The organism is Flavobacterium orientale, assembly GCF_014638005.1.
Classification (GTDB): Bacteria; Bacteroidota; Bacteroidia; order Flavobacteriales; family Flavobacteriaceae; genus Flavobacterium; species Flavobacterium orientale.
Genome location: NZ_BMFG01000001.1, coordinates 115344 through 173014 on the forward strand (window position 1 = coordinate 115344; position 57671 = coordinate 173014).

At 34.6% G+C, this 57671-nt stretch carries 50 protein-coding genes and 1 pseudogene (2 of these 51 cut by a window edge); 29 read left to right on the top strand and 22 right to left on the bottom strand.

The genetic code is table 11. From position 1 onward, the window contains the following. The 6 genes from rpe to IEV15_RS00585 form a co-directional block, all read right to left on the bottom strand. Positions 1–322: the start of a ribulose-phosphate 3-epimerase gene (gene rpe, locus IEV15_RS00560; protein ID WP_188360548.1), read on the bottom strand. Its footprint begins 338 nt before the window's first position; the window shows 322 of its 660 coding nt (coding positions 1–322); its start codon is at positions 320–322; its stop codon lies off the left edge, out of view. A gap of 241 nt (positions 323–563) precedes the next feature. Continuing rightward, a complete protein-coding gene (locus tag IEV15_RS00565) occupies positions 564–1427 on the bottom strand; it encodes a sigma-70 family RNA polymerase sigma factor (protein WP_007804760.1) in 864 nt (287 codons plus the stop codon). 81 nt (positions 1428–1508) lie between these two features. Next, positions 1509–3926: an outer membrane beta-barrel family protein gene (locus tag IEV15_RS00570; RefSeq protein ID WP_188360549.1), complete on the bottom strand. Its 2418-nt coding sequence runs from the start codon at positions 3924–3926 to the stop codon at positions 1509–1511. A gap of 199 nt (positions 3927–4125) precedes the next feature. Next, positions 4126–6288, bottom strand: a complete 2163-nt coding sequence (locus IEV15_RS00575) for a polyribonucleotide nucleotidyltransferase (protein ID WP_188360550.1) — start codon at positions 6286–6288, stop codon at positions 4126–4128. A 165-nt stretch (positions 6289–6453) separates the two neighbouring features. Next, positions 6454–6723, bottom strand: a complete 270-nt coding sequence (gene rpsO / locus IEV15_RS00580; protein WP_112086130.1) for a 30S ribosomal protein S15 — start codon at positions 6721–6723, stop codon at positions 6454–6456. A gap of 94 nt (positions 6724–6817) precedes the next feature. Further along, the gene (locus IEV15_RS00585) at positions 6818–7273 is read right to left on the bottom strand and encodes an XrtF-associated fRMsr-like GAF protein (protein ID WP_188360551.1); all 456 of its coding nucleotides are present in this window, start codon (positions 7271–7273) and stop codon (positions 6818–6820) included. A gap of 71 nt (positions 7274–7344) precedes the next feature. Here IEV15_RS00585 and xrtF point away from each other — a divergent pair, with 71 nt between their 5' ends. Genes xrtF through IEV15_RS00625 form a run of 8 tightly spaced genes read left to right on the top strand, consistent with a single transcriptional unit; the run spans position 7345 to position 14465 of the window. Continuing rightward, a complete protein-coding gene (gene xrtF / locus IEV15_RS00590; protein WP_188360552.1) occupies positions 7345–7902 on the top strand; it encodes an exosortase family protein XrtF in 558 nt (185 codons plus the stop codon). Next, on the top strand, positions 7877–8326 hold the full coding sequence (locus IEV15_RS00595; RefSeq protein ID WP_188360553.1) for an exosortase F system-associated membrane protein: 450 nt from the start codon (positions 7877–7879) through the stop codon (positions 8324–8326). The genes xrtF and IEV15_RS00595 overlap by 26 nt, the downstream gene beginning before the upstream one ends. Before the next feature lie 33 nt (positions 8327–8359). Further along, entirely contained in the window at positions 8360–9190 is an 831-nt protein-coding gene (locus tag IEV15_RS00600; RefSeq protein ID WP_188360554.1) for an ATP cone domain-containing protein, read from the top strand. 6 nt (positions 9191–9196) lie between these two features. Beyond that, the gene (locus IEV15_RS00605) at positions 9197–10552 is read left to right on the top strand and encodes an MBL fold metallo-hydrolase (RefSeq protein ID WP_188360555.1); all 1356 of its coding nucleotides are present in this window, start codon (positions 9197–9199) and stop codon (positions 10550–10552) included. A 54-nt stretch (positions 10553–10606) separates the two neighbouring features. Beyond that, entirely contained in the window at positions 10607–11023 is a 417-nt protein-coding gene (locus IEV15_RS00610; RefSeq protein WP_188360556.1) for an HYC_CC_PP family protein, read from the top strand. A 60-nt stretch (positions 11024–11083) separates the two neighbouring features. Continuing rightward, positions 11084–13318, top strand: coding sequence for a TonB-dependent receptor (locus IEV15_RS00615; protein ID WP_188360557.1), 2235 nt, complete (start codon positions 11084–11086; stop codon positions 13316–13318). A 36-nt stretch (positions 13319–13354) separates the two neighbouring features. Further along, positions 13355–13699, top strand: coding sequence for a heavy-metal-associated domain-containing protein (locus tag IEV15_RS00620; protein WP_188360558.1), 345 nt, complete (start codon positions 13355–13357; stop codon positions 13697–13699). 19 nt (positions 13700–13718) lie between these two features. After that, entirely contained in the window at positions 13719–14465 is a 747-nt protein-coding gene (locus IEV15_RS00625; RefSeq protein ID WP_229734065.1) for a DUF2490 domain-containing protein, read from the top strand. A 73-nt stretch (positions 14466–14538) separates the two neighbouring features. On the opposite strand, the gene groL is transcribed toward IEV15_RS00625, so the two are convergent. The 7 genes from groL to miaB all read right to left on the bottom strand — a co-directional run bounded on the left by groL (position 14539) and on the right by miaB (position 21342). Next, positions 14539–16170, bottom strand: coding sequence for a chaperonin GroEL (gene groL, locus IEV15_RS00630; RefSeq protein WP_188360560.1), 1632 nt, complete (start codon positions 16168–16170; stop codon positions 14539–14541). Positions 16171–16219: 49 nt separating this feature from the next. Continuing rightward, complete coding sequence (locus tag IEV15_RS00635; protein ID WP_188360561.1) at positions 16220–16495, bottom strand: co-chaperone GroES; 276 nt, start codon at positions 16493–16495, stop codon at positions 16220–16222. A 145-nt stretch (positions 16496–16640) separates the two neighbouring features. After that, the gene (secG, locus tag IEV15_RS00640) at positions 16641–16994 is read right to left on the bottom strand and encodes a preprotein translocase subunit SecG (RefSeq protein ID WP_188360562.1); all 354 of its coding nucleotides are present in this window, start codon (positions 16992–16994) and stop codon (positions 16641–16643) included. 2 nt (positions 16995–16996) lie between these two features. Further along, positions 16997–17995, bottom strand: a complete 999-nt coding sequence (locus IEV15_RS00645; protein ID WP_188360563.1) for a tetratricopeptide repeat protein — start codon at positions 17993–17995, stop codon at positions 16997–16999. A gap of 68 nt (positions 17996–18063) precedes the next feature. Then, the gene (locus tag IEV15_RS00650) at positions 18064–18570 is read right to left on the bottom strand and encodes an LptE family protein (RefSeq protein ID WP_188360564.1); all 507 of its coding nucleotides are present in this window, start codon (positions 18568–18570) and stop codon (positions 18064–18066) included. A gap of 4 nt (positions 18571–18574) precedes the next feature. Next, positions 18575–19840 carry a sigma-54 interaction domain-containing protein gene (locus tag IEV15_RS00655; RefSeq protein WP_188360565.1) on the bottom strand — a complete coding sequence of 422 codons (1266 nt, stop codon included), beginning with the start codon at positions 19838–19840 and terminating at the stop codon, positions 18575–18577. Between the two features lie 53 nt (positions 19841–19893). Then, complete coding sequence (gene miaB, locus IEV15_RS00660) at positions 19894–21342, bottom strand: tRNA (N6-isopentenyl adenosine(37)-C2)-methylthiotransferase MiaB (RefSeq protein ID WP_188360566.1); 1449 nt, start codon at positions 21340–21342, stop codon at positions 19894–19896. A gap of 570 nt (positions 21343–21912) precedes the next feature. Between miaB and topA the strand changes: the two genes are divergently transcribed. From topA to IEV15_RS00695, 7 genes are all read left to right on the top strand, one after another. Further along, positions 21913–24429: a type I DNA topoisomerase gene (topA, locus tag IEV15_RS00665; protein ID WP_188360567.1), complete on the top strand. Its 2517-nt coding sequence runs from the start codon at positions 21913–21915 to the stop codon at positions 24427–24429. Positions 24430–24432: 3 nt separating this feature from the next. Next, on the top strand, positions 24433–25581 hold the full coding sequence (locus IEV15_RS00670; RefSeq protein ID WP_188360568.1) for a formimidoylglutamase: 1149 nt from the start codon (positions 24433–24435) through the stop codon (positions 25579–25581). Positions 25582–25844: 263 nt separating this feature from the next. Further along, positions 25845–27263, top strand: a complete 1419-nt coding sequence (gene porK, locus IEV15_RS00675; protein ID WP_188360919.1) for a T9SS ring complex lipoprotein PorK/GldK — start codon at positions 25845–25847, stop codon at positions 27261–27263. Positions 27264–27318: 55 nt separating this feature from the next. Next, the gene (gene porL, locus IEV15_RS00680) at positions 27319–27957 is read left to right on the top strand and encodes a type IX secretion system motor protein PorL/GldL (protein ID WP_188360569.1); all 639 of its coding nucleotides are present in this window, start codon (positions 27319–27321) and stop codon (positions 27955–27957) included. A 43-nt stretch (positions 27958–28000) separates the two neighbouring features. Beyond that, positions 28001–29542, top strand: a complete 1542-nt coding sequence (porM, locus tag IEV15_RS00685) for a type IX secretion system motor protein PorM/GldM (protein ID WP_188360570.1) — start codon at positions 28001–28003, stop codon at positions 29540–29542. A 51-nt stretch (positions 29543–29593) separates the two neighbouring features. Beyond that, positions 29594–30481, top strand: a complete 888-nt coding sequence (porN, locus tag IEV15_RS00690; protein ID WP_188360920.1) for a type IX secretion system ring subunit PorN/GldN — start codon at positions 29594–29596, stop codon at positions 30479–30481. A 60-nt stretch (positions 30482–30541) separates the two neighbouring features. Continuing rightward, positions 30542–31594 (top strand): NAD(P)/FAD-dependent oxidoreductase, encoded by a 1053-nt coding sequence (locus IEV15_RS00695; protein WP_188360571.1) that lies wholly within the window; start codon positions 30542–30544, stop codon positions 31592–31594. Here IEV15_RS00695 and IEV15_RS00700 read toward each other — a convergent pair. Beyond that, a complete protein-coding gene (locus IEV15_RS00700; RefSeq protein WP_188360572.1) occupies positions 31591–31980 on the bottom strand; it encodes a DUF983 domain-containing protein in 390 nt (129 codons plus the stop codon). The two genes, IEV15_RS00695 and IEV15_RS00700, sit on opposite strands and share 4 nt — an antisense overlap. Before the next feature lie 66 nt (positions 31981–32046). Between IEV15_RS00700 and IEV15_RS00705 the strand changes: the two genes are divergently transcribed. Next, entirely contained in the window at positions 32047–33954 is a 1908-nt protein-coding gene (locus IEV15_RS00705; RefSeq protein WP_188360573.1) for an ABC-F family ATP-binding cassette domain-containing protein, read from the top strand. A 251-nt stretch (positions 33955–34205) separates the two neighbouring features. Here IEV15_RS00705 and IEV15_RS00710 read toward each other — a convergent pair whose 3' ends face one another. Then, a complete protein-coding gene (locus tag IEV15_RS00710; protein WP_188360574.1) occupies positions 34206–35354 on the bottom strand; it encodes a peptidogalycan biosysnthesis protein in 1149 nt (382 codons plus the stop codon). A 90-nt stretch (positions 35355–35444) separates the two neighbouring features. Between IEV15_RS00710 and IEV15_RS00715 the strand changes: the two genes are divergently transcribed. Further along, positions 35445–35720: a 4a-hydroxytetrahydrobiopterin dehydratase gene (locus IEV15_RS00715; protein WP_188360575.1), complete on the top strand. Its 276-nt coding sequence runs from the start codon at positions 35445–35447 to the stop codon at positions 35718–35720. On the opposite strand, the gene IEV15_RS00720 is transcribed toward IEV15_RS00715, so the two are convergent. The 4 genes from IEV15_RS00720 to IEV15_RS00735 form a co-directional block, all read right to left on the bottom strand. Continuing rightward, positions 35721–36203, bottom strand: coding sequence for a DUF1761 domain-containing protein (locus IEV15_RS00720; RefSeq protein ID WP_308418825.1), 483 nt, complete (start codon positions 36201–36203; stop codon positions 35721–35723). It lies immediately after the preceding gene. Between the two features lie 97 nt (positions 36204–36300). Beyond that, a complete protein-coding gene (locus IEV15_RS00725; protein ID WP_188360577.1) occupies positions 36301–37605 on the bottom strand; it encodes a TolC family protein in 1305 nt (434 codons plus the stop codon). 9 nt (positions 37606–37614) lie between these two features. After that, positions 37615–40710, bottom strand: a complete 3096-nt coding sequence (locus IEV15_RS00730; protein WP_188360578.1) for an efflux RND transporter permease subunit — start codon at positions 40708–40710, stop codon at positions 37615–37617. Between the two features lie 5 nt (positions 40711–40715). Beyond that, entirely contained in the window at positions 40716–41783 is a 1068-nt protein-coding gene (locus IEV15_RS00735) for an efflux RND transporter periplasmic adaptor subunit (RefSeq protein ID WP_188360579.1), read from the bottom strand. 363 nt (positions 41784–42146) lie between these two features. Here IEV15_RS00735 and IEV15_RS00740 point away from each other — a divergent pair, with 363 nt between their 5' ends. After that, positions 42147–42998, top strand: coding sequence for a leucine-rich repeat domain-containing protein (locus IEV15_RS00740; RefSeq protein WP_188360580.1), 852 nt, complete (start codon positions 42147–42149; stop codon positions 42996–42998). A 722-nt stretch (positions 42999–43720) separates the two neighbouring features. On the opposite strand, the gene IEV15_RS00745 is transcribed toward IEV15_RS00740, so the two are convergent. Together IEV15_RS00745 and IEV15_RS00750 are read right to left on the bottom strand one after the other, a co-directional pair. Further along, positions 43721–44932, bottom strand: coding sequence for a T9SS type A sorting domain-containing protein (locus IEV15_RS00745; RefSeq protein WP_188360581.1), 1212 nt, complete (start codon positions 44930–44932; stop codon positions 43721–43723). Positions 44933–45016: 84 nt separating this feature from the next. Next, positions 45017–45232 (bottom strand): annotated as a pseudogene (locus IEV15_RS00750) (porin family protein); the annotation flags it as partial. Between the two features lie 230 nt (positions 45233–45462). Here IEV15_RS00750 and IEV15_RS00755 point away from each other — a divergent pair. The 11 genes from IEV15_RS00755 (at position 45463) to IEV15_RS00805 (ending at position 56315) form a co-directional block, all read left to right on the top strand. Further along, positions 45463–46032, top strand: coding sequence for a Crp/Fnr family transcriptional regulator (locus IEV15_RS00755; protein ID WP_188360582.1), 570 nt, complete (start codon positions 45463–45465; stop codon positions 46030–46032). A 75-nt stretch (positions 46033–46107) separates the two neighbouring features. Next, entirely contained in the window at positions 46108–46584 is a 477-nt protein-coding gene (locus IEV15_RS00760; RefSeq protein ID WP_188360583.1) for a cupin domain-containing protein, read from the top strand. Positions 46585–46595: 11 nt separating this feature from the next. Continuing rightward, entirely contained in the window at positions 46596–47030 is a 435-nt protein-coding gene (locus IEV15_RS00765; protein WP_188360584.1) for a hypothetical protein, read from the top strand. A 67-nt stretch (positions 47031–47097) separates the two neighbouring features. Then, positions 47098–48444 (top strand): amidohydrolase family protein, encoded by a 1347-nt coding sequence (locus IEV15_RS00770; RefSeq protein ID WP_188360585.1) that lies wholly within the window; start codon positions 47098–47100, stop codon positions 48442–48444. Between the two features lie 58 nt (positions 48445–48502). Next, positions 48503–49063 carry a diheme cytochrome c-553 gene (locus tag IEV15_RS00775; protein WP_188360586.1) on the top strand — a complete coding sequence of 187 codons (561 nt, stop codon included), beginning with the start codon at positions 48503–48505 and terminating at the stop codon, positions 49061–49063. A gap of 14 nt (positions 49064–49077) precedes the next feature. Further along, the gene (locus tag IEV15_RS00780) at positions 49078–49635 is read left to right on the top strand and encodes a DinB family protein (RefSeq protein WP_188360587.1); all 558 of its coding nucleotides are present in this window, start codon (positions 49078–49080) and stop codon (positions 49633–49635) included. Between the two features lie 59 nt (positions 49636–49694). After that, positions 49695–50699, top strand: coding sequence for a S41 family peptidase (locus IEV15_RS00785; RefSeq protein WP_229734066.1), 1005 nt, complete (start codon positions 49695–49697; stop codon positions 50697–50699). Positions 50700–51020: 321 nt separating this feature from the next. Then, positions 51021–52058 carry a S41 family peptidase gene (locus IEV15_RS00790; RefSeq protein ID WP_188360589.1) on the top strand — a complete coding sequence of 346 codons (1038 nt, stop codon included), beginning with the start codon at positions 51021–51023 and terminating at the stop codon, positions 52056–52058. Between the two features lie 121 nt (positions 52059–52179). Further along, positions 52180–53067, top strand: coding sequence for an alpha/beta hydrolase (locus IEV15_RS00795; protein ID WP_188360590.1), 888 nt, complete (start codon positions 52180–52182; stop codon positions 53065–53067). Positions 53068–53710: 643 nt separating this feature from the next. Continuing rightward, the gene (locus IEV15_RS00800) at positions 53711–55333 is read left to right on the top strand and encodes a tetratricopeptide repeat protein (protein WP_188360591.1); all 1623 of its coding nucleotides are present in this window, start codon (positions 53711–53713) and stop codon (positions 55331–55333) included. A 115-nt stretch (positions 55334–55448) separates the two neighbouring features. Further along, positions 55449–56315 (top strand): T9SS type A sorting domain-containing protein, encoded by an 867-nt coding sequence (locus IEV15_RS00805; protein WP_229734067.1) that lies wholly within the window; start codon positions 55449–55451, stop codon positions 56313–56315. Between the two features lie 66 nt (positions 56316–56381). Here IEV15_RS00805 and IEV15_RS00810 read toward each other — a convergent pair whose 3' ends face one another. Then, positions 56382–57671, bottom strand: partial view of a sodium/sugar symporter gene (locus IEV15_RS00810; protein ID WP_188360593.1) — the 3' portion only. 372 nt of this gene lie beyond the right edge of the window; 1290 of the gene's 1662 nt are visible here — the last part of the coding sequence; the start codon falls outside the window, past its right edge — the gene reads right to left on this strand; the stop codon is at positions 56382–56384.

The window sequence follows — 57671 nt, forward strand, 5'->3', positions numbered from 1 at the left end:
CTGCTTTTATAGCTTGTAATGTGCGATGTAAATGTGTGCAAGCTTCATAATGAACCGTTAAATTAGTTGATCCCAATTGAGCAAAAGTTTTAATGTAACGATCTGGGTCAACAATCATTAAATGTACATCTATTGTTTTGTTCGCATGCTTGGCAATTGCTTCCAGAACAGGCATACCAAATGAGATATTTGGAACAAAAACCCCATCCATAATATCAATATGGAACCAGTCTGCATCGCTATTGTTTATCATTTCAATGTCGCGTTGCAAGTTGGCAAAGTCGGCAGCCAATACTGAAGGAGCTATTAAGGTGTTTTTCATGCTTTAGTTGTTTAATCTTTTTAGATTTTGTTGTGTTTGGTTTTAGTTTACAAAGATAATTATATATCAGAAACTAGGATAAAAAAAACTCCGGTAATCAGCCGGAGTTTCAATCATCAATCAAAAAACGAACAGTTTAAACTGTTTGTAGTCTTATTATCTTTATTGCAATTTGCATACCAAATTTTTATGAATGCAATTTACATTATTTTTTTTAAATATAAAAATTGACTTAAAAAGCCTATCCTAAATAGGTTTTAAGAATTTTACTTCTTGAAGTGTGTTTTAATCTTCTGATAGCTTTTTCTTTAATTTGACGAACACGTTCACGTGTTAAATCAAAAGTTTCTCCGATTTCTTCAAGTGTCATTGGGTGTTGATCACCTAAGCCAAAATACAAACGAACAACGTCAGCTTCTCTTGGAGTAAGCGTTTCAAGTGAACGTTCTATTTCTGTACGAAGTGATTCATGAATTAACTCTCTATCAGGATTTGGTGATTCACCTGAACGTAACACGTCATATAAATTAGAATCTTCACCCTCAACTAATGGAGCATCCATGGATAAATGACGTCCGGAGTTTTTCATACTCTCTTTAACATCATTAACTGTCATGTCTAATTCTTTTGCAATTTCTTCTGCTGAAGGGGGACGCTCATTAGATTGTTCTAATAAAGCATACATTTTATTGATTTTATTGATAGAACCAATTTTATTTAATGGTAATCTTACAATACGAGATTGTTCAGCTAAAGCTTGAAGAATCGATTGACGAATCCACCAAACTGCATAGGAAATAAATTTAAAACCTCTCGTTTCATCAAAACGTTGAGCGGCTTTAATTAAACCTAAATTACCTTCATTAATTAAATCGGGTAGTGTTAAACCTTGATTTTGGTATTGTTTTGCAACAGATACCACGAAACGTAAATTTGCTTTTGTTAATTTTTCTAGTGCTCTTTGGTCACCGGCTTTGATTCTTTGGGCTAATTCTACTTCTTCATCTGCGGTTATTAAATCAACTTTACCAATTTCTTGTAGGTATTTGTCTAAGGAAGCGGTTTCACGATTGGTAACCTGCTTGGTAATTTTAAGTTGTCTCATTTAATTTGTTTCCTTGTTATTAAAGTTTCAAGTAGTTATACGTTTAATAAACCTAAAATGTTACAAAATAGTTTAAAAAAATTATCTGATTCTTTCTTTTTCTTCTTCATTACCCGATTCTCTTAGTGCTACGCCAAGTTTTCGATTGCCAAATTTATAACTGACTGACAATCTAATTGTGCGATCATCATAATAAATTGATCGTGTTTGCGGGGTGTTATTTATAGTAGAACTAACATAAACAAAAGAAGATCTTAATAAATCAGAACCATATAATACAAAATTCCAACCTTTATCTCTTAATGAATAACGAAGTCCGGCATCTAATCGATGTGATGAGGTAAAATTGTTAAAAAGATTAAATCCTGGTGCATTATAACTGAAGTTTAATTCACCAAAAAAGCTTTTACTTTTATTTAAAGTGAAAGTATTATTAGTATAAACCGAATAATTAAATCCATTTATTTCATCTGATGGAATGGTTTTGACAAAAGTTGTTGTGTTGTTATAACCATTTAAAGTGTTGGAACTTTCCCACCAACTGAATTTGTTAAACAAATAGGTTAATGTTGCTCCCACACGTTCTTGGTCATAAAAATTATCTCTAAACATTCTAGTGATAGGTGGATTTTGATCCAATTCTATTAGTGGAATTTGGAAACTACCGTTTTTAGTATTGGAATAGTAGAGTTTGAAAGTTATATTTTCTTTGAAACTTTGATTGATTTCAAAATTATCAGTAAACGAAGGTTGTAAAAACGGATTTCCTTCTACAATTAAAAACGGACTAAAATACCATTTATAAGGATTCAAAGAATAAAAATCAGGCCTTCCAATTCTTTTGCTATAATTAAAAGATATAGAATAATTTTCATTAGCTGTATAAAGTAAATAAGCGGTTGGAAAAAGCTGGTTGTAATTGAATTTATTGGTTTCATTCAAATCTGGATCTAAAGCTTTTGTTGTTCCGATTGTTTGTGTGTTTTCGTATCTAAGACCAATTTGCGTTTGCCATTTTTCATTTAATGTTTTAGAAAAGTTAGCATAAATTGATTGTGTATTTTCAGTATAATCAAAAATATTGGTTTGTTGAGGGTCAACAATCGGACTACCACTTGTCAAATCAAAAAAACTAATATCACTAGTGTTATCAACCCAACTTACTCTTCCGCCAAATCCAAAATTTGCCCATTTTGAAGGAACTTCAAAATCAATTTTAGCACTGTAATTTTTTAAATCTTGAATACTTTTATTGTTAGCCTTAATGTAGGAAGGCCCCATGTTGTTATCAGCATCATAATCTTGTGAGGAAAAAATACGATCTTGTGAATCATGATATTCAAAATAATCAACATCAAGAGTCATGCGTTTGCCTATTGAATCCAGCTCTTGTGAATAAAATGCATTGATGGAATTATTTTTTGTGGTGGAGTTGTTGAAGCCACTTGTCAAAATGGTGGTTTGTAAATTATTCGAATTGGAATCGTAGATTTTGGTGTTGTTAACATCATCAATATCCGGTTTGTTGAACAATCCGATGTATTTAAAACCAACTTTAGCATTTTCAGTAAGTTTATAATCTAAATTAAAAATACCTCTGTAAACATCAACAAAATCCTCTCTTTTTGTTCTACTTATCCAGTTTTCATCAGTGAAATAAGTGTCTGCTGTTTCTGTGATTTCGTTTGAACCTTGTTGTTTTACAAAATCAGTAAACAAACTCACTTTATTTTTATTATAAGTAAACCCTATTCCGGTTGCAAAAGTTGCAAAAGTTGACTGTAAATAACTGCTTCTAAGCGTTACTGCCCAAGAGTTGTCAATTGCTTTTTTAAGTCTAATGTTAAGTAATCCACTATTACCGTCAGCTGAATATTTTGCCGGTGGAGTGGTGATTACTTCTATACTTTTTATGTTTTCTGAACTTATACTCCTCAAATAATTATTTAAATCTTCTCCTGATAAAGTGATGATTCTGTCATCAACCATTATACTCACATTGGTTTTGCCAATCATTGATATTGTATTTCCTTGAATTGATACTCCAGGAGTTCCTTTTAGCAATTCATAACCATCCATTCCGATAGATCTAATGCTGTTTTCAACATTAAAAACAGTGCGATCAATTTTGGTTTCCATGATTCTTTTTTTAGCAACAATTTCTACTTCTGAAAGTTGGTTGGTATTTTCAAAAGAAATTAAATTTCCTAAATCTGTATTTTCATTCAAGTCAAAGTCTGTTGCATATATAATAACTCCTACATAATAACAACGTAATTGATACACTCCTTTTGGTACAGAAATAGAAAAGTTTCCATCTAAGTCTGTCAATCCGGATCCTTTAATTCTTTTATCTTGAATGAGTAAAATTTCAGATGATTCAATTGAAATACCTTTAGCATCAATAAGTTTTCCGCTTACAATGAAATCTTGTGCTTGTAGTTTATATAAACTTATAAAAAGCAAAAATAAAATTAGGTAGGGTTTTCTTAAATTCATTTTAAAATTTCAAGGCATTAAGACAAATATAATATAAATGTTAACAAAATCTAAAAATTTTACAGTTTTAAAACGTTAAATTCATATGAATTAGTTCTACAACCCTTTTTAAACTATTCCCTCAATATTTATTATATAAAATAAAAACCCTGACGTTCAAAACTGAAGTCAGGGTTTTGTGAATTAATAAATGAATTTACTAACCTTGTTTTGGTGTTATTTTATTATTTTCATCTCTTGGAGGTCTTGGTAAAAGAGCTTTTCTTGAAACTTTCTCTTTTCTTGTTTTTGGATCCACTCCTAAGTATTTCACTTGGAAAACATCGCCCATGTTTACTACATCGGTTACGTTTTCAGTTCTTTCCCATGCTAATTCTGAAACGTGTAATAAAACTTCGTTTCCTGGAGCGGCAGTATATTCTACAACAGCACCAAAATCTAACATTTTGATTACTTTTACTTCGTAAGCTTCACCCATTTGTGGTTTGAAAAGTAACGAATCAATTTTAGCTAAAACTGCTGCAATTCCATCAGGATCTGTTCCTAAAATTTCTACCACACCTTGCTCATCTACTTCATTAATAACAATCGTTGTTCCTGTAGCTTTTTGTAATTCTTGAATTACTTTTCCACCAGGTCCGATTAATGCACCAATGAAAGCACCAGGAATTGTACGCATGATGATTTTCGGAGCGTGTTTCTTAACGTCAGGTCTTGGAGTAGCAATCGTTTCAACCAATTTACCTAAAATATGTAAACGACCTTCACGAGCTTGATCTAAGGCTTGCTCCATGATGTCATAACGCAATCCGTCAATTTTGATATCCATTTGACAAGCGGTGATTCCGTCTGCTGTTCCGGTAACTTTAAAGTCCATATCACCTAAATGATCTTCATCACCTAAAATATCAGACAAAACAGCAAATTTTTGACCGTCTGTGATCAATCCCATCGCAATACCTGAAACAGGTTTTACCATTTGAACTCCTGCATCCATCAAAGCCATTGTTCCGGCACAAACTGTTGCCATAGAAGAAGAACCGTTTGATTCTAAAACTTCAGAAACAATTCTGATTGTGTAAGGACATTCGGCAGGAATCATATTTTTTAAAGCACGTTGAGCCAAGTTTCCATGACCAACTTCTCTTCTAGATGTTCCTCTTAATGGTTTTGCTTCACCGGTTGAGAAAGGAGGGAAGTTATAATGCAAATAGAATTTTTCTTCACCTTGTTCTGATGGCGAGTCAATTTGATTCGCTTCTCTTGAAGTTCCTAATGTTACTGTAGCTAAAGCTTGTGTTTCACCACGTGTAAATAAAGATGAACCGTGAACAGATGGCAAATAATCGATTTCACACCATATTGGTCTGATTTCAGTTGTTTTTCTTCCATCTAAACGAATTCCTTTTTCAAGAATAACATTACGAACAGCTTCTTTATTTGTTTTGTAGTAATATTTTCCAACTAAACCGGCTAAATCTGCATTTTCTGCATATTCTTCTTCGGTAAATAATGCTTTACATTCTTCTTTGACTAAGGCAAATTTTTCAGTTCTTTCGCTTTTCCCCGAAGCTGCTTGAGCAATTGCATAACATTTGTCATATGCTGCTGCTTTTACTTTGGCATAAACCGCTTCATCTTCAGGTTCTCCTTCGTAAGTTCTAATCTCTTTTTTGCCAAAAGCTTCTTGTAAACGCAATTGAGCATGAATTTGAATTTTAATTGCTTCGTGAGCAAATTTAATGGCTTCCACCATTTCTTTTTCTGAAATTTCTTTCATCTCACCTTCAACCATTGCAACAGAATCCAAAGAAGCACCAATCATCATATCGATGTCTGATTGCTCTAATTGAGTTTTGCTTGGGTTGATGATGAATTTTCCGTCCACTCGAGCAACTCGAACTTCAGAAATTAAGTTGTAAAAAGGAATATCGGAAACAGCTAACGCAGCAGAAGCAGCCAAACCGGCAAGAGCATCAGGCATCACATTTTCGTCATGACTCATTAATTGAATCATCACTTGTGTTTCTGCGTGATAATCATCCGGGAAAAGCGGACGTAAAACACGGTCAACAAGACGCATGGTTAACACTTCACTATCACTCGGACGGGCTTCTCTTTTGAAAAAACCACCCGGAAATCTTCCTGCAGCGGCAAATTTCTCACGATAATCTACCGTTAAAGGTAAAAAATCAACATTTGGATTTGCTGTTCTGGCTGAAACAGCTGTAGCTAAAAGCATACAATCGCCTAAACGAACAACCACAGAACCGTCTGCTTGTTTCGCTAATTTTCCGGTTTCGATTGAAATGGTTCTTCCATCTCCTAAATCGATAACCTCTTTTGTTACATTTGGAATCATAAAAATTCTAATTTGGTATTAATTATTAGGTTTCGTTGTGTTGTTGTGTGTAGTTGTTGTGTAACCCAATGAAAAACCAAACTTTTTTATTCCCAACCCAAAAGGCAAACGGGAACTTTACTTTAAAATATATAAAACAAAAAGGGGCACAAAGCCCCTAGTTGATTATTTTCTAATTCCTAATTCTTTAATTAACTCACGATATTTTACAACATCTTTTTTCTTTAAGTAGTCAAGAAGACTTCTTCTTTTACCTACTAAAAGTACTAATGAACGTTCAGTGTTGTAATCATGACGATTTTTTTTCAAATGCTCAGTTAAGTGAGCGATTCTAAAAGTAAAAAGGGCAACTTGTCCTTCTGTAGAACCAGTGTTTTCAGCCTTTCCTCCGTGTTTCGCGAAGATTTCAGCTTTTGTTTCTTTAGTTAAATACATTCCAATATTATTTTAAATGATTTTTATGTATGAAATAGGCGTTTCCTAATTCGGTTGCAAAGGTAATTTTATTTTTTAGATGGACAAGTTTTTTCTAATACAACTTTGCAACTTCCTTATTTACAAACTCCAAAAAACGTTCGTCTGATTCAGTAAATGGATCAATGACATGGCTGTCAATGTCAATTTGGCCTATGTTTTCTCCACGAACAAAAAGCGGAACGACGATTTCGGATTTTACAGTTATACTACATGCAATATAATTATCCTGAGCAGCAACATCCGGAACTACAAAATTCTGATTAGAAACGGCAACTTGCCCGCAAATTCCTTTTCCGAAAGGGATAACTGTGTGGTCGGTTTCAGCACCAACATAAGGACCAAGATGCAGGGTTTGATTATCGTGATTTGCAAAATAATAACCTACCCAATTGTAGTAGGAAACATTATCTTGTAAATATTGACAAAGATTTTTTAGTTTTTCGTTTATTTCAATATCCGGTTTTTGAAGTATTTCAACCACTCCCGGTTTTAGTTTCTCTAAGTTCATGAGCTATTTTTTTGCAAATATAAAGTATTGAAAAACCTGATTTTTATATATTTTTGTTAAAAATCAATCCATTGAAAAACTATTTTACGCAATACAAACCCTTTTTGACTTTTTTGGCTAAATTCTTTTTGACTTATGCTGTTTTGACACTTCTTTATCAGTATTATTTGAGTCAATATGATGTGGCTAAAAATGAAAACGATCGATTTACGGAGGTAGTTGCCTCACAAACTCAAAAAACAATTATTTTTTTTGGACATTCGAGCGAAATTCAACCACATGAATCGGAACCGTCTTATAAACTATTTGTAAATCAAAAATATGTTGCCCGAGTTGTTGAAGGATGTAATGCAGTAAGTGTTATGATTTTATTTGTTGCTTTTGTTTTGGCTTTCAAAGGAAAATTAATCACAACTATGATTTTTAAACTTTCCGGTTGTTTACTAATTCATCTCTTAAATATAATTAGAATTGCATTGTTGTCAATCGCATTGTTTTACTATCCACAACATGAGCATATTCTTCATGGGGTTATTTTCCCTTTAGTAATTTATGGCGTTGTATTTTTATTGTGGATAATTTGGGTCAATAAATTTTCTGTTTATGCTAAAACAACTTCAACAAGATAAAAAAGGATTTTTCATTCTATTGCTTTGTGTAATTGGTTTTGCACTTTTGCGTAATTATGAAACAGTATTGTTTTATGATCCATTTTTAAATTATTTTAAAAATGATTACCTCAATTTGCCATTTCCTGATTACAATTCTTTTGAGTTGTTTTGGAATTTATTATTGCGATATCTATTAAATACATCCCTCTCATTGCTTATTTTATATGTGATTTTTAAAGACATACAACTTATAAAATTCGCAACGATTCTTTACTTGCTTTTATTTTTTCTATTAATTGTAGCCTTTTTTATTATATTACAGTTTTTTGATGAAAGTTATAATTTTTTGTTGTTTTATATTAGAAGATTTCTAATTCAACCTTTGTTTTTACTCTTATTTATACCTGCTTTTTACATTCAAAAAAACGCTGATTCCGAATAAATTTCATACCTTTAATAGTGAAATTCATTTGACATGAAAGTTACAAAATTTTCCGGTGAGTTGGTGCGTTTTGACAGGGAAAAACTTAAACATTCCTTATTAAAATCAGGTGCAAACGACAAAATAATCAGTCAAGTAATGTACGAGATTGAAAAAGCATTGTATGAAGGTATTCCAACTAAAAGGATTTATAAATTGGCTTTTCAACTTTTAAAAAGTTTTTCAAATGTTCATGCGGCACGTTACAATTTAAGAAAAGCGATTCAAGATTTAGGACCTGCTGGTTTTTATTTTGAAAAATACATAGCCAAACTATTTGAATTTGAAGGTTTTCAAACCAAAACAAATCTAATTTTAGAAGGAAAATGTGTTAGTCATGAAATTGATGTGGTGATCAAACAAAACAATCAAATTGCAATGATTGAATGTAAGTTTCATGGCAGTCAAGATGCTAAAACAGATGTAAAAGTGCCCATGTATATTCTTTCTCGTTTCAATGATTTAAAAGACAAAAAAATACAACTCTTTAATGAAAATGAAAGTATTGAAAAGTGCTGGATAATTTCTAATAATCGATTTACTGAAGACGCCATCAAATTTGGTTTGTGTTGCGATTTGAATCTTTTAAGTTGGGATTATCCGTTTGAAAATGGTTTAAAAAATAAAATTGACAGTTATCAAATGTATCCTGTAACTTGTTTGACAACTTTAACACGATTAGAAAAAGACAAGTTGTTAATGCAGGACATTATAACGGTGAAGGATTTGATTAAAAAACCAATTTGGTTGTCTAAAATTGGTTTGAGCTCCAATAGAATAAATAACATACTTAAGGAAGCAAACGAATTGTGTAATCATATATAAATTACTATGAAAATTCAATTTTTAGGAGGAACAGGAACGGTAACAGGCTCAAAAACACTTATTGAGCATAATGAACTGCGAATTTTAGTTGATTGCGGGATGTTTCAAGGTGTCAAAGCCTTGCGAGAGCTGAACAGAACACCTTTGGCCGTTGCACCTGCAACCATAGATTTTGTTTTGCTAACCCACGGTCATCTCGATCACTGTGGTTGGTTGCCATTATTAGTAAAGAATGGATTTAAAGGAAAAATATTTTGTACCGCTCCAACCAAACAAATTGCAAAATTAATTTTAGCCGATAGTGCCAAAATCCAAGAAGAAGAAGCATCAAAAGCCAATCAGGAGCATTTTTCTAAACACAATCCGGCAGAACCTCTGTATACCGTTACCGATGCAGAGCAAGTAACTTCATTTTTTAGAGTGGTAGAGAAGGACCTGCAAATCCGCCTATCAGAAGATGCCTTTTTTTCCTTTTTTCAAGCCGGACATATTTTAGGTGCTTGTTCAATTTCGTTGTATGTTGATGGAAAAGAGTTTGTGTTCTCTGGTGATATTGGTCAAGATGATGATGTTTTGATGTATCCGCCACAAAAACCGAAATCAGGAGATTTTATATTCTTAGAAAGTACCTATGGTAATAGAATTCATCCTGAAACAGATGTTTATTTTGAGTTAGAAAATATCATCAATGAAACTGTTGCAAAAGGAGGAAACCTAATTATTCCAAGTTTTGCGGTAGAACGAGCTCAAACGTTAATGTATTTGTTGTGGCAGTTAAAAAAACAGAATCGAATTCCCGATATCCCTTACATTATTGATACCCCAATGGGAATTAAAGTTATTGATGTGTTTAATGAAAATTTCAAATGGCATAAATTAAATCCTCACGAGTGTGAAGAAATGTGTAGCATGTTCACAATGATTTCTGACTTTGAAGATTCTATTGCAGCAATTTATAGTAAACAGCCTAAAGTTGTAATAGCCGCAAGCGGAATGATTACCGGCGGCAGGGTGTTATCTTATCTTGAAAGATATATTGATAAACCAGAGAACACAGTAATGCTGGTAGGTTATCAAGCAGAGGGAACGCGTGGTAGAAAACTTTTAGACGGTGATAAAGAAATTAAATTTTTTGGCAAATATTATACTGTAAACGCAAGAGTTGTTTTGGTTGAAGGACTTTCTGCTCATGGAGATCAAAATGATTTACTAAATTGGTTGAAAGAACTACAAGCTCCACCCAAATTGATTTTTATGGTTCATGGCGAAAATGAAGCTGCCGATGCCTTACGATTAAAAATAATGGAAACATTTAATTATGACTGTAAAGTGCCACTATTGGGTCAAATTATTGAAGTTTAATTGTTTTAACATCAAATTACTGTTGACTATTTCAAAAAATTGTACTTTTGTATCATGAGCTTCAAAAAATCCATGAGCTTGTTTTTGGCTATTCACTTATTGGTTGCTACCAGTGGGCTGGCTTTTAATGTGCATTATTGTGGAGGTGAAATTGCTTCAATATCATCCATTTTTAATTTGGAAGAACCTTGTGAAATGGATGCTCAGCCTGATGAAAAATCATGTTGTAGTTCTTCTTTTTCCGATCATGATGGTTGTTGTTCTGACGAAACTGTTCAAGCCGATTTTGACGAAATGGTTGTTAGTCAAATCAACTTTGATTTCTCTTTTGTAGCGTTTCTTTCAGACTATCAACTTCCGGTTTTTGCTGAATTTACAGGAGAAAATAACAAAGAAGAGTTGCATTATTATTGTGATTCAAATGCACCTCCGTTATATAAACTCTATTCTCAATTGGTGTTTTACGCCTAATTTTAAATTAAACAGTTCTCACATTTAGTGAATTACTTTGTTTAATTTAAAATTTTTTACATGCAAAAAACCATAATCGTTTTCATCTTTTTACTCACTACAATTTATTCTTTTTCTCAAGAAAAAATAAGCGGTAAAATTACTTATGAAAACAATCTACCACTTCCCGGTGTAAATATTTATTGGGAAAATACAGAAATAGGTACTGTTACAGACGAAAAAGGGAATTTTTCAATTCCTTATTCTTCAGAAAATACGGTCTTAGTTATAAGTTATGTTGGCTTTAAAACTGAAAAAGTCACTGTCATTGAACCTAAATTTGTGACTAAAAATTTAGAGTTTGACACCACACTTGATGAGGTGACATTAACTAAAGTTAGAAAATCACTTCAAAAAAATTACTTAACTCCGGCAAACGTACAAACTATGACAAGCAAAGAATTGCTCAAAGCCGCTTGTTGTAATTTGTCTGAAAGTTTTGAAACCAATCCATCAATAGATGTGAATTTTTCGGACGCCGTTTCAGGAAGTCGTCAAATTAGAATGTTAGGATTGACAAGTCCTTATATTTTGATGACAGAAGAAAATATTCCGGCTATTCGTGGAGCTTCTCAGGCTTACGGACTTTCTTTTGTGCCCGGAACTTGGGTAGAAAGTATTCAAATTACCAAAGGAGCAGGTTCGGTAGCCAATGGTTTTGAAAGCATTTCAGGTCAAATCAATTATGAAATGATAAAACCTCATGATGATATCCCTTTTTTCTTGAATGCTTATGGTTCAACCGATTCACGCTTTGAGTTGAATACGCATTTTAATAGAAAAATATCCGACAAATGGTCAACTAGTTTGTTTCTTCACGGAAATGCAAGAGTTTCTAAAAATGACATGAATGATGACGGATTTTTAGATAATCCGATAGGTAAACAAATCAATGCGATCAATCGTTGGCAATATATCGATGCCGAAAAAGGCTGGGTGAGTTTTATTAATCTTCGTTATATGAATGATGAAAAACAAACCGGTCAAGTAGATTTTGATCCGGATAGAGATAAAGGGACAACCAATTTTTGGGGTTCAGAAATTAACACGGAAAAGTTAGATGTTTCCTCAAAAATTGGTCGTGTTTCTCCTGAAATTCCATGGCGAAGTTTTGGTTTTCAAAATGCATTCAATTATCATAAACAAAATTCGTATTTTGGATTAAATGAATATGATATCACGCAACGTAGTTTTTATTCCAATTTGATTTACAATTCGATTATAAGCAATACGTTACACAAATTTGCAACAGGTATTAATTTCACTTATGATCAATTTAGTGAAGTAGTGAATGCAACTGATTTTAGTAGAATTGACAATTCCATCGGAACTTTTTTCGAATACACCTATTGCAATGATGACGATTTGAGTTATGTTTTAGGCGGTCGAATTGATTATCACAATCGTTTAGGAGTTTTTATTACGCCAAGAGCTCATTTGCGTTACAAACCTTTTGAAAAAACCACTTTCAGAGTTTCTGCCGGAAGAGGGAAAAGAAGTGCTAATATTTTTGCCGAAAACCAACAACTTTTTGCGTCATCTCGTCAATTTCAAATTTTAGATACTAACGGAAAAATTTACGGATTAGATGCTGAAATTGCATGGAATTATGGCGTTAGTTTTTTACAAGGATTTAAGCTGTTTGGAAAAGATGCCGAATTTTCAGTAGATTTTTATCGAACCGATTTTCAAAACCAAGCCATTGTTGATGTGGATAATAGTCCGCAACAAGTACTTTTTTATAATCTTGACGGAAAATCGTTTGCCAATAGTTTGCAAGTAGATTTGAGTTATGAATTTTCAACGCATTTCAACATTAGAACAGCTTATAAATATTATGATGTTCAAACAGATTACACGATTGGTTTAGTAGAAAGACCTTTGCAAGCCAAACATCGTTTTTTCACAAACATTGCTTATGAAACACATGTGAAAGATAACGGGCAACAATGGAAATTTGATTTTACCTATAATTGGATGGGAAAACAACGTTTGCCACGAACACAAACTAACCCGGAGGAATATCGATTAAAAGAATTTACAAATCCTTTTTCGGTGATGAATGCACAGGTTACCAAAACATTTTCTAGAACTTTTGAAGTCTATGTGGGAGCCGAAAACTTTGGAAATTACCAACAAAAAAATGCAATTTTAGGAAGCAACGATCCTTTTGGTGCGTATTTTGATAGTTCAATGGTATATGCTCCGGTTTTTGGTGCGATGTATTATGCCGGATTACGATTTAAAATTCAATAACAATCTCAAAAATCAATAAAAATATCAATATTAAAAATGAAAAAAATAATTTTACTACTGATGATATCTTTCTTAGGAATTTCAGTTCAAGCTCAAGAGAAGAAAAATAAAAATGCTAAATACGATATCGAAGTAAATGGCAATTGTGATATGTGTAAAAAACGTATTGAAAAGGCTGCATTGTCTGTAAAAGGTGTTAAATCGGCCACATGGCATATTGATCATCATGATTTGCATTTAATCTTAGATGAAACCAAATGTTCGATTGATCAAGTTCACGAGGCAGTAGCAAAAGTGGGTCACGATACTGATAAAGTAAAAGCAAAAGATGAAGTTTATAATGACCTTCATGGATGTTGCTTATATGAGAGAAAAGAATAAAAATCTAAAATGACCGGTTATGAGGGTTAATTGGATTACGAAAAGTGTTCTATTTTGTGTTTTTTTATCTTGTTTTATTGAGATGAATTCTCAAAATAAAAATGAAGATCAAGCCAATTGGTTTGCATACGTTGGTCAGATTAAGGTTCAAGAAAAAGTTGGAATTCATGTCGAAGCTCAGTTTAGACTTGATGATAACCTAAATTATAGCCGTCAAAATTTATTTAGGATTGGAGGCGTTTATCATGTCAATTCAAAGTTAAACCTAGCTTTAGGATATGGTCTGATAAATACTTATAGTCCAACTTTTGATGATTATTTTGGTGAAAACAGAATTTGGCAACAACTTATTTACAACCATAATTGGAAGGAAAATAAGAACCTAATGAATCATCGATTTAGAGTCGAACAACGATTTGTGGATCGATTGGGAATGGTTAATCAAAACACAGAAGTTATCGCAACAAATTATCAAAACAGATTTCGATATTTGAACAGAAATTTGATTCATTTAACAGATTTTAAAAACTCTAATAATACCTTATATGGAATAATTCAATCAGAAGTATTTTTAAATATTGGGCAAAATAAAGTTAATTCCAAATTCTTTGATCAAAACCGATTTTTCACTGGATTAGGTATTCATTTTAAAGAACAGACTCGAATTGAATTGGGTTATATGAATCATTATTTAAATCCAAGTACAACCAATGATATCATGAATCATACAATGTCGTTTTCAATTTTGCAAAATTTGAGCATTTAATAAAAACAAAAATCCGTCACGAATTTCTTCATGACGGATTTTTTATTTTAAGATTAGACTAATTACTGAGATATTACATCATTCCCGGCATTCCGCCTCCCATTGGCATTCCGCCTCCGGCATTTTCTTCTTTAATATCAACTAAAGCACATTCAGTCGTTAAAATCATTCCGGCAACCGAAGCGGCATTTTCCAAAGCAACACGAGTCACTTTTTTCGGATCGATGATTCCGGCTTTTAGCATATCTACATATTCGTCGGTTTTTGCATTGTATCCAAAATCACCTTTTCCTTCGGCTACTTTTGCTACAACCACAGAACCTTCTAAACCTGCATTTTCAACAATGGTTCGCAATGGCGATTCAACCGCACGAGAAACAATTTGAATTCCGGTTGCTTCATCAGCATTATCTGCTTTTAAAGAAGCTAAAACGTTTTTAGCCCTCAATAAAGCAACTCCACCACCGGCAACAATTCCTTCTTCAACAGCTGCTCTTGTTGCGTGTAAAGCATCATCAACTCTGTCTTTTTTCTCTTTCATTTCTACTTCAGAAGCAGCACCAACATAAAGAACAGCAACACCTCCGGCTAATTTAGCCAAACGTTCTTGTAATTTCTCACGGTCATAATCAGAAGTTGTTGTTTCCATTTGAGCTTTGATTTGGTTAACACGATTTTTAATCAAATCACCATTTCCTGCTCCGTTTACGATAGTTGTATTGTCTTTGTCAATTGAAACTTTTTCTGCAGTTCCCAACATTTCTAACGTTGCGTTTTCTAAAGTATAACCACTTTCTTCTGCAATTACTGTTCCTCCGGTTAAGATGGCAATATCTTCCAACATAGCTTTTCTTCTGTCACCAAAACCTGGTGCTTTTACAGCAGCAATTTTTAATGCTCCACGTAATTTATTTACCACCAACGTTGAAAGAGCTTCTCCATCAACATCTTCTGCAATAATTAATAGTGGTTTCCCTGATTGAGCTACTGGTTCTAAAACCGGTAATAACTCTTTTAAAGAAGAAACTTTTTTATCATATAATAAAATGTATGGATTTTCTAATTCCACATTCATTTTTTCCGGATTGGTTACAAAGTAAGGCGATAAATATCCTCTGTCAAATTGCATTCCTTCTACTACATCCACATAGGTGTCAGTTCCTTTTGCTTCTTCAACAGTGATAACACCTTCTTTACCCACTTTTCCGAAAGCAGTTGCGATTAATTCGCCAATTACTTCATCATTGTTAGCAGAAATCGAAGCTACTTGTTTGATTTTTTCAGTAGAACTTCCAACTTCTTTGGCTTGTTTGCCCAAATCAGCAACAATTGCTTCAACCGCTTTGTCAATTCCTCTTTTTAAATCCATCGGATTTGCTCCGGCCGCTACGTTTTTCAAACCTTCTTTTACGATGGCTTGAGCAAGAACCGTTGCAGTTGTTGTTCCGTCTCCGGCTAAATCATTGGTTTTTGAAGCCACTTCTTTAACCATTTGAGCACCCATATTTTCTAATGGATCTTTCAATTCAACTTCTTTGGCAACCGTTACACCATCTTTGGTTACTGTTGGTCCACCAAATGATTTGCTGATTGTTACATTTCGACCTTTAGGTCCTAAAGTTACTTTTACTGCGTTTGCCAATGCATCAACACCACGTTTTAAACCGTCGCGAGCTTCAATGTCGAATTTTATATCTTTTGCCATTTTATAGTACTATTTAATTTATTTGATTTTTTTTAATCTTTCTATTTTATTATACGATTGCAAGAATATCATCTTCTCTCATAATAAGGTAATCTTTGCCTTCCAACTTTAATTCGGTTCCGGCATATTTTCCATATAAAACGGTGTCACCAACTTTTACAGTCATAGTGTGGTCTTTTTTTCCATTACCAACTGCCACAACAATTCCTTTTTGTGGTTTTTCTTTGGCAGTGTCAGGAATAATAATTCCTGAGGCTGTAGTTGTTTCGGCCGCAGCCGGTTCCACTAAAACGCGGTCTGAAAGGGGTTTAATGTTTACTGACATAAAATATATTTTTTAATTAAATTAAATTTGTTGTTTTACTAATAGTCAGAAATTATGCCATAGGTTTCGAACTGACATTATTTCAGTATGTACTAAAAAAAAATCCCGAAAAAAATTCGGGATTAGATATTTGTATAATTTTTAATTATTGATTTGTTTCAGAACTTGCTTCACCTTCAGCCGGAGTAGGAGTTGCAGCTGGAGTCAAAGGTTGTTGAACCGGAGCAGCAACAGGAGTTGCGGCACCTTTGTCAATTGTAATGTTATTTGTTTGACCAAAATCACTTAAACTTGATAATAAAATTAAAACTATTAATACGATACCAAGTGTCCAAGTACTTTTATCTAAAAAGTCTGTAGTTTTTTGAACGCCACCTAATTGTTGTGTTCCACCAAACGAAGAAGATAAACCGCCACCTTTAGGATTTTGAACCATAATTACTATGATAAGTAAAACACAAACTACTGTTATTAAAAATAAGAAAATTGAGAAACTCATTGTTATTGATTATTTTGTTGTAAAATTTTTATGTCCTTAATTCGGTCTGCAAAGAAAATACTTTTTTCTGGATATTTCAAAATTAATATTTCATAGGCTTGAATTGCCTTTTGATATTTTTTTTGTTCCAAATAAACACGTGCCAAAGTTTCAGTCATCAACTGCGTATTTTCACTTGATTCTACAGCAATTGTGGCTTTTTCAACGACATCTTTTGCGGGCGTAATTTTTGGGTTTGATTCTATAAATTTATCTATTAATTCTATTTTTTTCTTTTTAGAATTGGATTCTTTTTTTATCTCAGGAGTTGCTTCCGTTGTTGGTTTTATGCTCAAAGCACAACTTTCTGTCCTGTTAATAGGTTGTATTTTTGTGATTTGAAGCCATTCTTCAAACGAATGCTTTTCATTTTGAGAAAATGCAATTGGTTTTCCAATTTCCAGTTTGTCTTCAATTTCAATTGCTTCTGAATGAGTTGCAGCTGGTGTGTTTCGGTCTTCAATAATTTCTAATTCTACTTCATTAGAAATACTTTTTTCTTCAAACGCTTCAAACTCTTCTGTTTCTTCAGGAATTATAGCTAAGTCTTCTGAAAAGGTGTCTTCTGTACTGATTTCAACATTTTCAATTTCAACTTCAATGATTTTTTTAACTTCTTCTTTTTGAATTGAATTTTCAGATGCAACTAGGAGTTCACTATCATTAACAATTATATCTTGTAATTCAGCTAATTTTCGCTCGTAGATGTCTTTTTCAATAATGGTGAATTCGTCAGAAGTAATAAAATCAAAAAGTACACTTCTGTCTGAGGTATGAGCTGCTGTATGTTTTAATGCGAAATTATATTTGTAACTATCTTGGTTGTAAAGTCCTTTTAAATATAAGGCTCTGGCACTCTGAAAATAGGGAAAGTTATCTAATACAGCCTCTAATGCTTTTGCTTGTTTTTCATTTATAGCATTAGGATTGTTAAGTAGATATGTGTATTCAGATAGATTCAAAGTGATGTATTTAGCTTACAAACAAAGATAGTTTTTTTTAACAAAATTGAATAAAAAATTAAAATGATTTACCATTTAGCCAAAGAAGCATTGAAAATATCTTGTGTAATCCTCTCAAACAATTCGTCTTTTGCTGCTTGAAGCGTGGTTCCAATTAATTGTTGATTGGCAGGATAATCATAAAAAAAAGAAAAGGTTTTATCAAAATCGTCTTCTTCTTTTTTTGTGTTGGTAAATTTTACTCTAACATTCATTGTTACTCGGTTTTGAGCAGCACGCTGGTCGGCTGTTGCAGTCATTGGCGAAATTCTAAAGGAAGTAATTTCACCTTCATAAATTAAATCACCTCCCGATGTAGTAAGGTTTAAGTTCGTTTGATTTTGAATTAAATCTTGCAATGCTAGCGTAAAATCTCTTTCTATTCCCGGCTCAATTAATTCGGCATTATTTTGAAAATAATTTACCTGAAATGTTTCTGCATCAATTTTTCCTGTTCCTGTGAAGTTGTAATATTTACAACTGTTTATTGAGATAATTGCTATTAGAAATAGACCGTATTTGATTATTTTTTTCATGTTTTTACAAATCAAATTGTTTAATTTTTCGATATAAAGTTCGCTCCGAAATACCTAATTCATCAGCTGCAGCTTTTCTTTTTCCTTTATTTCTGTCTAATGCTTTTTTGATGAGTTCGATTTCTTTGGCATCTAATCTCAAGGTTTCTTCTTCTTCAACTGTTTCTGCAAAAAGATAATTTTGATCGTCTTCTTCGTCTTCTTCAAATTCTTCCTGTTGCGAAAGATTTTGATTAGGAATCACGCCCATTCTTGGTTCTTCAAAATCAATTTCAGTATCTTCTTTTTGACCGTAAATTTTTTGAATCAAATTTTTATTGGCTTCCTGCACTTTTGCACCGCCATTTTGCATTAATTCTAATGTGAGCTTTTTCAAATCGTTCAAATCACTTTTCATGTCAAAAAGTACTTTGTATAAAATTTCACGTTCGTTACTAAAATCACTTTCCGCCTTTTTATCTTTGATAACCGCCGGAAGATTCGAACCTTCTTGCGGTAAATAAGCATATAATGTTTGGTAAGAAATGTTCCGATTGGTTTCTAAAACTGAAATTTGTTCGGCAATATTCCGCAATTGACGGATATTTCCGCTCCAGCGATATTTCAATAATAAATCAACCGCATTATCATCTAATTTGATGGGCGGCATTTTGTATTTCTGACTAAAATCGGCGGCAAATTTTCTAAATAATAAATGAATGTCGTCTTTTCGTTCGCGTAATGGCGGTAAATTAATATCAACCGTGCTCAAACGATAATATAAATCTTCACGGAATTTACCTTTTTCAATCGCATCAAACATATTGACGTTTGTTGCAGCTACAATACGAACATTTGTTTTTTGTACTTGCGAGGAACCTACTTTGATAAATTCACCATTTTCTAACACTCTAAGCAAACGTACTTGAGTCGTTAATGGTAGTTCGCCTACTTCATCTAAAAAAATGGTTCCTCCATCGGCCACTTCAAAATAACCATCACGAGCTCCGGTAGCTCCGGTAAAGGAACCTTTTTCGTGACCAAAGAGTTCACTGTCAATTGTTCCTTCCGGAATGGCTCCGCAGTTTACAGCTATATATTTTCCATGCTTTCTATGCGAAAGAGAATGAATGATTTTTGGAATACTTTCTTTTCCAACACCACTTTCACCAGTCACCAAAACCGAAATATCGGTAGGAGCAACCTGAATGGCTTTTTCTATCGCACGATTGAGTTTCGGATCATTTCCGATGATTTCAAATCGTTGTTTTATTGCTTGTACGGATTCCATGTTTAGTTTTAGGTTTCAGGTTTCAAGTTCGAAGTTAATTTGAAACAAATAAATTATTGCATCACTTCAGAATAACCAACCGCTTCTCCAATTAAAGTGGCAGCGGTACAATCGTTGATTTTTACCATCACAAAATCACCAACTTTGTAATTTTCTTTTGGAAAAACAACCACTGTGTTTTGAGAATTTCTTCCGCTCCAATGCTCGGTAGATCGTTTGGATTCTTTTTCAATTAAAACTTCTACTTCTTGACCAATAAAACGTTTGGTTCTTTCTAAACCTAATTTTTGTTGTAAGTCGATGATTTCGTTTAATCGTCTTTTCTTTATTTCTTCCGGCACGTCGTCTTCCATTTTTCTGGCGGCTAATGTTCCCGGTCGTTCCGAATAAGCAAACATAAATCCGAAATCATATTTCACATATTTCATCAAACTTAAGGTGTCTTGATGATCTTCTTCTGTTTCTGTTGGAAAACCGGTAATCATATCCTGAGAAAGCGAAATATCAGGAATAATTTCATATATTTTGTCCACCAACGCCATGTATTCTTCACGGGTGTGTTGACGGTTCATTTCTTTCAAGATTCTTGTGCTTCCGCTTTGAACCGGTAAATGAATGTAGTTGCAAATGTTATGGTATTTAGCCATGATTTCGATTACTTCCACATGCATATCTTGTGGATTGGAAGTAGAAAAGCGAAAACGCATCTTCGGAAATTGAACGGCACACATTTCAAGTAATTGTGTAAAATCAACCGCTGTCGCTTGTTGCATTTCGGTGGCTTTGTCGAAATCTTTCTTTAAACCACCACCATACCATAAATAACTATCTACATTTTGACCTAAAAGCGTTACTTCTTTAAAACCTCTGTCTGATAAATCTTTGATTTCTTCTAAAATACTTTGTGGTTCACGACTTCTTTCACGTCCGCGAGTAAAGGGAACTACGCAAAACGTACACATGTTATCACATCCGCGAGTAATCGATACAAAGGCATTTACACCATTACTGTTTAAACGAACGGGAGAAATATCGCCATAGGTTTCATCTTTAGATAAAATCACATTGATGGCATCACGACCTTCTTCAACTTCTTTTAATAGGTTTGGAATGTCTTTGTAGGCATCGGGACCAACGACCATATCTACAATTTTTTCTTCTTCCAAAAATTGACTTTTTAATCGCTCGGCCATACAACCCAAAACACCCACTTTCATGGTTGGATTGATTTTTTTAACGGCGTTGTATTTTTCTAAACGTTTCCGAACGGTTTGTTCAGCTTTATCACGAATAGAACAAGTGTTTACTAAAACCAAATCGGCTTCTTCCAAATTTTGGGTAGTGTTATAACCTTGTTCATACAAAATGGAAGCTACGATTTCACTATCAGAAAAATTCATCTGACATCCGTAACTTTCTATAAAAAGCTTTTTGGTATTGCCTTCTTTTTGTTCTAAAACCAAGCTGGTTCCTTGCTTGTTTTCTTCAATTGTCTTCTCCATAATCGATTTTATCTGAAATCAGTCTGCAAAGATAATACTAAAATTGAAAATATGACAAGATGGCAGATGTTGTTTAACAAAAATTTTAAAGAGCCCTGCAAAAAAATAAATGTACCCTTCCCTTGTTACTGTTGCTTTCTACTTGTTTCTTATGGTAAATCAGCACTAATCACTAACTTATTCCTATAGTATCTATGAGTCATCTATATGTTTACCATGAAGTATGGTTACTATATATACGCTATACATACGCTATATGTACGCTATAACTACGCTATATGTATGGATTTACCAGCTGCTTATTATTTTCTTTCTTTCTCTGGTTTAGATACAGAAATTAGGACATAGCCTTAGCTGTTTTTATTTGTATAAACAGCTTTTAATTGCCAACTAAGGGGATTGGCTTTTTTTATTTTCGATTGTATGCAATTTACAAGTTTATTTTCTTCTATCAAAGAAATAAATTTCTGTGTTTTTTGGGTAATTTCTATTTAGGCTATCCGTCAAAAGTTGAAGTAAAAACAAAAAATTAAAAAAAAACCATACTTTTGTTGCCAAACAAACATGTACATGGCAAAGAATTTAGTTATCGTTGAGTCACCGGCAAAAGCAAAAACAATCGAAAAATTTCTAGGAAGTGATTATCAGGTAGAGTCCAGTTATGGGCACATTGCCGATCTTCCATCCAAAGAAATCGGGGTTGATGTTGAGAATAATTTTAAACCCAAATATGAAGTTTCTGCTGATAAAAAAGCCTTAGTGAGTAAACTCAAAACGTTATCTAAAAATGCTGAAATGGTTTGGTTGGCGAGTGATGAAGACCGTGAAGGAGAAGCAATTTCATGGCATTTAGCCGAAGAATTAAAATTAGATCCAAAAAAAACTAAGCGAATTGTTTTTCATGAAATTACAAAGTCGGCTATTCAAAAGGCAATTGAAAATCCACGTTCTATTGATTATAATTTAGTAAATGCCCAACAAGCCCGAAGAGTTTTAGACCGTTTGGTGGGTTATGAATTATCTCCGGTTTTGTGGAAAAAAGTAAAAGGCGGTTTGTCTGCCGGACGCGTTCAATCGGTTTCTGTTCGTTTGATTGTAGAAAGAGAACGGGAAATTCAAGACTTTACTGCTCAAGCCTCTTATTCTGTTACGGCAGAATTCGCCAATGAAGCGGGAAAAACCTTCAAAGCCAAATTGCCAAAGAATTTTTCAACTAAAAAAGAAGCAGAAGATTTTCTTCAAAAAAATATTGGTTCTATATATAAGGTATCGGATTTAGAAACAAAACCTACCAAAAAATCTCCGGCAGCACCATTTACAACTTCTACATTGCAACAGGAAGCAGCTCGAAAATTATATCTTCCGGTTGGAATTACCATGCAAATTGCACAGCGTTTGTATGAAGCTGGACATATTACTTATATGAGAACAGATAGTGTCAATCTTTCGCAAGAAGCGATGGCTGCAGCTCAGGCTGAAATTACTCATTCGTATGGAAAAGAATTCAGCAAACCAAGAAATTTTACTAGTAAGTCAAAAGGTGCTCAGGAAGCTCACGAGGCAATTCGTCCGACGGACATGTCAAAGCACGCCTTAAATATAGACAGAGATCAAGCACGTTTATATGATTTGATTTGGAAAAGAACGCTGGCTTCGCAAATGAGTGATGCCGAATTGGAACGCACCAACGTAAAAATTGAAGCCAACAATCATAGCGAATATTTTGCAGCTACCGGAGAAGTTATCAAGTTTGAAGGTTTCCTAAAAGTATATTTAGAAGGAAATGATGAAGATGATGAAGAACAAGAAGGCATGTTGCCGGCGATGAAAATCAACGAACGTTTGGCAAACAATTACATTACAGCAACCGAACGTTTTTCAAGACCGGCAAGTAGATATACCGAAGCTTCTTTAGTGAAGAAATTAGAAGAATTAGGAATTGGAAGACCATCAACGTATGCACCAACCATTTCAACCATTATCAACAGAAATTATGTTGAAAAAGGAAGTTTTGAAGGACAAGAACGAAAATACAATCAACTAACTTTAAAAGGAAACGACGTTAAGTCGGTAGTTTTAATTGAAAATGCTGGTTCTGACAAAGGAAAATTGGTTCCGACCGACATTGGAATTATTGTAAATGACTTTTTGGTAAAGAATTTCTCTACCATCTTAGATTATAATTTCACTGCAAAAGTGGAACAAGATTTTGATGAAATTGCCGAAGGAAATGAAGATTGGACAAAAATGATGCGAGATTTCTACAATCATTTTCACCCAATCGTTAAGAATGTTGAAGAAAATGCCGACAGAGAAAGTGGCGAACGTATATTAGGAAAAGATCCAAAAACAGGGAAGCCAGTTTCCGTTCGTTTAGGAAAATTTGGACCAATGGCTCAGATTGGTGATATTGATGATGAAGATAAACAATTTGCCAGTTTAGGAACCGATCAAAATATTGGAACCATTACGTTAGAAGATGCGTTGAACTTGTTTTTATTACCAAAAAATTTAGGCACCTATAAAGGAGAAGAAGTAGAAGTGAATAATGGTCGCTTTGGGCCGTATGTTCGATTTGGAAAAACATTTGTTTCCTTGCCAAAAGGAGAGGATCCACTGGATGTTACTTTAGAAAGAGCACAAGAGTTGATTGATGAAAAAAATCAAGCCGATGCTCCAATTGGAGAATATGAAGGATTGCCAATTCAAAAAGGCGTAGGTCGATTTGGTCCATTTATCAAATGGAATGGCATGTTTATTAATGTGAGTAAAAAATACAATTTCGATAAATTATCACAATCCGATTTGAATGAATTGATTGAAGATAAGCAACAAAAAGAAATTGACAAAGTAATCCATGATTGGAAAGCAGAAGGAATAAAAGTTGAAAAAGCACGTTGGGGCCGTTCGGTTATCACCAAAGGAAAAATTAAAATAGAATTGAGCAAAGATGTTGATGCAGAAAAATTAACGTTAGCTCAAGTGCAGGAATTAATTGAAAAGAAATCACCGGCTAAGAAAGCACCGGCCAAAAAACCTTCAGCAAAAAAGGCAACTACAAAAAAAGCACCAGCAAAAAAGAAATAATTTATGGCATTTGATTTTTTAGAACCTGTTGAAGTGACGGTTTTAGATTTTGTAAAAAATCTAAATTCGCAAACACTTGGAAAAAAAACGGTGTTTCATACGCACGATGATTTTCCGGATTTAAATAAAATTAAAATTGCTGTTGTTGGTGTTTTAGATAATAGAGGAAGTAGTTCTCACGAAAATGTTGATCTAAGTTTTATTAGAAAAGAATTTTATGCACTTTATCCGGGCAATTGGCACTCCACCATAGCTGATTTGGGTGATATTCCGAAAGGAAACACACAAGAAGATACCTATTATGCAGTTTCTAAGATTATTTCAGAACTAATCAAGAAAAAGATTGTTCCTATTGTTATTGGTGGTTCTCAGGATTTGACTTATGCCATGTACCGAAGTTATGATAATCTGGATCAAATGGTTAATTTGGTTACCATAGATAATAAATTTGACTTTGGTAAAGATGAATCTCGTAATACTTCCGATTCTTATCTTTCCAAGATAATTATTAATGAACCAACCAATCTCTTTAATTATAGTAATTTGGGTTTTCAAACCTATTATAATTCACAAGAAGAGATTGATTTAATTGAGAAATTGTATTTTGACGCTTATAGATTAGGTGATGTTGCTTCCGATTTAAGTATTGCAGAACCGGTTTTAAGAGATGCGGATATTGTTTCCATAGATTTAACATCCATAAAATCAATTGCTTCGGGAAATTTTACTACATTTATACCCAATGGATTTGATGGTAAAGAAATTTGTTCACTTTCCAGATATTCAGGTATCAGTGAAAAAGTAGCCATATTGGGCTTGTTCAATCATGCAAACACTTCAAAAGAGAGTCCATTGATTGCTCAAATCATTTGGTATTTTATAGAAGGCTTCAATTACCGGACTCTTGAAAGTCCCTATAGCAACAAAAACAATTTTATTAGGTATATAGTACCTATTGATGATATTGAATTAATATTTTATAAAAGTATAACAACAGAGCGATGGTGGATTGAAATTCCGTTTATTTCAAATGTTAATAATAAATTAAAAAGAAATACGTTATTGCCTTGTTCCCATCACGATTATTTGGCTGCTTGCGACCAAGATATTCCGGAAAGATGGTGGAAAGCACAAAGAAAAAATATTTTGTGATATTTAAAACATTAAAACTTTATTAAATTAGTGTTAATAGGTTTTTTACTATCACATTAAAATAAATAAAAGCTTACAAAATTATTAAAAACATGCATTTTATCGATAAAAACAGTATTTAATCGATAAAATATTTTTCAGTTTCATTATTAATATATAGTTTTGGACATGAAATTAAAAAGTATGGTATTTAATTGTTTTTTTAAAAAATAATAAATAGGTTTACGACCTCAAAATTTGAATACATGATAACCCAAATTTATATGAAGAAGTTCATTGCATTTTCAACATTATCTTTTTTACTCATCGGATGTAGTTCAGGTGATAAAGGAGAGCTGGTAGGTGTGCCCGGAAAGAAGTGGCATCCTGAAAAACCTTACGGAATGACATTAGTTCCGGGAGGAGCATACATTATGGGTAAATCAGATGATGATTTAGCCAATGTATTAGATGCTCCGACTAAAACAGTTACAGTTCGTTCTTTTTATATGGATGAAACAGAAATTACCAACAGCGAGTACAGAGAATTCGTTGAATGGGTAAAAGATTCAACCATCAGAGTTCGATTAGCTATTTTGGCTGATGAACTAGGACAAACTTCAACTACCTCCGGTAAAGGTTCCGGAAAGAAAGGTGGAGCGTCAATTGGCGATTATGCTTTTAAGGATACGGATCCTGAAAATATGACTCCTTATGATAAATATATGTATGAGAACTACTACAGCATGGGAACTGAAGAAGATCCGTATGCAGGTAGAAGACTTAATAGAAGTGTTAAGTTGCATACAGATACTTCAAAATATCCAGATGAGTATTATGTAGAGGTAATGGATTCCTTATATCTTCCGGCTTCGGAATCTTATAATGGATTGCGTACTATGGATGTTAATAAATTGAAATTCCGTTATACATGGATGGATATTCAAGCTGCTGCGAAAGCCAAAACAGGAAAACGTTCGGAATTCATCAGAAGTGAAAATGTTCCTATTTATCCTGATACAACAGCATGGATTAAAGATTTTGAATATTCTTATAATGAGCCAATGCACAATGATTATTTTTGGCATCAAGCATATAGTGATTATCCTGTAGTAGGAGTTTCATGGACGCAAGCTAAAGCATTTTGTGCTTGGAGAACATTGAAGAAGAATATTTACATCAAATCTAAAAAGAATAAAAGAGATCAAATAAATTCGTTCCGTTTACCAACAGAAGCAGAATGGGAGTATGCTGCCAGAGGTGGATTAGAATCGGCTACTTATCCTTGGGGAAGTAATTATGCTAAAAATGACAGAGCTTGTTATTTGGCTAATTTCAAGCCAAACCGTGGTGATTATGCTGCAGATGGAGCTCTTTACACAGTAGAGGCAAAATCATATGAGCCAAACAACTATAATCTTTACAATATGGCAGGAAACGTTTCAGAATGGACAGACTCTTCTTATGATGCAGCGTCATATGAGTATGTTTCAACAATGAACCCAACTGTTGGTGATTTGAAAAACAAGCGTAAAGTTATTCGTGGAGGTTCATGGAAGGATGTTGCTTATTTCCTTCAAGTAAGTTCAAGAGATTATGAATATGCTGATTCAGCAAGAAGTTATATCGGTTTTAGAACTGTTCAAGATTATATGGGAACACAAGTTACCAGAAATGCTAACAACACCGGTAGAGCAAGATAACAATTAACTAATCAAACAAACAATAAATTAAATTAACTAACTAAAAATTATTATTATGGCACTTTTAAGTAAAAAAGCAATGAATTTCGCTTACGGTATGGGAGCAGCGGTTGTTATCGTAGGAGCTTTATTTAAAATTATTCACTTTGAAATAGGACCTTTAACAGGAAACGTAATGCTTACTATCGGTCTTGTGACTGAGGCAATCATTTTCGCACTTTCTGCCTTTGAACCAGTAGACAATGAATTGGATTGGTCATTAGTATATCCTGAATTAGCAGGAGGAGAAGCAAAATCAAACAAAGCTGTTAAAGAAGATGCTCAAAGTTTATTATCACAAAAGTTAGATGCTATGTTAAAAGAAGCTAAGTTAGACGGAGAATTGATGTCTAGTTTAGGGAACAGCATTAGAAATTTTGAATCAGCAGCAAAGGGAATTGCTCCGACAGTAGATTCAATGGTAGGTCAGAAAAAATACAGCGAAGAATTGTCTATGGCAGCTGCTCAAATGGAATCTTTGAACAGTTTGTATAAAGTACAATTGGAAAGTGCATCAAGAAATGCAGAAGCTAACAAAGAAATCGCTGAAAACGCTTCAAAATTAAAAGATCAAATGCAAGCTATGACAGCTAATATTGCTTCCTTAAACAATGTTTATGGTGGAATGTTGTCTGCAATGGGAAATAAAGGATAATTAGTTTTATCAATTTAACAAACAATTTAAAAACTAATTAGAAATGGCAGGAGGAAAATTAACCCCTAGACAGAAGATGATTAACCTGATGTATTTGGTTTTCATCGCGATGTTGGCACTTAACATGTCAAAAGAAGTATTATCGGCATTTGGATTATTTAATGAGAAATTTGAAAAATCTAACATTGCTGCTGTACAAACAAATGAAGCAATTTTACAAACATTAAGTCAGAAAGCTTCCGAAGATCCTAAAAATTTCCAAGGGCCTAAGCAAACTGCTGATAAAGTAAGTACTTTAACCAAGAACTTTTATAATTATATTGGAGAATTAAAAGCAGGTATTACTGAAGGTGTTGAAGTAAATGAAGAAACAGGGAAATTACCTTATGAAGCAATGGATAAAGCAGATGCCATTGATTATACATGGTTCAAAGGTGATGGTTATACTGAAAAAGGAAAAGAAGTATTGGCAACTATTAATAAATATAGAGAAGATGTTAAGGCTGCTATCGGATCAGGTAAATATAAGTCAATTATAGCTGATTTAGATTCTAAATTCAACACTGATGATGTAAAAAATAAAGATGGTATTACAATTCCTTATTTAGATTACCATTATAGAGGATTTCCAGGTATTGCATCTTTAACTAAATTATCTGCAATGCAAAGTGATGCGAAAGCTATTGAATCAAGTTTATTGAATGCTTTAATTGGTAACACTTATGAATCTACTGCTTCTTATAGTAATTATCAAGCTATCGTAGTATTGGACAAAAATGCTTATTTTCAAGGTGAAACAGTTACTGGGAAAGTTGTATTAGGTCGTTATGATGCTAACACAACTCCTACAAAATTTGTTGGTCCAGGTAAAATTGAGAATGGTCAAGCTGTTATCTCTTTGACTGCTGGTTCAGTAGGAGAGCAAAATATTAATGGAGAATTTGTTTTCGTTGAAGATGGTAAAGAAATTCCATTAAAATTTGAAGGAAAATATGTAGTTGTTCCTCAACCAAAAGAAGCTACAATCTCAGCAGATAAAATGAATGTTGTTTATAGGGGTGTTGTAAACCCGATGACTATTTCTTTCGCGGGAGTTTCTGATAGTGATGTGTCTGCATCTGGTCCTGGCTTAACCAGAGCATCTGGTCCTGGAAAGTATAACATGAGTCCAGGACAAGGAACAGAAGCTATTATTAATGTAACTGCTAAATTGCCTGGAGGTAAGACAGCAAGCTCAAAAAAGGCATTTAGAATTAAAGGTATTCCAGCTCCTCAAGGAACTGTTAGAGGTGAATTAGGTCTTGTGAAAGGTCCTAAGAGTAGTCTTGAAGTTTCTACTGTTGGTGCTAAATTGGTTGACTTTGATTTTGAAGTTAATATTGACGTAGTTGGATTTAACATTAAAGTTACAGGACAACCTACTGTTGTAGTGCAAGGAAACAAAATGAATGCTCAAGCTGTTGCCGCTATTCAAAGAGCAGGAAGAGGTGATCAAATTACAATTTCTGAAATTAAAACCAGATTAGTTGGAGCGGATAACTATATGTTGCCAAAAACTTCACCTGTAATTTACGAAGTACAATAAAAATAAAGAGATAAGCGTTATCTTTCAAATTAACCTACAATTCTTTACATGATGAATTTAAGATATTTATTAGTAGCTCTATCGTTTGGGTTAGTAACTGTACCCACAGTTGCTCAATCCAATCTATTAAACGCTAAAACACCTGACCAAATAGGTTTAAAGACAGCGGCTCAGTTAGAGTCAGACAATGATAAACCATTAGAGTATGGTTATGTTCATGATCGCGATGTTTTAATGGGTAAAACGGTATGGGAAATCATCGATTTGGATGAGCGTATCAATTTTCCCTTGTATTTTCCTGTAGATGGTGATTTAGGACCGGATAGAAAACCTTTGTATGATGTATTGACCGAAGCAATGAAGTCAGGTAGACTTACAGAGATTTACACCGACAGTTATTTTACTGCTAAGAAATCTATGAAAGATATCGAATCAGCATTAGCTCGTAAGGATACTACTGATGCCGGTAGAGAACAATACAATGCCGGTTTACCAATATCTGAAGAATATATTGTACCCTATAACATTGAATCGTTTCACGTTTCAGATTATAAAATCAAGGGCTATTGGTATTTTGATAAACGTCAAGGTGAGTTGAAATACAGATTATTAGGTATATGTCCTGTTACTCCGGATATCTTTACCTTAGATAAGGAAGAGCAAGATTACATTGAGTTATTCTGGGTTTATTTCCCTGCAGCTCGTGAAGTTCTTCATGAATACAAAGCATTCAATGACAGAAATTCTGCTATGCCCATTACATTTGACCATTTGTTGAATTCAAGACGTTTTAACGCCGTGATTTACAGAGAAGAAAACGTATACGGTGATAGGGAAATTGAGAAGTATATGAAAGATAATGCTCTGAATCAACTTTTAGAATCTGAAAGAGTGAAAGAGAAAATCAGAAACTTTGAACAAGATATGTGGAATTATTAATTCCTAAATAAATACACTAAAAACTCTTACCAATCGGTAAGAGTTTTTTATTTTTACCACATGACAGATTATTTAATTGTAGGCTCGGGTTTGGCGGGAATCGCTTTTTCAGAAATCGCACTTAGCAATGATAAAACGATTCGGGTTTATGAAAATTATTCTCAAAATTCTTCTACTATAGCCGGTGGCTTGTACAATCCGGTTATATTGAAACGATTTAGTGAAGTTTGGAAATCGCAAGAGCAAATCGATTTAGTAAATCATTTTTATGCTGACCTGGAAACCAAATTACAAGTAAAATTGGATTTTAAAATCCCCATTTTCAGAAAGCTTTTTTCTGTTGAAGAGCAAAACAATTGGTTTGTGGCTTCAGATAAACCCAATTTGGCTCCTTTTTTAGCAACTAAATTAAATCATACCTGTTATAAGGGTATCACTTCACCCTTTGGTTATGGAGAAGTTATGCAATCCGGATATGTAGACACTGCTTTGCTGCTGCATTATTATCATGAGTTTCTGTCAAAATCTGACGTTTTAATTAAAGAAACGTTTGATTACTATGCATTGGAAGTAACTCCTGACTTTGTTATTTATAACAATGAAAAATTCAAACATGTTATTTTTGCTGAAGGTTATGGTATACATGCCAATCCCTATTTTTCACTTTTACCTTTAGATGGCACAAAAGGAGAGTTGTTAATCATAAAAGCTCCTGATTTAAAACTAGATGTTATCATCAAATCATCGGTATTTCTACTTCCGTTGGGTAATGATTTATACAAAGTTGGAGCTACTTATAATTGGGATGATAAAACACCAACACCGACTGAGGAAGGCAAACAAGAATTACTTTCTCATTTAAAAGAACTCTTGCACTGCGATTTTGAAGTTGTAAATCATCTAGCCGGAGTGCGACCCACTGTTAAAGACCGACGACCTATGGTTGGAACACACCCTAACTATTCCAACTTACATCTGTTAAACGGTCTCGGAACACGTGGCGTTATGTTAGCTCCTGCTATGGCAAAAGTGCTTTTCAATTTTATAGAAAATGAAGTACCACTTGAACCGGCGGTAGATATCAAGCGATTTAAGAAAATTAATTGGGATTAATTTGCTTTTGATTTCCAGTTTGGGTCATATTTTACAAACATGTTAATCCAGATGTTTCGTGATAATCTGAGAATTATCGGAAAAGCCAGAATTAAGGTTGCAACAATTGCTATAAAGGAATGAATCAGCCCCAAGCCGATAAACACATTTGCAATAATAAAAGCGGCAACTCCAAAAGCAATACTTATACCATAACTTACATACATTGCTCCGTAAAAGAACGAAGGTTCCATTTTATAACGTGTACCACAATGGCTACATGTTTCGTGCATTTCAAAAATTTTACCCATTTTATATGGGTTTTTTTCCAAATACATACTTTCTTCATGGCATTTAGGACAACTTCCTGTTAAAATGCTATTCAATTTGGATCCTTTTTTTAACATTTGCAAAAATTTTATACAAAGGTATCTTTTTCATAAGTTATCTCATGTAACATTTGTAACAAAATTATGCTAAACATACACAATTTATCGGTTTCCTTTGGTGGAACATTTTTATTTGAAGAAGTAACCTTTCGATTAGGTTCAGGAGACAGAGTGGGATTGGTGGGTAAGAATGGTGCCGGTAAATCAACGATGCTTAAAATATTAGCCGGTGATTTTAAACCCGATTCCGGAAGTATTGCAACCGAAAAGGAAGTGAGAATGGGCTTTCTTCGTCAGGATATTGATTTTGAGCAGGGGAGAACCGTTTTAGAAGAAGCCTATCAAGCTTTTGAAGACATAAAAAAAACAGAACGAAGAATTGATGAAATCAATCATCAATTGGCTACCCGAACTGATTATGAAAGCCAGATTTATTCTGAACTTATTGATGAACTGAGCGATGTAACTCATCATTATGAAGTTTTGGGTGGCTATAATTATGTGGGAGATACCGAAAAAATCCTATTAGGTTTAGGTTTCAAAAGAGAAGATTTTAATAACGCTACCGATACTTTTTCCGGCGGATGGCGAATGCGTATTGAATTGGCTAAATTGTTATTGCAATCCAATGACATTTTGTTGTTGGATGAGCCAACCAACCACTTGGATATTGAAAGTATTATTTGGTTGGAGAGTTTTCTTAGAAACTTTCCGGGCGTTGTAGTGATTGTATCGCACGATAAAATGTTTTTAGACAACGTTACTAACCGAACCATTGAAATCTCCTTAGGTAAAGCCTATGACTATAATAAGCCCTATTCACAGTATTTAGTCTTGCGTGAGGAAATTCGCGAAAAGCAATTGGCCACCCAAAAAAACCAAGCTAAAAAAATTGAAGAGACTGAAAAGTTGATTGAAAAGTTTCGGGCAAAAGCTTCCAAAGCCTCTATGGCTCAATCGCTTATTAAAAAATTAGATAAAGTAGAACGCATAGAAGTTGATGAGGATGACAATTCTGTGATGAACATTTCGTTTCCAGTTTCTGTGACTCCGGGACGAGTGGTTATTGAAGCCGAACACGTTACCAAAGCTTATGGCGATAAAACGATTTTAAAAGACATTTCCTTGTTGGTAGAACGTGGCAGCAAAATTGCATTTGTGGGTCAAAACGGACAAGGGAAATCTACATTTATCAAAGCCATAGTAAATGAGTTTAAGTATGAAGGAAGTATCAAGTTAGGTCACAATGTTCAATTGGGCTATTTTGCTCAAAATCAAGCCGAATATTTAGACGGCGAGATCACTTTGTTGGAGACCATGGTTAATGCCGCAACAGACAGCAATCGCTCTAAAGTTAGAGACATGTTGGGTTCGTTTTTGTTTCGTGGTGATGATGTAGAAAAGAAAGTAAAAGTGCTTTCGGGAGGTGAACGAAATCGATTGGCTTTATGTAAACTTTTATTGCAGCCCATTAATGTTTTATTGATGGATGAGCCCACCAATCACTTAGATATTAAGTCTAAAAACGTATTGAAAGCTGCATTAAATAAATTTGAAGGAACCTTGCTTTTGGTTTCTCACGACAGGGATTTTTTGCAAGGCATGGCAAACACGGTCTATGAATTTAAAGATCAAAAAATCAGAGAATATTTAGGTGATATCAACTTCTTCTTAGAACAACGCAACGCCATGAACATGCGTGAAATTGAGAAAAAAGACGTAGTTGTCAATTCCAACACCAAAGAAAACAAGTCGGTTTCCTATGAAGATCAAAAGAAAAGTAAATCACTTCAAAACCGTTTGAGCAAAATTGAAAGTCAAATCAAACAATTGGAAATTGACATTCAAAACGATGATAAAGCTTTAGCTTCCAATTATGACAAACATATTGAAGATGCCAACTTTTTTGTAGCTTATAACAAGAAAAAGAAAGAATTGGATAAACTTCTTGAAGATTGGGAAGTTGTTCAAGGCGAAATTGATAATTTGTAGCTCATCCGGCTTTCCGTTACAAGCTTTTTTGTCTTATTGTTTTTTTCTAAGCTAAAAAAGGAGCTTCCTCCGGTCGCTCTTTTTCAGCAAGAAAAAATACAACAATCCGGCAAAAGGCTTTCCACTTCAATCCGGGCTAGGGGTGTAGTGGTAAAAAAAAGTTTCAGGTTTTAAGTTTAAAGTTTTCACAAGCTTAGTGTCTTTCCTTCTTTGTGGCAAAAACCCGCAACCCGCAACTTTTAAACCTTCAACTACTTAAACGGATTTCGTTCTTTCCATTCCGTTTTAGGTTCTAAATAACAAAATAAGCGATCCATTTTTTTGTTTATCATTGCGTTTGCATGATGAATGAAGCCAAACATTTCTATAGGTTTTGCCCCAACAGAACTTTTGATTTCCAGAGCTGTTCGAGCAAAAATTATTGCTTCAAAACCTTTGTTGATCGAATAGGCAATCATGTCATAAAGCATGTTTAAATACAACATTTTTTCGCGTTGTACTTTTTCATCATAGCCCAAAAAATAGGTGTCCATTTGCGAACCATTTTTTATCAAGGTGTTGAAACCAATTAGTTGCTCTTCTTCAAAATAACCATAAAACAAAAATCGGTCATTAAGCTTTTCTTTTAATTTACTGAAGTGATTTTTTGATAAAAAGAATGTATTAAAAGGTGCATTTTGAGCCACATGACGGTACAACTTATAAATGGTTTCTTCTTTAGCGATTATTTCTTCCAAATTCATTTTTTGTTTGTGAATACCTTCCGCTTTTTTTCGGCAACGTTTGTATTGGTCGCGGTATTTTTTTGAGAGTGAAGCGATGTAATCATCAAAAGAATTCCAGTTTTGATTCACTGTAAAAACCATGTTAGGTTGTGTGGAAAACCGATACAGTTGTTTGAATTGAGGCGAAGTAAAATCGTTTATTTCTTCTTCTTCAAAATCTTTAAAGGTTGTGATGTGTACTTTTGTGCCTTTCTTTTTTAGTATTTTTTTTATTTCTTCTGACGCTTGATAAAGTAAGTGTGTTCCTTTTTTTGTCTCCAAATGTTTGTCAAAAACAAAAGCATTTTGACCGGTAAGCATATTATTTCCCAAGAATAAAACATGCGAACAAAAGTTTTTGAATATAAAATTTCTAACCGTCGTTTTAATGCATTTATCTCTTTCGCCAAACGACTCTAACTTATTTAGATTCAAAAATTGAGCGATAGAAATTCCTACCAAGTTTTTCTTTTCAAAAAAACCAATAAAAAAACAGGTCATATTGATAGGAGCCGCCTCTTCCAAAACTTCGAGATATTCTTTTGACAGGAAGATATTTGGCTTTGCTACCCTATTCCATTGCTCATCTACTTCATGCGACGATGTATAAATTTTAAAGGAATAGTTGTTTTCCAAAGGAATAGTAAGGTTTGTGATTTAAGCCAATAAAGTTAAAGTATGTTACTTGAATACAATTATTATTTAACTTTATATAAATAAAAAAATATGAAAACGTATACAGAAGTTACCGCAAAAACAGAATTAGGGTCATTAAAAAATTGGGCGTTTAAAAACGACGGTATTTTTAAGGCCTTTACCTTTAAAAATTTTTCTGAGGCTTTGGCCTTTATGGTTCAAGTAGGATTGCTGGCAGAAAAGCACAACCATCATCCGGAATGGACCAATGTGTATAACAAAGTCTCTATCCGTTTGACCACTCATGATAGTGGTGGTTTAACAGATAAAGACTTTGCTTTGGCTACAGCAATAGAAAAACTGTAATTATACCCATCCGCAAAGAATGGCACCCATGATGGTCATGGTTACCACCCAATATCCGGTATGGATAAAGATGTATTTCCAAGATTTTCTTTCAAATAATCCGTTGATTGCGATAAAAGGAAAGGCTAAAAACAACCCGGACATGAATCCGTGAAGAGCTCCGTGTTTAAATGTTCGAAATACATCACCATAATCTGCCATAAATGCTCCATAAGAAGGTTTAGCAGATTCAATCATGTCAGGTCCTCCAATCATTCCTAAAGGGCCAAATTGATGAATGCATAACACTTGAAAAATTAAGGCAAAGAATACTGAAAAGAGATACGTTAAACCGAAAATTTTCAGCATACTTCCTTTCTTCAAATCTTCTTCGGTGAGTCCCGTTTCTTTCATCCAAGCGTTGCCGAATAAAATGGGGCTGTACCAAATTGAACCGACCACTAATGTGGTTGAAGCAGCAACAAGAATTGCTATAAAATTCATTTCCATAAAGTTAACTAGTTATTGGTTAGTCTATCAAATGTAGCACAAAAATAAATAACTTGTATTTTGATGGATTTAATTTTTTTATCCAAGATTATCAGAAACTTAAACTTCCTGTTAATTCTTTTAAATTAATTTCGGTTTGTTTAGTAATCAGCTCCGCAGTTGTTAGTCGAATAACCGCATTGCCATAGTTTTCTTGTGCGGTTCTAAATTCAATAGGAGCTATTGAGCCAATTTTAAATTTTTCCAGCGTAATGTCTAAATTTTGCTTGGCTATGGCTTCGTTTTTTCTTTCCAGCTCAACTAAAGCGATGTTTGACAAATAGGATTGATATAGTGAAGCCACTTGTGATTGAATCTGTTGTGCTTGTCTTTCGATTTGTAATTGTGTGTTTTCCAATTGGATTTTAGCCACTTTTTCATTTCGATTTTGATTGAATCCGTCAAATAGATTTAATGAGGCTGTGAAGCCATAGTTGAAATTCCGACCTGTTGATTCCGTAACGAAACCAAAAGGAGTTTGCGAACGGATTAAATTGTAACCGCCGGAAAGGCTAACTATTGGATAGCGACTGGATTTGACTTGTTTTACTTCGAACTCCTGAATTTTTTTATTGATATATTGTACCTGCAGTTGTGGGTTCTGTTTTTCTGCATCGGCTATAAGAGCAGGCAGCAACAACGATTTGTCGATTACAATAACATCAGTGACTTTAAAATCAGTGTCAAGTGGTTGCACTAAAAGTTCATTCAGCATCACTTTTGCCAGTCCATATTGTTCGACCAGTTGAATTTTAGTCGATACATCGGCATTCAAATCCACTTCTGCATTCAAAACTTCCAATTTAGCCGCTTTTCCAATCGCAAATCGATTTTTTGCAGTATTTAGTCTGAATTCCGAAACCGAAATGATACTGTCTATCATTTTTAGTTGTTGCTGTTGTGTAGATAACGTAAAATAGGTTTGATATACGGCACTAACTTTGGTTAAAATGGCGAGTTTTAATTCTGTTTCCGCCAGATTTTGTAATTCTCTCAGTTGGTTGTGACGGGCAAACATTCTGAAACCGTCAAAAATTGTCCATTCAATACCCACACCATAATTCATGTTTATGTTTCTAGCTCCATCAATTTCAACTTCCTCACCGTTTGCAAATGTTTGATCGATGTTTAGAACGGTGTTGTTGTTTGTAATTGCACCGTTTATTCGTGGTAGCATTCCGGCATTACCGACCGTAACATTTGTTTCATCAATTTTAAGTTCATTTTTAGCAATTCGAATATCAAAATTGTTTTCTAATGTTTTAGCGATCGCCTCTTCGAGGGTTAAGACAGTCTGACCATTGAGCCAAACCGGAATTCCCAAAGCAAATAGAAGTATATAATGTATTTTTTTCATGTACCTAAATTAAACGGACTCTTTGTCATATTGGTCCAGCATATCCAATTCTTTTTTGTGTTTTTTCTCTCTTGACCACATTAAATAAACAGCCGGAATTACATACAGTGTCAAGATTAGTGAGAAAATAGTTCCCCCAACAATTACGATACCCATTCCCATTCTGCTTTGTGATGCCGCTCCAATAGAAACTGCAATTGGCATGGCACCTAAAGCTAACGTTAAACTGGTCATTAAAATAGGTCGCAATCTGGATTCTGAGGCTTCCATAATGGCATCGTATTTTGATTTGCCTTGTTCTCGCAATTGGTTGGCAAATTCAACAATTAGAATTCCATTTTTGGTTACTAAACCAATCAGCATGACGGTTCCAATTTGACTAAATATATTCCATGTTTGACCAAATAGCCAAAGTGAAAATAAGGCTCCTGCAACCGCCATTGGTACCGTTAAGATAATGATGAACGGATCAATAAAACTTTCAAATTGTCCGGCTAAGATGAGGAAAATCAACAATAACGCTAATCCAAAAGCAAACATGGTGTTCGAATTGCTTTCTGCGAAGTCACGAGATTCTCCCCCTAAATCTGTAGTAAAGGTATCATCCAGCACTTTGTCTTTTATGCGTTCCATGGCTTCAATTCCATCGCCAATACTTTTTCCCGGAGCTAATCCGGCTGAAACAGTAGCCGACATGTATCGGTTGTTGTGAAATAGTTGCGGCGGACTGCTTTGTTCTTCGACGGTAACCACATTGTCTAATTGAATTAAATTTCCCGCATTATTTCGAACAAAAATGGATGTAACATCCAAAGGTTGGTTCCTGTCTTTTTTATCAAATTGACCAATTACTTGGTATTGTTTTCCATTCATTAAAAAGTAACCAAAACGTTGTCCACTTAATGAAAGTTGGATTGTTTGGGCTACATCCAATACAGAAACACCTAATGATTCTGCTTTTTCACGATCAATGGTAATATAAATTTCCGGTTTGTTGAATTTTAAATTTACATCTGTTATTGAAAACGTAGGGTCCTTGGATGCTTCTTCCATGAATTCCGGAATTTTTTCTTCCAGCATTTCAAAGTTTTTTGCTTGAATAATAAACTGCACGGGTAAACCGCCCCGTCTGTTTACAGAAATAGTAGGTTGTTCAGAAACCGATGTTTTGGCATCGTTGTAGTTTTTAGTTAAACCGGTCAACTTTTGAGCAATTTCTTTTTGAGAACGTTCTCTGTCATCCGGGTCAATTAGAGAAAGTCTGGCAAACCCACGGTTAACCGAACCGGCACTAAATCCGGGAGATGTAACAATCAAACTCACTTTCTTTTCCGGGATAGAATCGGTTATCAACTCTGATATTTCCTGCATGAAGCGGTCCATGTAGTCATAAGTGGCTCCCTCAGGACCAGTTACATTTAGTAAAATCATACTTCTATCGTCATAAGGAGCTGTTTCTTTTTGAAGTGAAACATAAAATAAAGCCGAAAGCCCTAAACAAGCAATCAAAATTGGAAAACTCAGCCATTTCTTTTTCATGAATTTTTCTAAAGTAGACGCGTAGCCTTTGTTTAGGTTTTCATAGAATGGCTCCGTCATTTCATAAAATTTTGAACGTTTTTGTTTACCACCTTTCATTAAATACGCATTTAACATTGGGGTTAAACTCAAGGATACAAAGGCTGATATGAGGACGGCTGCTCCAATGACAATCCCAAATTCTCGAAACAGTCGTCCGACAAAACCTTCTAAAAATATGATGGGGAGAAAAACTGCAGCCAGTGTAATTGAAATTGAAATAACTGCAAAAAATATTTCATTAGAACCTTTAATTGCGGCTTCAATGGGCGACATGCCTTCTTCTACTTTTTTGAAAATGTTTTCGGTTACTACAATTCCATCATCCACAACGAGTCCTGTTGCTAAAACAATTGCTAATAGCGTTAGTACGTTGATTGAAAAGCCACAGATATACATGATGAAAAAGGTAGCCATCAAGGAAACAGGAATGTCTATTAATGGTCGAATTGCAATTGCCCAATCTCTAAAAAACAAATAAATCACTAACGTTACTAAAATCAATGCAATCAATAGTGTTTCTGCCACCTCAAGAATTGCTTTTTTGATAAATAGCGTGGTATCTATGGCTACATTGAGTTCAAAATCTTTGGGTAAATCTTTTTTTAGTTGTTCGTATTGTTTATAAAATTCTTCTGAAATATCCAAATAATTGGTTCCCGGTTGTGGTGTTATCGCCAATCCTATCATGGTTTGCCCGGCATCACTTAATCGGGTTTCCAAATTTTCTGCTTCGAGACTTGCTTTAGCCACATCGCTTAGCTTGACAATTTTATCTCCTTCTGATTTTATAATGATATTATTAAAATCTTCTTCAGTTGACAGATTTCCGAGGGTTTTTACGGATAGTTCTGTATTGTCACCTGTTAGTTTACCTGATGGGAGTTCCACATTTTGATTGTTCAATGCGGTTAAAACGTCTGAAGCTGTGCAACCGTAAGCGGCTAATTTCACGGGATCAATCCAAAGCCGCATGGCATATTTTCGTTCTCCCCAAATCCGTACACTACTTACCCCAGGAATGGTTTGGAGCCGTTGTAGAATTACATTTTCGGCATAATCAGTGAGTTCCAAAACGTTTTTGTTTTCACTTTTCATGGTCATGGTCAAAATCGGGTCGGAGTCTGCATCTGCTTTTGAAACCACCGGAGGAGCCGTTAAATCTTGTGGTAAGCTTCTTATGGCTTGCGAAACTTTATCACGAACATCATTTGCTGCTTCTTCAAGATTTTTATCTAAATTAAATTCGATAGAAATCACACTTGTACCTTGAGCACTTGTTGAAGAAATGTTTCGAATTCCGTCAATTGAATTGATGGCTTTTTCGAGCGGTTCTGTGATTTGGGATTCAATGATGTCTGCATTTGCTCCGGTATAGCTTGTTTGCACTGTAATTTGTGCCGGATCAATGGATGGGAATTCGCGAACGCCCAAATAGGTAAATCCAATAATTCCGAATAACAGAATTATCAAATTCATGACTATAGCTAAAACAGGTCGCTTGATGCTTAAGGTTGATAAACTCATGCGATTTAGTTTTTAGATAGATTAACTTTTACATCACTACCCACTTTAACGGCCATTATTCCTGAGGTAATAAGTGTATCGCCAATTTTTAAACCCGCTGTGACTAAAATTTCTTTTTCGTTACGATTTCCCGTTTCTATAATTACTTCTTTGGCTTTTCCATTTTCTACAATGAAAACCTTTTTTCCATTTTGAATGGGGATGATTGCTTCTGTTGGAATTAAAATAGCATCATCAAGATTTTCCAGTGGTAGAGCTATGTTGGCAAAAGTTCCCGGGATTAATTTGCCTTCTTTGTTGTCTGCGATGGCTCGTATTTGTAACGTTCTTGTTGTTTCTTCCACGGCAGGTTCGATGGCATATATTTTGGCGGTATAGGATTCTTTTCCCGCAGCAGTTGTAAAACTTAAATTCGTATTATTTTTTATGAGCGATGCATATTTTTCCGGGATTGAAAAAGTAATTTTAACTTGTGTATTGTTCACTAATTTGGCTATTAAGGTAGTTGGTGTCACATACGTTCCCGGAGAAATTGATCGCAAACCAATTCTGCCTGAAAAAGGAGCTACAATGGATGTTCTGGCAATTTGAGCCTGAATTAATTGCGTTTGAGCTTTTGTTGACATGAATTCTGCTGCTGCGATTTCATATTCTTCTTGGCTAATTGCTTCTTTTTCCAAAAGCAATTTGGCTCTTCTTTCATTTTCGGCCGCCAAAGACTGCCCTGTTTTGGCTTGAGACAGTTGGGCTCTTAATTCTATGTCATTTACTTTAATTAATTGTTGTCCTTTATTTACAAAAGCTCCTTCTTTAAAGAAAATACCTTGTACCACACCTGACACCTCACTTCGTAACTCTATTTGCTCATTTGCATCAATACTTCCGGAAAGTGTTAATTCGTTAGCGAATTTCTTGGGTGTTAGCACTAACCCATTTACATTGGTTATTGCTTTTGCAACTGGGCCTTTTGCATTTGTACTCTCATTTTTGTTTTTATTGGCTATAATTCGATACGTAATCAAAGCTATTAATCCTGCGATTAAAGCCAGTACTATTATATTTTTAAGTTTCATTAAATTTTTTTTAGTTACGCTTTGCTACGTGAGTTTAGTTGTTGTCAAATTTAATTTTTATAATTTTAAAAGCTTTTCTAGTTAATTTTTATTTAACATTTGATTAGTGACTAGTGACTAGTGATTAGTGTTCTTAATTGGATTTAAAAAAGTTTAAAGAAGATAACACAATTGTTTACAAGGGGTTAGTGCTTTATTTTTTTTGCGTTTTACAAATAAGTGAATTTTTTCTACAAAGCACAAATAAATGTAGGATTATATCTTGTTAAATTAAATAAAAGTGCATTTCATCGATTATATTTGCACATAAACGATTAATTGTTGTATGTTTACCCTGTTTTAGAACCCAAATCTACTATAAACATGAAAAAAATTACTACACTTTTGTTAAGTTTGCTTGCTATTTCAGCAATAGCTGAAGTTTCCCCTACTGAAAAGGCGGCTTTGTTACAGTTTTATGAAGCTACAAATGGGAGGCAATGGAAAACTACTTGGGACATTTCAGGTCCTGTAGAAAACTTTTATGGTGTTACTATAGAAAATGATAAGGTTGTTGGTATTTCTTTGCCTAATAACAATATCAGTGGCCAATTTCCGGAAGTTTTAACCCAACTTACTTCTTTAGAAACATTAAATCTATTCAGAAACGATCTTAGCGGAAGCCTTCCTACATCTATTGGGAATTTAACTTCGTTAAAGCACTTGAATATTTCCTTCAATAAGTTAACCGGTACGCTTCCTGTTAGTATCGCTAAGCTTACTAATTTGGAAAGTATGGAGTTGTATATGAACAATTTAACCGGATCTATTCCTTCTGAAATTGGACAATTGAAAAAATTAGAAAACCTTTCTTTGTTTAACAACAGTTTGGAAGGTGAGTTACCAACGCAGCTTTATGCGTTAACGCAATTGAAAGTGTTGATGTTGAGCAGCAACAACTTTTCAGGTCGTTTGAGTTATGAGATTGAGAATTTAAAGCAACTTGAAAACTTGAGTTTGTTTGAAAATAATTTCATTGGGCAAGTGCCTTTTGAAATTGAGAAATTAAAGAACTTAAAAGAGCTTAATATCTCTTATAACAAGTTTACCGGTTTGATTTCGTATGCTATGGCCAGTAAAGATTCTTTTCAAATGACGATGTTGGATGATAAAGGTCTTGCTGTTAAGTTACGTCTTTTATCTGATGCTACGGGATTAGTGGGTACGCCTGATTAAAACCATTATACTACTATATTTAACCTCGTTATTTTTATAGCGGGGTTTTTTTTTGGCAATAGGCAATAGGCAATAGGCAAAGGGCAATAGGCAAAGGGCAAAAGGCAAAAGGCAAAAGGTAAAAGGCAAAAGGAAATAGGCAATAGGTAAAAGGCAAAAGGCAAAAGGCAAAAGGCAAAAGGCAATAGGTAAAAGGCAAAAGGCAAAAGGCAATAGGCAAAGGGCAATAGGCAATAGGCAAAAGGCAATAGGCAAAGGGCAATAGGCAAAGGGCAATAGGCAAAGGGCAAGATTTGATTTGGTTTAGCGGTTAATTGGTTGTGGTGGGGCAGAATATAACGTTGCTTTTTTTGTTTTTCTTGATGAGAAATAACCTACTATTAGAAGCTTTAACATTCATGGCTTCTCCATGGCTTTACTATGGCTTTACTATGGGATTGATATGGGACAAGACATCACATTATTGTCTTATTGATTACAATAGAATTGTTTCATTTTAGAGAACTTTTTTTTGAGCTCAAAAAGAAACTAATCATTTAATATGTATACAAAGTCCTGCAAAAAAATGTTTTCATTATTAAAAGGCGATTGATAGTCCTAAAGAGACGCTTCGGTACTTTTTGTGTAAGAAAAATATTTTTTTACTAAGGCATGACAAGAAATCTAATAAAGAAAAGGGCTGTTCTGCTGCACTTAAGTGTTTCATGCCTTTTTAAAGAAAATTAATTTATACTAATTTTTGTACTGTATTTATAGGCACTGTCAATTAAAAAACTAGCCATAAATATTCCTTTTTTTGACAAAATAATCATGCCTCTTTTTTCATTAAATACCTTATTATAAACAACGCGACCATTTAAATCAAAAACAGTTACCTCATCAATCACATAGTCACTTTCAAAAGAAATTTCATTCGATTGTGTGGGTATAGGATACACTTTGATAGGCCCATCAATTGGTGAAGGAATGGTGATATCAAGCGTGTTATCAATTTTAAAAAAAACACCTTTCTCTGTTGCGAGAAAAATTTTATTTCCAAATTCACTCATTCCATACGTGTAAAATTCAAGGAGTTCATCAGCTGCTCCCCAAGAACTTGAAAGTGGAAGATTTGAATATCTTTTTTGAAATCGAGTATAATTATTAAATTGGAGCGATAAAACGTAGGTAGATTGATGACCCTCATAGAGCATTCTATTGATCCCATTTAATAAACCAATTGTATCGGTACTCCAAGTTTGAGCATTATCATTACTACGAAGTAACGTATTTCCTCTGGCAACATAAACTACATTTGAATTGGTTTTTAGAATATCATCAGCAATAAAACCTGGGGCCAAATTCCCGAAGTAGTAATTTACGTTCCACTCGGGCTCATTTTGATTATAGGAATAGTACGTCCCATTTCCTCCCGCAAAAGCATATAACGTGTTATTGATCGACAACACCTTATTCACGTTAAAAGAAAAAGTAGGTAAATTATAATTGATATTCTGGAAAGTACCGTTGATATTTTTAAAAATACCATTTCCGAAGGTGGAGAGATATAATCCTCCATCATGGATAGCAAATGACGAAATAGATACTCCGGACAAAGACTGGTTCCAATTTGAATTGGGTATCAGTGATTTTTCAAAAACCCCATTAAGTAATGTTCCTATAAAAATAGAGTTATTAAAAATTTCAAACGAAACTGGAGTAATAAAGTTGGAAGTGATTGTTTCAGCTTGCCAGTTTTCTCCATCATTGCTGGTGTATAATTGATTTTCTGAAATTGCATATAGTTTTCCTGCAATTACCTTTATACAAGTAAACTCTGCTTCAGGTAATGCTTCAACTTTTAACCATTCTTGACCTGATGCTACTTGTGTCATTAAGTAAGTTACTACTAACAAAACTATCTTAATGACAACTCTAAAAATTGCTCTTTTCATAAAAATACATTTATAATTACAGTAAAAGTGGAAGCATTTAAATACTCAAAAAGATGAAAATGTAATGAAAGTGATTTTTATTAGCTAGTTAAATTTGGAATGAATTAACGTAGATTCATCTTTGTGATAGATTGATGATTTTGCACCTTCAAAAGAATAAAATAATTCGGGTTGCAAAGCGAATTTCTCTGAAATTTTGAATTCGGCAATTGCACCAACATGAAATCCGGGAAGTGTTTTTACGTCTTCAACATCTCCAGTGAAGTTCGATACATTTAATCCCGGTTTTACTCCAAAATTTACTTTTTGTGCCTACATCTGATACTAGTCCCACTAAGACTAAAATTGCATTTCATTTTTTCTAGATTTTAATTACTGATTTTTTGTTAAACGATTTCTGTTTTAACGATGCAAAATTCTAGAGTAAGCTTTGAAAAAAAATTGATTTAAATCAATAAAAATAAATTATATAAATTTTGTTAATTTTACGATGTTTAAATAATCAGTTTTTATTGCTGAAATAATTTATTATGAAGAGAATCCTTCAAAATATCAATATCCTTTTTGATTTAACTAATGAGGAGTTAGCCGTTTTAGAACAATCATTGAAAATAGTTACATTAAAAAAAAATGATCTATTTCTTGAAGCTGGTACTATATGTGAGCAAATAGCATTTTTAGAATCCGGTTGTATGCGACTGTTTTTTGATACACCAAAAAAGGAAGCCTGTAGTGATTTTTATTTTGAAAATGCTGTTGTTGGATCATTTGCCAGTTTTTTAAATAAGTCGCCGTCAATTGTAAATATTGCAGCTATTGAATCTTGTGAATTATTGGTTTTATCTCATAATTCTGTTATGGAGTTAACTACTAACTATTCCAAATTAAGTTTATTGGCCGATAGTATTATCCGAGAACAATTTTTAAAAGCTGAAAAGCGAGAATCTAGTTTTCTGGTACAATCACCTGAGGAACGTTTTAAAAATCTTTTGGAAGAACATCCTAAAATATTCAAAAGAGTGCCTTTACATTTTATTGCTGGATATTTAAATATTACTCCTGAAACGCTCAGTAGATATAGAGCAAAGTTTTTGGTTTGATTTCTTGATTTGAATCAATTCTTTCCGGGAAAGTGATTTGTTTCTTTGTCTCGTTTAATTTAATAATCTAACAAAATGAAGACAACCGTATTTAAAGAGCAATTGAATGTACTGGGCAACCGCATTACAGTACTTGCAGGAGCAGATGCTGCTACTGGTTTTGCCATAATGACTGAAGAGGTACCACCTTTAGGTGGTCCGCCGCCACACAGCCATCCTGACGAAGAAATTTTTTATGTTTTGGAAGGCAATTTTGAATTTGTATTACATGATGTAAAACATCCCTTTACCGCATTGCCGGGCAGTTTGGTTCATGTGCCTTCTGAAGCCCTTCATACCTATAAGAATACAGGAAATACAAAAGGAAAGCTTTTAGTGACTTTATTGCCGGGTAACTTATTAGATTATTTTAGAGCGATTGGGGAATCGTTGCCAATTGGTACTTCTATGGATTTGAGTAGTCCACCTGATGTGAATGCCATTGATTTTGGTAAAGTTTTTGAAGAAGCACCAAAACACGGTATCCATTTTTACTTTCCTGAAACGATTTAAACCGTTACGTTATGATAATAGTAGACCGAATCCGAAATCATCAAGGACATGTATACGCTACCATTAGTTACAATTCTGAAAAGAACTATCTATTGATGAAGTGGAGTGGTCCTTGTTCTGATGAAGAGGTGAAATTGGGTTCGCTTCGAATGTTGGAATGGCAGAAACGTGATGGTGTTCGCTATAAATGCCGTTTTCATGTTCACGATACTAAAGAAATCGAAGGTGCTTGGGCCGGGCTGGTAGAATGGATTACTAACTACTTTTTTCCTTTGAATTACGAAGTTGGATTGCGGTATAATTTAAGTATTATTTCACCGGATTTGTTTAGTAAACTTTCTTCTGAGAAATTAATGAAAAAAGGTGGTAAGGTACCTACTATTTTGTGTGAAACGCTATCACAGGCTGAGTATTGGATAGCTCAAAATCCCTCTTTTTCGGGGTAATTTTAAATTACATTTTTTTTAATCAATGACCTGCCTTTTTGGGTGGGCTCACTAACTAATGTCACTTATGAAAGAATTTATGTTACTAAAAAACGTAAATATTGCCAGACAAATTAATGGTGTTTGGCAATTGGAAAAAAAGGATATTCACATTGAAGACGGGGTCATCGTTGCCATTGAAGACCAGCTGTTTTGTTGTGAAAACACACAATTTATTGATGGAGGTGGTGCTCTATTACTTCCCGGTTTTGTAGATGTGCACCGGCATCTTTGGGAAACCGGATTCAAAGGAATTGGCATGGATTGGACTTTGCCTCACTACTTACAGATTATGTTAGGAGAAATAGCTCCACAAATGACACCGGAGGCGGTATATTATGGAACACTTTTAGGAGCATTAGAATGTCTGGAAATGGGTATTACAACAGTGTGGGATTGGTCTCATATTATGAATACACCTGAACATACTGAGGCTGCAATTAAAGCTCTAAAGGATTCAGGAATCAGAGCTCTTTTTGGTTATGGTACTCCCGGTACTTCTGTTTGGGAATGGTTTTACGAAAGTCAAAAATTCCATCCGGAAGCGGCTAAGATTGTGAGGAAGAATTATTTTAATGGATCCGATGACTTGGTTCAAATGGCCTTGGCTATTCGAGGGCCTGAATATTCCACCATGCAGGTTACCCGTCACGACATCGCAATGGGTAGAGACTTAGAATTACCAATTACCATGCATATGGGTTGTGGTACTTTCGGGGAAAAATATCAAGGAATTCAACAATTAGCACAGGAAAATCTTTTGGGAAGTGACCTTAATTTTGCTCACGGCAACTATTTTTCACAGCAGGATTTAGCGTGTATTGCTGCAACAGGTGGTTCTATTGCTATAACACCTGAAGTTGAAATGCAAATGGGCATTGGATTCCCAAAACTGAGCAAGATCTTGGACCACTCCATACCGGTTGGAATTGGAGCTGATGTAGTGACTTCCTGTAGTGGTTCTATGATTGATCAATTGCGGTTGGTGATGCAAACCGAGCGAGCTTTTCAACATGCCATAGCTATAGCGGAAGGTCACCAACCCAACGCAAATAAATTAGGTACCGACCAGTTGTTGGAACTGGCCACTCTTGGTGGAGCAAAAGTTATGGGATTAGAAAGCAAGATAGGATCCATTGCTATTGGTAAAAAGGCCGACTTCATTTTGTTAACACCTGATCAAAACATTCAGAACGTTTCCGGTGGCCTTGCAGGTTATCTTTTTAGTGCTTTTCAACCAAAGGATATAAAAATGGTATGGGTTGACGGAAAGCTTCAAATTAATGCGGGTAGTTCCATTTCTTTTTCGACTTCAGATATACGTAGAAAACTTCGAGAAATTTCTTCTAATCAGTTGGCCTGTTTTTCTTTATAAATAGTTTCAATCATCAATCATCAATCAAAAATCAATCATCAATCAAAAATCAATTATTATGTTAAAATCAGTTGTATTCTTTATAGTCCTTTTACTTATGAAATGTGTCATTGGATGTCAAGAAGTAAGAACGAATGATAACGCTTATTCTAACCCAAAAGAGGTGAGTGCCTCTATAGCTCGAGGAAAGTATCTGGTTCAAGTTATGGATTGTCATTCATGCCATACCCCGAAAATAATGACACCAGAAGGCTACGTTCCTGACATGGATAGAGCTTTTATGGGTTTTCCTGCAGATGGCGAACTTCCACCTAATGCTGAGGGGGGGATACATTTTAACAATGATTTAACGGCTTATTCTGGTCCATGGGGAATTAGCTTTGCTGCTAACATCAGTAATGATTTTACTGGTATAGGGGATTGGAATTTCGAACAATTCCGAGTGGCAATGCAAGAAGGTAAATTTCGTGGTAATAAGCAGGAACGAGGGTTACTACCTCCAATGCCATGGGAGTCCTACCGGGAGTTACATGATGACGATTTAAAATCAATTTTTATGTTTTTAAAAACATCCAGACGAATTCATAATGTTGTTCCTGATTTTATAGACTATAACTAATAATTAACGATATCATGAATCAAGAACAGTTACTAGAACAATGTATCAATCGAACACGGATCTGTATTGAAAAAGTTTTTATTTTGCAAAACAGACCCCTTCATGAATTACGCTGGAGCACAAATGCGAAGCAATGGAATGTACTTCAATGTATCCATCATTTGAATCTTTATTATGAATTTTATAATCCTGAAATAGAACATCAATTACAGCAAGCTCAATCCGCAGAAGATACAGATTCTTTTAAATCAGGTGTTATTGGTGGTTATTTTGTAAAAACTATTCAAGTTAGTAATTCCAAAAAAATGAAAGCCGTAGCGGCTATGGAACCTCATCCAACAGGTCTAACTAGTAAAGTGTTAAGTGATTTTGTCCAACATGGGCAAACACTTTTGCGTTTATTTGAAATGGCTAAAAATGTTGATTTGAATAAGGTTAAAACGGCTATTTCGCTAACCAAATGGATTCGTTTAAAACTGGGGGATACCTTTTTATTTATGGTGAATCATAACGAACGCCATGTCAAGCAGGCAGAGCGAGTTCTTGAAGAATTTGAATCTTTTAAGGATTAAAAATTGGTAATTACTGTGTAACAATTACACTACTTCACTAGTGTTAATAAAAAAATATCATGAACTATAAAAGCTTACTAAATTTTCTTACTATAATTTGTTTTACATTGTCATGGGGGCAGTCTAAAACAGTTGAAAACGTATTGTTTGAATCAATAAATGTCATGGAAAAGCATGCTGTAGAAGCAAAGACTGTACCTTGGAAGCAATTTAGAATGAAGGTCAAAAAGAAGTGGAAGTCGAGGCCAAACGAAGAAACAATGGTTGCAGTTCTATTGGAATTGATGGAGTATTTGGATGACTATCATGGTAGTTTTCATTATAAGGACAGCGTGTATCAATGGAATTCAAACACACCGGTAGTTTCTAAATCGATTTTGGATGAATGGAAAAAAGGGGCTGTTATTACTTCGCAGCTACTTGAAGATCAAATTGGCTATCTAAGAGTTCCCGGCATGCCTTATCTCAACAAAGAAGATTGTGACAATAAAGCTCAGCAGTTAAATGACAACTTATGTTCTTTATTGCAAGAAAACCCAAAGGGATTAATTATTGATTTGCGATTAAACGGAGGAGGTGCCATGTATCCCATGATTTTAGGTCTTCAGCAACTACTTGAAAAAGGCACTATTGGTTCGTATACATCGCAGGATGCTTCTTCGTGGTTTTTAGAAGAGAAACGATTTTTAATGGGTTCAACAGTATATGCAGCGTTACAAAAGACTTGTTTCTCACAGCATCCTGATTTACCTGTGGCTTTTTTAATTAGTCCGGTAACGGGAAGTTCTGCAGAGTTCTTATTGATTGCTTTTCAGGGTAGACCCAACACTATTTTGGTTGGAACACCAACAGCCGGTTTTTTGACTGCCACACAAGGATTTTCGATTGATGATGATGCCTTTTTATTGTTATCTACTGCCTATGGAATGGATCGTAACGGAATTGTTTACAAAGATGCTTTCCTACCAGACATCCCATGTTCGAGTTCAGATGAATTTATAGATCTGTCAAGCGATGATAAAGTAAAAAAAGCTATCGCGTGGATAAAACAGACGCAGGAGTAACTGCCTTTGAAAACTAATGTTCAAATGCTTCTGACATTTGGTCAATAGCACTAAATTACGACCTTTTGAATTTAGCAATAGCTAATCCATAGGATACTGAAGAATTTGTATTAACATTCGAACTCAAAAGGAAAAACTGTAATGGGAACACTTCATTCATTTAAATAAATTTTTACAATTAACCCGTTAGGTGTAATTAAATTTTAAAATATTTTTGCCACTAACCAGCCTACCGGTAGGCTGGTTAGTGGCAAAAATATCCCTACTACTATTGAATTAAATAATGACACGCAGCGGGTTACCATTAATTAAAAGAAAGCTATGAAAAAAATTAAATTAAGTTTCCTAATAGGCTTTATGCTCTTATCTTATACAGAGGCATTAACTCAAGTGAATGATTCCGTTAGGAATTACATTGATAGTGCCTTGAATATTATGCAGACAAAGGCCTTAAATGGTAAGGGTCTCGATTGGGAAGCCATCAAAGTTACTGCCTATCAAAAAGCTGCGATTGCAAAAAATACAAAGGAAGCATTCCCTGCACTGCAGTATGCCTTTGAGCAATTGAAGGATTATCATGGTGTGGTAGCTAATGCCGACACCTTTTACCGCTATCCACCTCCTAAGGACTTTTCTACCGCATTAAGTCCAGGTATTAAAGAAGAATTCTTAAAAGGAAACAGGATTGTTACTGCTGTCCTACCTGAGAATATAGCCTATTTGCGTGTTCCCGGCATGATGGTTATTGATGAAGCCGAAGTGCATAAAAATGCGAATATGCTTCGGGACTCGCTCTGTATGTTGCTAAATGAAAAGCCAAGAGGTATCATTATTGATTTACGAATGAATGTTGGAGGCAATTCTGCACCCATGCAATCAGGAATCGGACCTTTATTTAACGCTTCAGTTCTAGGTTATAGTGTGAATCGGGATGGTCAAATATCTAGCGAAATCAGATTAAAAGATGGTGTGACTGTCGATGCAGAAGGTAATAAGACTATAGCGATTACAACTAGCTGTTCGGCCAGTTCAACAATGCCAATAGCTGTGCTTATTGGTCCATCAACCGTAAGTTCCGGTGAAATTTTGGCTGCACTTTTAAAAGCACAACCCAATGTAAAGCTATTTGGTGAGACTACACCCGGATTTTGTAATGCAACAGAGGGATTCTACATCATGGAGAATAAAGGTTACCTTTTGCTAAGTGTGTCCAGAATTGCGGATGCTACAAAGCATATCTATCAGGAGATGTTAGTAGAACCGCACGTATATGTTAAGAGTGACGATAATTACGTTGACTTAACAGCTGATCCTACCGTCAAGCTTGCCTTGCATTGGCTGGGGTTTACAAGGGAGTAGTTTTTTTGATGCCTCCTCAGCGTACTAGTGCTCATAAATACATACTACGAATCAAGGGCTGATTACTTTCGCCTCGATAGCATAAAAAAACAAACATTATTTACCTGATTAAAATAAAAAAATGGCTAAAAGTCTTTCCTATTATATTACTCTACTGGTGCTAAAAATCAAAAAGGTTAAATATACCTTCAGCCAAACTCCAATTCCCTTTGAGCAATTAAGGGAGAATGATGTATATTTTCCCAAAAATTCCTTTTTTAAAGGTGAACATGTTACTGCTTTTTCATTATTGAAAACTAAAATAGTTGCGATTCGAAATGGTGGAAATCCTGAAAGTTTATTGCTGTATCTTCATGGAGGAGCTTTTGTATCAGGACCTACACATTATCATTGGGATGCGATCGAAAAAATAGCTAAGAACACGAAACACACGGTTTGGATGTGTAATTATCCCAAAGCTCCCGAGCATAAAATCGATGAAATTTCAAAGAATATCGATGCCGTTTATAAAAAAGCCTTGGAGGAGTTTAAGAGTGATGCTATTACCTTAATGGGCGATTCTGTTGGAGGAACATTGCATATCGCATTAACACAACGTATACTTAGTAGCAACATGGGTTTGCCTTCAAAAATTGTGTTGATTTCACCGGTTTTAGACGCATCGTTAGAACACCCGGACATAGCTCTAATTGACAAAATTGACCCGATTTTATCTAAAAAGGGTGTTTTAAGTGCAAAACACATGTGTGCTGTGAACAACCATTTAAAAGATGCCAGGCTGTCACCTCTTTATGGTTCTTTTAAAGGTTTTCCTAAAACTTATTTATTTATTGCAGAAAATGATATTACGAGACCTGACCAATTGTTATTTGCTGCAGATTTAGAAAAAGAAAACATAAAAAAATATATTTTTTATGGGAAAGGAATGCCACACATATGGCCTTTATTACCTGTTATGAAAGAGTCCAGAAAATCGCTGAATGAAATTATTGATTTTCTTAATGAATGATGTTTTGGGGTTAGATGGGTTTAAAAGGTTAGTGGGTTTATAGTTTAAGGTTAGATGCTGAAACGAGTTCAGCATGACAGGTGGATAAGGGTAGATGCTGAAACGAGTTCAGCATGACAGGGATTTAGGGGTTTACGATTGTTTAAGGGTTTAAAAGGTTAATCGGTTAAAAGTTTAACAGGTTAGTGGGTTTTATAGTTTAAGGTTAGATGCTGAAACGAGTTCAGCATGACAGGTGGATAAGGGTAGATGCTGAAACGAGTTCAGCATGACAGGGAGGGTAAAGGTTAGATGCTGAAACAAGTTCAGCATGACAGGGGAAAAGGTTAGATGCTGAAACGAGTTCAGCATGACAGGTGGATAAGGGTAGATGCTGAAACGAGTTCAGCATGACAGGGAGGGTAAAGGTTAGATGCTGAAACGAGTTCAGCATGACAGGGATTTATTGGCTTACGATTGTTTAAAGGTTTAAAAGGTTAATTGGTTAAAAGTTTAACAGGTTAGTGGGTTTTATAGTTTAAGGGTAGATGCTGAAACGAGTTCCTTAAGTAAGAGCTGTAAGAGAACGAAAAATAGTAGCCAAAAAATAATAAGTAGGCTCTCTATAAATTTTTATCTTTATCCTTTGCTAAAATAATTTTTGATGAAAATTTCTTTACTGAAACACTACTTGCGTTTGTCACTGTTTTTGCTCTATTTCACTACCGTACACGAGACTATTGCACAAGATTCTATTGTTTGTCATGCGTTATTAAAAAAAGGTGTAGATGATATGATGAATGTACGCTACGCATCTGCCCTTGAAAACTTATCAAAATCCAAAGCGTTAGCGCAGTCCGCAAAATTATCAAATCCCCTATTTTTAGCCACCAATAATCTGGGGTTAACCTATTTTAAAATGATGGATTATGGCCAGGCACTTACCTATTATTTGGAGGCCTATGAACTTGCGATAGCTCAAAAGAATCCGGTAAATGAAATGACGGTACTCAATAATATTGCTATTGTTTACATCAAAGAAAAGAAATTGGAACAAGCAGAATCCTATTTCTTGAAGTCCTTTGCTATTGCAAAAGAACAAAAGTTGGATACCCGTATTGGTTATTATGCCACCAATTTGGCTCAACTGAATTTAGAAATGAATAATTTGGCGAAGGCAACAACTTACATTGCTACCGCTGTTCCCAAGCTACAATCAGAGCCTCGTATTTTAATGAGTGCTTTGCTTGTTCAAAACGCCATTTTATTGGAAAAGGGTTTTTCAAAAGAAGTTTTAAAGAACGGACTTCCGTTACTTGAAAAAGCTCAAAAAAGTAATTTTGCGGAAGAACAGACCGAATTACTTCTTTTGATAGCAAAGGCTTATTTCAAGGATCGTCAGTTTGACAAAGCCATGCACTATGTTGAACGCGGGCTTTCTTCTACACAACATCATGAAGTGAAAATTCAACTTTTTGAACTTCATTCGCAAATCGCCTTTCAATTGCAGCTTCTTGAAAAATCACTAGCTTCAAAGGATTCCATTATCCAATTAACCCAACTACTCAGTGATACCAAAAACAGTGAATTACTTGAAAACACTACCCTACGTTTTGAGCTCTCCGAATCAAAGTATGCTTTAGCTATTTCAAAAGCCCAATCCGAAAACCAACGAAAGGTCTATTTACTATCTATTATTTTATTGTTTTTGCTCCTCTTTATCTTACTTGTGGTGTTTTATAAACGAAATCAATTGACTAAGCAAAAGCGAATTATTGAAGCCAATGCATTGCAGATTAAGCATCTGGAACTTGAAAAAGAAAAGAATCAACGAAAGCTTTTGGAACATGAAGTTGAATTAAAAAATAAAATGATTTCTGACAAGGTACTTTTTCAATCGACGCGAAATGAATTGATTGAATCCCTTATTCAAACCATTACCCGAGCTACTAACTTTACAAGTGATGTCACATTACTACAATCTGTCAAAGAATTAAAGAGTCATTTAAAGGAGGATGTGAAGTGGGAAGATTTTACTGCCCATTTTGAGCATGTCAATACTGATTTTATCCATGCTTTAAAGCTAAAGCATCCGGATTTAAACGCCAATGATATTCGGTTTTTGTCTTTTATCTATTTGAATCTCAGTCTGAAGGAGATTGCTTCTTTGTTGCATATTTCACCAGAGAGTTGTAGAAAAAGAAAAGAGCGACTTATTAAAAAGTTGGGTATTGAGATTACTACACCTCTTTATACTTACTTGACTCAGGTGGCTAAAACCAAGTAGTGTCACAAAATGTCACGCCTGATGTCACGTCTTGTAGCGTTATTTTAACAGAATAAGCTATTTCTATTTGTTTATTTTGTTTGAGAAATTAAATAACCTCATAAATAAACAAGCTATGAAAATAAAATTATTTTTCCTTTTCGCATTCCTTTTGAATTTTAACATGCAGGCACAGGCCCCGCAAATTGAAGGCGACATTATGATGTGTCCATGGACAGATGGCACAGCTTCGATAACTACTAGTCAAACCTATGATAGTTATCAATGGTATTTTAAATATTGGTTTCTACCGGGTGAGTATGAAGCCATCAGTGGAGCCACCGGTGCGAGCTTTACTTATGATTGGTATACGTATGACCAGGCCTTATTGAAGGTTGTAGTAACACTTGACGGATCGACATTTGAATCTAATGTTATTCAAGTAGACAGTTGGAATTGGGTTGGTTTGACTGTTTTTAATGAAATGAATGATAATGTCACTTTTGATCCGGATACTGAAACATATTTATTGTGTGAAGGTACTACCTTTGAATTGTCAATCAACAATCCTCCTTATGATACGAATATTGTTTGGTATAAAAATGACACGCCAATAGCAGGAGCCACCCAATCTAATTATTTGGTCACTGAACCTGGCTATTATTATGTAAGTGCAGCACCTTCTTTTTGCCCGGACAATTCCAGTAATTCCTTAGGATTTGCTGTTGCTTGGAATTTGGATTGTAGTTTAAGTGTTACTAATCCGAATGGTAACCCTATTGTACAGGTATATCCCAATCCCGCAAAAGATAAAATTAGAATAAGCTCACAAAACTTTCAACCTGAAAGCTATTCCATTTTGGACGTATCGGGTAAAGCAATACAATCGGGATTTTTAACTGCTGATGGGATTTTGGATGTTTCCACACTCTCCAGCGGTATGTATCTCTTACAAATCAATAGTGATATGCAATTGACCACCCATAAAATCATTAAAGAATAGTCAATCAATACATCAACAGTTTTTTTAGAAGTGCTCAATTCACACTAGTGGATTGGGCCTTTTTATTTACCAAAAGAACGCATACAAAAACACCAAAACAATCATAATTGCAAATGCACTAATGTTGAATACCGCGTTTGTTTTGAAGGTTTCATTTCGCAATTCGAAGGCTTTATCATCGTCGAGGCCTTTGTTTTGATTCCAACTTAATAGTGCGATAATAGCCATAGTTAGCAATGTAGTATATCCCATTTGATCTAAGAAGGGTAGGCTCGGAAAGATGCTTTCCAAAGCAGTTCCATTGGCCCAACCTTTTGGCCCAACTTTGAAAAACATGGCAATTGGAATAGAAAACAAAGCTCCCCAAATGGCGGCTTTATTCGTGGTTTTTTTCCAAAACAAACCTAACAAGAAAATAGCTAAAATACCCGGACTTACAACGCCCGTATATTCTTGAATGAATTGAAACGCTTGGTTAATGCCACCTAACATCGGAGCTACAATTGCTCCAATAACTAATGCCACTGCAGAAGTCATTCTTCCCACTCTAACCGTAGCTTTATCATCAGCGTTTTTGTTGATGTATTGTTTGTAAATATCCATCGTAAAAATGGTTGAAGTTGAGTTTAGCATCGACGCTAAGGAAGAAACAATTGCGGCAGTTAATGCCACAAAAGCCAAGCCTTTTAACCCCGTTGGTAAAAACTGGATTAACCAAGGATAGGCTTTATCGGCAGCACCATCACTCGGAATATTTGTTAAACCTTCCATTCCCAAACGAGCTAACATTTCGGGGTCATTCACAATAACATAAGCGGCAATTCCCGGAATTACAACTATAAACGGAATCAGCAGTTTTAAAAAAGCTGCCAAAAGAATTCCTTTTTGAGCTTCTTTCAATGATTTGGCAGCTAGTGCCCGTTGAATGATGTATTGATTGAAACCCCAGTAGTATAAATTGGCCACCCAAAGTCCGCCAATTAAAACGCCAATTCCGGGTAAGTTCAAATATTCCGGATTGGATTCTTCTAAAATCATTGAAAATTTTGTGGGAGCCTTATCATAAATGATTCCCAACCCTTCCATCATGCCTTGTCCGTTAGAAACCGTATTTAAAGCCAGATAGGTTGTTGCCAAACCACCAAAAACCAGAAAAACCACCTGAATGGAATCGGTCCAAGCGATAGAGGCCAAACCACCATACAATGAATAAGCAGCTGCAAACAAAGATAGTCCGATAATGGCCCACATCATGTCGACTCCCATTACTGTATTCATGGCTAACGCTCCTAAATATAAAACTGAAGTAATGTTGACAAACACATACAAAGCCACCCAAAAGACGGCAAGGATTGT

Coding starts and splice junctions, on each gene's coding strand:
- IEV15_RS00565 (WP_007804760.1), bottom strand. CDS start 1,427: ATGAGACAACTTAAAATTACCAAGCAGGTTACCAATCGTGAAACCGCT.
- IEV15_RS00570 (WP_188360549.1), bottom strand. CDS start 3,926: ATGAATTTAAGAAAACCCTACCTAATTTTATTTTTGCTTTTTATAAGT.
- IEV15_RS00575 (WP_188360550.1), bottom strand. CDS start 6,288: ATGATTCCAAATGTAACAAAAGAGGTTATCGATTTAGGAGATGGAAGA.
- rpsO (WP_112086130.1), bottom strand. CDS start 6,723: ATGTATTTAACTAAAGAAACAAAAGCTGAAATCTTCGCGAAACACGGA.
- IEV15_RS00585 (WP_188360551.1), bottom strand. CDS start 7,273: ATGAACTTAGAGAAACTAAAACCGGGAGTGGTTGAAATACTTCAAAAA.
- IEV15_RS00595 (WP_188360553.1), top strand. CDS start 7,877: ATGCTAAAACAACTTCAACAAGATAAAAAAGGATTTTTCATTCTATTG.
- IEV15_RS00600 (WP_188360554.1), top strand. CDS start 8,360: ATGAAAGTTACAAAATTTTCCGGTGAGTTGGTGCGTTTTGACAGGGAA.
- IEV15_RS00605 (WP_188360555.1), top strand. CDS start 9,197: ATGAAAATTCAATTTTTAGGAGGAACAGGAACGGTAACAGGCTCAAAA.
- IEV15_RS00610 (WP_188360556.1), top strand. CDS start 10,607: ATGAGCTTCAAAAAATCCATGAGCTTGTTTTTGGCTATTCACTTATTG.
- IEV15_RS00615 (WP_188360557.1), top strand. CDS start 11,084: ATGCAAAAAACCATAATCGTTTTCATCTTTTTACTCACTACAATTTAT.
- IEV15_RS00620 (WP_188360558.1), top strand. CDS start 13,355: ATGAAAAAAATAATTTTACTACTGATGATATCTTTCTTAGGAATTTCA.
- IEV15_RS00625 (WP_229734065.1), top strand. CDS start 13,719: ATGAGGGTTAATTGGATTACGAAAAGTGTTCTATTTTGTGTTTTTTTA.
- groL (WP_188360560.1), bottom strand. CDS start 16,170: ATGGCAAAAGATATAAAATTCGACATTGAAGCTCGCGACGGTTTAAAA.
- IEV15_RS00635 (WP_188360561.1), bottom strand. CDS start 16,495: ATGTCAGTAAACATTAAACCCCTTTCAGACCGCGTTTTAGTGGAACCG.
- secG (WP_188360562.1), bottom strand. CDS start 16,994: ATGAGTTTCTCAATTTTCTTATTTTTAATAACAGTAGTTTGTGTTTTA.
- IEV15_RS00650 (WP_188360564.1), bottom strand. CDS start 18,570: ATGAAAAAAATAATCAAATACGGTCTATTTCTAATAGCAATTATCTCA.
- IEV15_RS00655 (WP_188360565.1), bottom strand. CDS start 19,840: ATGGAATCCGTACAAGCAATAAAACAACGATTTGAAATCATCGGAAAT.
- miaB (WP_188360566.1), bottom strand. CDS start 21,342: ATGGAGAAGACAATTGAAGAAAACAAGCAAGGAACCAGCTTGGTTTTA.
- topA (WP_188360567.1), top strand. CDS start 21,913: ATGGCAAAGAATTTAGTTATCGTTGAGTCACCGGCAAAAGCAAAAACA.
- IEV15_RS00670 (WP_188360568.1), top strand. CDS start 24,433: ATGGCATTTGATTTTTTAGAACCTGTTGAAGTGACGGTTTTAGATTTT.
- porK (WP_188360919.1), top strand. CDS start 25,845: ATGAAGAAGTTCATTGCATTTTCAACATTATCTTTTTTACTCATCGGA.
- porL (WP_188360569.1), top strand. CDS start 27,319: ATGGCACTTTTAAGTAAAAAAGCAATGAATTTCGCTTACGGTATGGGA.
- porM (WP_188360570.1), top strand. CDS start 28,001: ATGGCAGGAGGAAAATTAACCCCTAGACAGAAGATGATTAACCTGATG.
- porN (WP_188360920.1), top strand. CDS start 29,594: ATGAATTTAAGATATTTATTAGTAGCTCTATCGTTTGGGTTAGTAACT.
- IEV15_RS00695 (WP_188360571.1), top strand. CDS start 30,542: ATGACAGATTATTTAATTGTAGGCTCGGGTTTGGCGGGAATCGCTTTT.
- IEV15_RS00700 (WP_188360572.1), bottom strand. CDS start 31,980: ATGTTAAAAAAAGGATCCAAATTGAATAGCATTTTAACAGGAAGTTGT.
- IEV15_RS00705 (WP_188360573.1), top strand. CDS start 32,047: ATGCTAAACATACACAATTTATCGGTTTCCTTTGGTGGAACATTTTTA.
- IEV15_RS00715 (WP_188360575.1), top strand. CDS start 35,445: ATGAAAACGTATACAGAAGTTACCGCAAAAACAGAATTAGGGTCATTA.
- IEV15_RS00720 (WP_308418825.1), bottom strand. CDS start 36,203: ATGAATTTTATAGCAATTCTTGTTGCTGCTTCAACCACATTAGTGGTC.
- IEV15_RS00725 (WP_188360577.1), bottom strand. CDS start 37,605: ATGAAAAAAATACATTATATACTTCTATTTGCTTTGGGAATTCCGGTT.
- IEV15_RS00730 (WP_188360578.1), bottom strand. CDS start 40,710: ATGAGTTTATCAACCTTAAGCATCAAGCGACCTGTTTTAGCTATAGTC.
- IEV15_RS00735 (WP_188360579.1), bottom strand. CDS start 41,783: ATGAAACTTAAAAATATAATAGTACTGGCTTTAATCGCAGGATTAATA.
- IEV15_RS00740 (WP_188360580.1), top strand. CDS start 42,147: ATGAAAAAAATTACTACACTTTTGTTAAGTTTGCTTGCTATTTCAGCA.
- IEV15_RS00745 (WP_188360581.1), bottom strand. CDS start 44,932: ATGAAAAGAGCAATTTTTAGAGTTGTCATTAAGATAGTTTTGTTAGTA.
- IEV15_RS00755 (WP_188360582.1), top strand. CDS start 45,463: ATGAAGAGAATCCTTCAAAATATCAATATCCTTTTTGATTTAACTAAT.
- IEV15_RS00760 (WP_188360583.1), top strand. CDS start 46,108: ATGAAGACAACCGTATTTAAAGAGCAATTGAATGTACTGGGCAACCGC.
- IEV15_RS00765 (WP_188360584.1), top strand. CDS start 46,596: ATGATAATAGTAGACCGAATCCGAAATCATCAAGGACATGTATACGCT.
- IEV15_RS00770 (WP_188360585.1), top strand. CDS start 47,098: ATGAAAGAATTTATGTTACTAAAAAACGTAAATATTGCCAGACAAATT.
- IEV15_RS00775 (WP_188360586.1), top strand. CDS start 48,503: ATGTTAAAATCAGTTGTATTCTTTATAGTCCTTTTACTTATGAAATGT.
- IEV15_RS00780 (WP_188360587.1), top strand. CDS start 49,078: ATGAATCAAGAACAGTTACTAGAACAATGTATCAATCGAACACGGATC.
- IEV15_RS00785 (WP_229734066.1), top strand. CDS start 49,695: ATGAACTATAAAAGCTTACTAAATTTTCTTACTATAATTTGTTTTACA.
- IEV15_RS00790 (WP_188360589.1), top strand. CDS start 51,021: ATGAAAAAAATTAAATTAAGTTTCCTAATAGGCTTTATGCTCTTATCT.
- IEV15_RS00795 (WP_188360590.1), top strand. CDS start 52,180: ATGGCTAAAAGTCTTTCCTATTATATTACTCTACTGGTGCTAAAAATC.
- IEV15_RS00800 (WP_188360591.1), top strand. CDS start 53,711: ATGAAAATTTCTTTACTGAAACACTACTTGCGTTTGTCACTGTTTTTG.
- IEV15_RS00805 (WP_229734067.1), top strand. CDS start 55,449: ATGAAAATAAAATTATTTTTCCTTTTCGCATTCCTTTTGAATTTTAAC.